Genomic DNA, 56,098 nt, shown 5'->3' on the forward strand with positions numbered 1-56,098 from the left:
GATCCACCTTCCTGCCACCATGGTGGCAAAGACGTTTCCGGAAAAGGCATGGACGAGATGACTCTTGATGTGCCTGGAGGGAAACATCTCTGGAAGTTCCAGATCGATCACCACAAGGTCTGCGTTCCATCCTTCTTCCAGTTTTCCACTCTTGAAACCCATCGCCCTCGCCCCATTGATCGTTACCATCTTCAGACACGTTTCAACATCCATCCTGCGTGGATCTTCCATTTTCTGAAGGAGACTGGCAACTCTCATCTCGAAGAAGAGGTTCAGAGAGTTGTTGCTCGCGGATCCATCCGTTCCGAGCGTGACTTTCACACCACGTTCTATCATCTTCCAGACAGAAGCGATGCCGTTTCCGAGTTTCAGATTGCTGGCAGGATTGTGCGAGACAAAGAAAGGCAGATCCTTCAGCGAACGAAAGTGTTCCTCTGGAAGGTAAACGCAGTGGGCAGCTATCGTTTTCACGTTCTTCATGCCCAGCTCCAGTAACTCTGAAAGATCGTAGTTTTCCTTCGACGTTTCGTAAAGATGGATGGTTATGGGGGCATCCAAGGATTTTGCAACATCGAAGATCCTTTTTAGGTACTCCTTTGAACACAGATACGGTGAATGTGGACCGAAACCGACCAGGATCCTTCCGTCGAATCCGTTCCACTCACGGTAGAGCTTTAAGTTTTCATCGAGACGCCCTCCGTCGTCTCCATGATCGTCGACAAGGCCACGTGTGAGAAGTGCTCTCATTCCGAAGTCTCTGACTGCCTTTGCAACCCATTCTTCGTGAAAGTACATGTCGACAAAGCCCGCTGTTCCATGCCTTGCCATCTCCATCTGTGCAAGAATCGTGCCGTAGTAGATCATCTTTTCTGTCAGTCTGTCCTCCAAAGGAAGGACCCTGGAAAACAACCAGTCTTCAAAACTGAGATCTTCTGCCACCCCTCTCAGAAGGGTCATTGGAGCGTGCGTGTGCGTGTTGAAAAGGGCGGGCATGATCATCTTTCCAGAAAGGTCCACGTCGACCTTTGTCTTTCCCTGAATCACCCGCTTTATGATCCCCGATTCTATTTCAACGGCGCCAAAGAACGGTTCAGAAGAAAAATCCTTCAGTATGAGGCAGTTTCCCAGGATCATTCTTTTCTCTCCTTCCACAGAGCAAGGAGAATCTCGAGGGAGTTGAGATCTCCTATTATTTCACCTTCTTCGTTCAGAACAGGCATTTCCTGTATGTTGTTGTCGATCATCATTTTCAGGGCTTCCTCCACCGGTGTGTCCGGATGAACGTACACAGGAGGTACCATTATCTCGGATGCGCTCTTTGCTACCAGTTTTTTCATGGAAGAGCGAACAAGTTCCTCTTTCGGAATGAATCCGAAGAAGTGAAACCCTGTTACCTTCAGAAGATGAAGAACCGGTATCATACCAACGAGTTTTCCATCCCTTACAACGTATACGGTTCTTGTGATGGGATCTTCCAGTATTTTATCGACAACTTCCTCTATGGGATCATCTTCTTCCACGATCGTTGGATTCAGAGAGATCAATCTGCACACGTCTTTCACTTTCATGGTATCACCTCAATATCTGAACAAAAGGTACACCCCAGAAACCAGAAGACTGATTAAGAGTACAGGAAAACCCACTTTGAAATAATCCCAGAACGTGATGTGTTTTCTGTCCGCAACCAATGAGGTTCCTATGATGTTCGCAGACGCTCCAACCAGGGTACCGTTTCCCCCCAGACACGCTCCTAAAGAAAGCGCCCACCAGAGAGGCCTCAGGTCAGAAAAATTCTCCGGCGACAGAATCGCAAGTTTCTTTATCACCGGAATCATCGTGGCCGTGAACGGAATGTTGTCGACGAATGCTGAACTGATGCCGGATATCCCCAGAACAGATATCAGTGCACGTTCCATCTTTCCGCCTGACATTCTGGAAACAAGAGCCGAGATCTTTTCCAGAACACCCGTTTCTTCCAGCCCGCCGACGACGAGAAAAAGACCTATGAAGAAGAAAATGACGCCCCATTCGATCTCTTTGAGAACTCCTTCTATTTCCTCCTTGTTCAGGAAAGCAAGAGAGAAGAACCCGGCGAACAGGGCCACCTCGAAACTCTCCAGCCCGAGCACCTTTTGGAGGGAAAAAAGAACGAGGACAAAAACTGTCAGCGTTATGGACAGATAGAAGAGTTTTTTGTTGACGATGGCCCTTCTTGGATCGAACCCTTTGACCACCTCTGTTGGCACTTTTTTGAAGATGACCCTTCTGTAGACGATCGAGAGAAACCCCATTACAACGAAGAATACCAGAACGGCTGCGGGGGCCACGTTGAGAACAAAATCCAGGAAGTGGAGTTTTGCCGCCGAAGCGATCATGATGTTCGGAGGATCTCCTATCATCGTGGCGGTTCCGCCTATGTTCGAGGAGATGATCTCAGATATTACAAAGGGCACCGGGTCGAGATCCACCGTATCACAGACCACGAGGGTAACCGGCACGAACACGAGGATCGTCGTCACGTTGTCCAGGAAGGATGAAAGAAGGGCCACAAGAAAGTTGATCGAAAGAAAGAAAAAGAACACGTTTCCTCTGGAAAATTTCACGGAGTACAATCCCAGAAAATGAAACAGACCACTTCTTTTTGTGACGGCAACGAAGATCATCATGCCTATCAAGAGAAATATGGTGTTGAAGTCCACGTACCTGACGAGTGCTTCGATGGGATCTTTGAACACAAGAAAGAGTGTGGCGCTTCCTCCCAGCATGGTGATAACCGCTCTGTGGTGTTTTTCCAAGACGATGAAGAGGTATACTATTATAAAGATCAGAAGGGAAACGAGAGCACTCTCGAACAAATTATCTCCTCCGGAGGTACAGAGATGAAAAAAACCCTTTTTTCGATCTTTGCTATTATACCTCTTCTCTCTTTCGCAATTGTAACTCTGAATTTAAGCCTGTTCAGTACGGATCAGGCCTCATCTGTTTTGATGGATGTGAAAAGCAAGATATTCGAACTTCTGCCGGAAGAGGCAACCGTTACCAATTCGGCGACGGCGACGTTTTCGATGACCTTTTTCCTCTCGTACGACGCAACGGACAATGTGTACATTGGAGAGTGGAGATACAAAGATGAAACGGTAAGATACGAGTACAACCCCGGAGGATACAAGTATTACAGGGACTTCGTGATGGAGTGTGCCTCTTTTCCGCTTGAGAAGGTCTCTTTCTATCTGTTCTCGAAGGGTGAGTTCCCGGAGGTGTTTCGCCTCACGTATCATCCTGCCCTCGACGAGTACAGCGATTTCTCCAGTGAGTATTTCGTTTTCTCCTCAGAAAGGCTTTCTGGAAACAGGAATCTGTTTCTGATCGACAGAAAAAATGGAGATCTTCTTTCCCTGCCTGTGTACGGTAGCAGCGAGTACTTTCCGAGGATATCCCTGGATCAAAAGTACCTGCTCTTTCAGGGTTCACTCCATGGAAACTGGGGCATATACTACATGCCGATCTCAAAAGATTATTCCTCGAAGATAAAACTCATCTCACGGGGTAGATTTGCGGCGTACAATCCCAATTGGCTCGACGAAAACACGATGGTGTACGTTCAGGAAGATGCCACCTCGAATCATCTCGTTGTGAAAGATCTCGTAACGATGAGGGAAAAGACGTACGATCTTCCGTTCGACTGGGTTTTCACACCCGTCAAGGGCAGAGATGGAATCGTTTTCGTTGGTTTGAAAGAGTCCGACTTTGGAATATACGAACTCCTTCCGGATGGAACGGTGACGGTTCTGGAAAACAGTCCTTACAACGAGTTCGATCCGGATGTGTTTGGAAATTACCTGATTTTCTCCTCGAACAGGGACGGTGTTTTCAGGATATACGCAAAGGATTTGGAAAGTGGGAAAGTCTGGTGCCTGACGGAAAAGATCCCTTACGATGCGTTCTATCCTGCGTTCTCTGAGGACGGAAAGTTGGTGGCTTTCTCTGTGTACGAAAAGGGTAGTGAGCCAGACATCTGGATCGTGCGCTTCAGAGTTCCTCAGGAGTGATGTTCTTCACAACGTGAACCTTCTTTATGAATCCTCCTGCTGATTCAAGTAATTCCAGCTCTTTTTCAAGGGACTGCGATATCTCACCGTTGGTGAACACACCCACTTCGACAGCACCGTAGATGTAGGCAGCCGCAACGAGTTCTTTCACCACACTCTTTTCCACGGCAGAACTTCTCAACTTCACCTGAAAAACAACGGTTCTTCCGCGCTTTTTTGCGACGATGTCTGCACCAAAGTCTTTGCTTTTTCGAGTCACCCTCACCTTTTTGAAACCGTGTTCCCGAAGATATTCCCTTGCGAACTCTTCGAATCGATAGGGGTTCTTCAGACCGGTCTTCAGAAGAGATCTTAATCTTTCGTTTCTCTTTCTTCTTCTGAGAAAGAACCAGATGAGAACAAGGCTAATAGACAACAGAATCAAAACGACGTATATCATCACTTTTCACCCTCGTTCTGTGAATTCTGAAAGTTCTCTTCATCCTCTCAAAGGCCTCCTGGGATTCTTTTGTAATGGAAGAATAAACCACTCTTACATCGCGCACCCTGTTCACATACGCGGTGTAGAGGATCTCCTTCACAACATCGAAGTTCACATCTCCAACCGCAACGATCAATCTTCTAGCACCCTTTTTTATCAAAAACAGCTCGCAGCCGTTCACCGTCCTCTGAACGATCTGATATCTCTTCCTCTCGTAGTGTTTTCTCACGGCCTGGCAGACAAGATCCGGTGTTATCTCTCTTTTCCTCTCCGAGAGTGCAAGAAAAACGATGAAAAGAACGACAGCAACTGTGAGGACGATTCCCAGAACGCTCATTTTCATCACCCTTTCCTATGATATCAAACGTGGTATCATTGATGAGGAAAGGAAGGTGGAAGCGTGAAGGTGGAAGAAGCAAAATTCCTGGCAAAGAAAATCATGCTGGCAGGAGAGATTCCCCTTCTGGTAGGTCACTTCGGAGTTGGAAAGACAGATATCGCAAGAGACATCGCAGAGGAAACAGGCAGAAAACTGATCATACTGGTTCTCTCACAGATGGAACCAGGAGATCTGATAGGGCTTCCTGCACGGTCTGAGGAAAAAACGGTGTTTTTGAGACCAGACTGGTGGCCAGAGGACGGAAACACCCTCCTCTTTCTGGACGAGATAAACAGAGCGCATCGTTCTGTGAGGAATGCGATCATGCAGCTTCTCATAGACAGAAGGATCCACAACCATGTTCTTCCGGAGGGAACATGGATCATGGCGGCCATGAACCCACCGGAGGAAGAATACGACCAGGCAGATCTCATAACGGATCCCGCTTTCATATCGAGGTTTTTCATACTCGAGGTCAATCCGGATGTTTCGGAGTGGTTGGAATGGGCTGGAAAAAACGGTGTTTCAGAAGAAGTGAGGAGTTTCATCAAAAACTATCCGGAGTTTCTCTTTCCGGAGAAGAGCCTCTCCCTGAAAACATCTCTGAAACCTTCCCCAAGGAGCTGGTACAAACTTTCAAACGTTCTGAAGACCCTCACAGAAGAGGAAAAGGAAAAGTACGGATACGTGTTGGCCGCGGGAATCGTGGGCCCGGAGGCAGCGAAAGCCTTCTACGACTCCTTCTTCCAGAAAACACGGGTGCCTTCTGTAGAACGTGTCCTTTTGAAAGGTGAAATGGAGGGTATGGACGATGTTCATGCGGCAAACACCCTCGTTTTGAGAGTTGTGGACTTTTTGAACAAAACAGATAGAACCACCCTCGAGAGGAATTTGAACGTCATTTCAGAGAACCTTTCAAAACTCGCTGAAAGAGTTCCAAAGGAATCTTTCTATGGTATTCTGAGGTTCATAGTCGATGAATCCCAGAAAGATGGTGAAAAATCCGATCTCTTCGATAAAATTCTGGAAAAGATGGTGGAAAAAGAAGAACTTCGAAAAATGGTGAGTGAAATATGAAACCTGAGGAACTGCTGAAGAAAGCTGTTTTGAATCTGGGAAAAAAATCCCCATTCTATTACTACGTTCTCCTCGGAATGAAGATCGTCCCGTCAAAGTCCATCAGGAACCTGAAGATCTCCTTTTCCACAACAGGAGACGTGATGTTGCTTTACAATCCTGAGGCTCTGGAGAAAAAGCATGTGAGAATGGTCGAGGCTCTCCTGTTGCATGAGGTCATGCACGTGATCTTCCAGCACTTTCGAATAAAACCAAAAGATGAAAGAGACAGAAAAATATGGGACCTTGCCATGGACGCTGCCATCAACCAGTACATTCCTGAACTTGCAGCATTCGGTGTTCCGCTCGACGTTCTGGTCAAAGAGGGTCATTCCGTGGACAACGACACGCTGTTCGTTCTACCACCAGAGTGGATGATGTTCGAAAACGCAGAGACCTACCACAGATGGATTTTAGATGAGATGGAAAGACTCGGAAGATACGATGTAGAGGTGGTCTCAGAGTTTCGAGAAGGTGTGGACGATCATTCGGGACTGTTCGAAGAGGACTTTCCAGTTGAGATGATCCTGGAGCTTACGAAAGACAGAACCAAAAAGGCTTTCAACATCTTTGGAGATTCACTTCCCTCCGGGGTTAAAAGGGAAATTCAGCTTTTGCTGGAAAATCCTGAACTCGACTGGAAGACCCTTATCCGGCGATTCTTTGGAATTTCCATAAAGGCGGATCGATACACCACACCATTGAGACCGAACAGAAGGTACGATCATCTTCCAGGGTGGCGAAACGAATACCTTTCCAGGGTGGCTGTTGTGATCGACACAAGTGGAAGTATCGTGGAAAAGGAACTGAATCAGTTCGTATCGGAACTGGAGAGACTCGCAGGCATTTTGAAAGAAGAGATCTGGCTCGTTCAGGTGGACAGGAATGTGACCTCCGTTGTCAGGTACAGATCGGGAGACTGGCGGGATCTGGAGATCGTGGGCGGCGGAAGTACTGACCTTCAGCCGGCCGTTGATTACTCCGAGAAGGTGCTGAGGGCGGAAGGTACGATCGTTTTCACAGATGGCCACACGGATGTTCCATTTGCAAGAAGAAGGATTCTCTTTGTGCTCTCCAGATTCCACAACGAGGATTTTCAGAAAGAAGCCCGGAGGATGTACGGTAAGGATGCGGTGGTGGTGCTATCGTGAAAAAGGAACTGGAGTCTCTCCTGAAAGAGATTTCTCCCGTGAACCCGCTGAAGGAATACGAGGAAAGACTCGACAACGTTCACCTTCATGTGTTTTTGCTGAGGGTGAAAAGGCACCGATTTCCGAGTCTTTTTCTCATGATGGACGTATCCGGCAGGAAACTTTTGAACCTCTCCGTTGAGGATCCGTTCGACAGAGAACCATGTATATACAGAGTGTCTGCGGACGTTCCCGACACCCTACTTTCGTTCTACAGGAAGCATTTCAAAGAAGTGGATTCGGTTTCTTCAGGGATCTTCCGTATGCCGTTGAGGGTAAAGGTTCTGCGATCGGTCGGCGATGAGACGTGGCTTCAGAAGATATTCCTTCAGGAGAAAGTCAGGGGTGAGGAATTTTTCCTGTTTCAGGAGAGAGTATCGGAGAAAGATCTGAAAAAGCTTTTCGATCTTCTGAACTCAGAACTCAAGTTGATCCTGAGAAACGAGGGAATAGATGTGTTCCTTGATCTGCCGGACTGGGTCGAGAAGGACCATGTGCCACTGCTTCACGAAATAGGAGTCCTTCTCAGGAAAAAGGAAAACATACAGCCAGCCCAGAACCCAGAAGAGAGAACATTTCTCAGTTTGAGGATCGGTTACGACAGGTTCTTCGAAGAGGAATTCGATCTGGTATCCTTTGTGGGAGATTTCTTGAAGAAATTGAAGAAAATATACAAGGTGACCATTTCGATGTTATAATAGACAATGTACGAAAACTTTCCAAGGAGGGGCGAAACATGAAGGTAAAGGTCGACGCAGATGCCTGCATCGGTTGTGGAGTTTGTGAAAACCTCTGTCCAGATGTCTTCCAGCTCGGTGACGATGGGAAGGCCAAGGTCCTCCAGCCCGAAACTGACCTTCCCTGTGCGAAAGACGCTGCTGATAGCTGTCCCACTGGCGCTATAAGCGTTGAAGAGTGAGGAAGAAGGGGTGGGTTTCCACCCCTTTAGAATTTTTTCAGATCTGTTTCTTTTTCTCCGTTGACCCGACAAACCTGTTCGTTGGATAATTATTCTTGGCACACCTTGTGCGGGGGTTTCCCAGAATGAAAGAGCGAATACTCCAGGAAATAAAGACCAGAGTGAACAGAAAAAGTTGGGAACTCTGGTTCAACTCTTTCGAAGTGAAAACGATAGAGGGAAACAAGGTGATCTTCTCCGTGGGGAATCTCTTCATAAAAGAATGGCTGGAGAAGAAGTATCATTCGGTGCTCTCAAGAGCGGTGAAGACGGTTCTTGGACACGACGCTACCTATGAACTGACCTACGAATCGTTTGACTCACACACATCCTACAGTGAGCCTCTTGTGAAGAAAAAGGCGGTTCTTCTCACACCACTGAACCCTGCCTACACTTTCGAGAATTTCGTTGTTGGACCGGGAAATTCCTTTGCCTACCATGCTTCACTGGAGGTTGCCAAGAATCCAGGAAAGTACAACCCGCTTTTCATATACGGAGGAGTGGGACTTGGAAAGACGCATCTTCTTCAGTCGATAGGTAACTACATAGTTCAGAGAGAGCCCGATCTGAGGGTGATGTACATCACCAGCGAGAAATTTCTGAACGATCTTGTTGACAGTATGAAAGAGGGGAAACTTGCTGAGTTCAGAGAAAAGTATAGAAAGAAAGTGGATGTCCTTCTGATAGATGATATTCAGTTTCTCATAGGAAAAACGGGTGTTCAAACAGAACTCTTCCACACCTTCAACGAACTTCACGACTCGGGAAAACAGATAGTCATCTGCTCTGACAGAGAGCCACACATGTTGAAGGAGTTTCAGGACAGGTTGATCTCCAGGTTTCAGATGGGACTCGTTGCAAAGCTGGAGCCACCTGACAGGGAAACAAGGAAGAGCATCGCAAGAAAAATGCTTGAAGTTGAAGAGGGAGAACTTCCGGAAGAGGTTCTGGATTTCGTTGCAGAGAACGTGGATGACAACCTGAGAAGACTCAAAGGTGCGATAATAAAACTTCTCGTTTACAAAGAAACCACGGGAAGAGAGGTCGATCTGAAAGAGGCAATCGCACTTTTGAAAGATTTCATAAAACCCGAAAGAAAGCCGATTCTCGATCCCATCGATGAGTTGATAGAGATCGTCTCGAGGGTGATGGACGTACCGAAGGAAGAAATTCTATCGAGCAGCCGGAACGCAAAGGCACTCATGGCCAGAAGAATAGGAATGTACATTGCGAAGACTTATCTGAAGAGTTCCCTGAGGACGATTGCGGAGAAGTTCAACAGGTCCCATCCTGTGGTCGCCGATAGTGTGAAAAAAGTTAAAAATTCCCTGCTCAAGGGAAACAGGCAGTTGAAGATGTACATCGATGAAATCGTCGGGGAGATATCCCATAGGGCTTCAAGTGGTTAACTCCTCAGCGATCTTTCTGAGAGACCACTTCATGGCAGGAGTTCTGTAAGGATCGGAACCATCGTCCAGTTTCAAGATCCATCTTCCGTTTTTCCCCGAAAGATCCAGATAGTAAATTTGACGAAAATCTCCCTCGTCCGTTGAGATCACCTTCAAAAGGTAGCCGCTGTCTCTGTAGACTCTTTTCACGACAAACACTTTGTTTTTGTTTTTGAACACCTTTCCTTCCAGACTCTTCAGTTTTTCCCAGGAAACCGTACCTTCAAAGGTGACGTGCGCCACGGTGTTTTCCCCCTCCAGCAATCTTTTCACCGCTCCGTGTCTTATTTTGCGTGCAATAATCAGGAAGGTTCTTTTACCCTGAGATTTCCACTTTCTCTCGTAGCGTGTTTCCACTTCCCTTTGAAAGTTTTCCACAAAAGAATCCACCACGAAATATTCGGAGGTATCAAAGGCCTCGCGCACCTCTTTAGCGTACCATTCCTCATCAGTTGCAAACTCAAGAGTACCGTCCATTTCCAGAACAGTGGACAGGGTCTGCATGAAATCGTGGCTGGTGATTCTTCTGTTTTCGTGCCTTTTCTTTGGCCAGGGGCATGGAAAATTCACATAGACCTTTTCTACGCTGTTGTCGGGAAAGAGTTCTCTCAGACCGAATCTGCCGTCCACTTTCACAAGTTTCACGTTCGTCAGACCGTATTTTTTGAATTTCTTCTGCGCCTTGACGAAAGAGGTTATGGAAACCTCAAAACCCACGAAGTCCTTTTCGGGGTGCTTTCTTGCCATCTCCGCAAGGAACTCGCCGTTTCCAAAGCCTATCTCCACGACGATTTTCGACTTTCTACCAAAGATCTGTGACCAGTCAAGAGGAAAGAACGGAAAACTCTGAGGTTTTATTTCGTAATCTACTACAACCACCTGAGCCACCTCTCAGTTTCTATGAGATTCAGGTTCTTTTTTTGCGCGTACTCAATGACCTTCAGGTATTCCTCCCGGGTTATGCCTCTGCTCAGGCCATACTTTCTCGCCAGATATTCCGGGCGAAACTGTGCCATTATGTTCACAAGAGGCTTTGGTTCTATCTTTGAAAGCAGATCGATAACGCCCAGACTGTTCTCGATGTATCCTGGAAGAATCAGGTGTCTTACAAGAACACCCTTCTTCATGATACCATCCTTCAACACAGGTTCTCCAGTTTGTTTCACCATGACTTTCAGGGCTTCGAAGGCAATCTGAGGATAGTCCGCGACCCCTGAAAGTTTCATACCAAGTTCCGGATCACTGTACTTGAAATCGGGCATGTAGATGTCCACAAATCCTGCCAGTTGCTCAATCGTCTCAACGGACTCGTATCCACCACAGTTGTAGACAACGGGTATTTTCCTTTCTATTCTTTCAAGGGCATCAACGATGAAGGGAACCTGATGGGTTGGAGTCACCAGATTGAGGTTTTCCACACCCATGTTCTGAAGTTCCACAAATATCTCTGCCAGCCTTTCGATGGTGATTTCTCTTCCCACACCAAGTTGACTGATTTCGTAATTCTGACAGTAAACACATTTCAAATTACAGAAGGTGAAAAAGACCGTGCCGCTTCCTCTACTCCCGACAAGGATTCTTTCCTCACCGAAATGAGGGCCCCATGAGGAAACGATGGGGCGGTTAGAAACACCGCAGACTCCCTTTTCACCTTTCAGACGATTCACACCACAGGTTCTGGGACAGATATCACACCTTTCCAGCTTTCTGTAGAAAACAGCGCTTTTCATATCCTCTTCAGGAAGTACTCGGCATCGTCCGTGTATTCACTGTCTGGGAACTTCTCTATGAAGTCTTCAAATAGTCTCCTTGCAGTGGAGAGATCTCCTTTGAAATAGTAACTCAGCGCCCTGTAGTAATATACATCGTCTTTGAAGTAAACGTTTTCTTCTCCTATCTCTTCTATGGCAAGATCGAATCTCCTTATAGCTTCATCGTACTCCCTTCTCAGGTAGAACATGTAGCCGAGAAACCAGAGAGATTTTGCCCTCTCTATGCGACTCTCTTTCGATGGAACGTAGACCACAGAAGGAGTGGACTCTCTGGTTGAAATCGTACTCAACGCCGATTCTATTTGAGAAAGTTTCCTGTTGAGGTTTGCCAGGAGATCCTTCAGGCTTTCGAGATCTTCAGAGACAGTTTTCACGTCGCTCTGCACTTCAGTGAACCTTCCCTCAACAAGATCGTTCAGTTTTCCCATGCTTTCACTGAGAACTGCTATGTTTGACAGCACATCTTCAACACGCTGCTCCAGTGGCTTTATATCGACCGTCTGTTCGATCACCGGTGTTTCAGATTCTTTCTTTACACTCGAAGGAACAATGTAGAGAGCAAAAAGGGAAACAAGAAAGATGGCCACAAGGAGAGAAATGGTCAGGATCTCAAAGAGACCTGTCTTTCGGCTGGAAAGACCATTTTCGAGAAGCACAGGATGTGTTCTATCGAGTTCCATTAGAAGCTTTCTATACTTCTCCATAGCCTTTCTGTCGTTACGCTGTCTGGCGAGTTTGTACCTCAACGCAATGACTTCGACCAGCTCAGGATAATCTTTCACGATGGACTCAACGATGGAGATGGCTCCCTGGACGTTTTTTCTTTCGAGTTCTTTCAGGGCTTCCTCTGCCTCTCTCGAATAGTCTATGCTGTACTGACTTGTTGCATGTTCGTAGTGTTCTGCGTACTTTTCTTTCAACTCTTCGGGTAGAGACTCGTAGATTCTCTTTACCGCCTTCCAGTTTCGAGCGGCGTACTCTACCTCCAGTTCAAGGTGAGGAAACTCTCCGGGAAAGAGAGAGAGAAGATTGCGGGCTTCGGTTATCCTTTTTTCGCTCAGAAGGTCCCTGACGATTTTTTCCACAGCGTTCATTCTTTCAGCCCCCTTATGGCTTTCGGGATAAGCCTCAAAAGCTCTGAGGTAGTGAGCCCTCTTTCATCGTCTTCGAAAAGATCCGCCGCCATTCCATGCAGATACACCGCAAGAAAACTTGCCTCAAGAGGAGATAGTTTCTGAGCCATGAAACCTGAGATCATCCCGGTCAGAACGTCCCCACTGCCCCCTTTCGACAGCCCCGTGTTGCCTGTTGTGTTGAAGAACGTATTCTCTCCATCTGTGACGATGGTGGTGGCTGATTTCAAAACAAGAACGCACCGGTGTTTTCTGGCGAACTCTTCCGCGAAAATGTAGTTGTACTTCACCTCATCTATCGTTTTGCCGGAGAGCCTTGCCATTTCCCCAGGATGCGGTGTTATCACCGTTGGTTGATTTCTCTCCGAAAGTACCGACACATCGAGAACGTTCAAACCGTCGGCGTCCAGAACAACAGGTTTTTCCAGTTTTTTCAAAAATTCGTTGACGAATCTTCTCGTGTCATCGTTGTTTCCAAGTCCAGGACCGACAGCCACCACATCGACCTTCTCCGCCATCCTCAAACACTCTTCTACATTTTCAGCGCTGAAGTATCCATTTTTCGTTTCAACGGGAACGGAGATGAGTTCAGGAAAGCTGGATGTTGCAACCAGATTCTGTGGAAAGGGCACCACAAGAGTCACAAGCCCCGCTCCCACCTTCAAGGCTCCCATACCAGTCAGAACAGGTGCTCCAGAGTACAGCTTTGAACCTGCTACAACCAACACCTTTCCGTATGTCCCTTTGTGAGAATCTTTTGGTCTTTCTGGCAGCAGCGAAACTGCCATCTCTCTGGTTATCACATGCCTTTTGAGTGGCTCCAGAAGAGATCGAGGGTGTCCAATGTTTGCGACCTTCAGTCTTCCTGCGTATTCCCTTCCTGGAAAAATGAGGTGTCCCACCTTTGGCGCTCCGAAAGTCACCGTGAGGTTTGCTTTCACGGCGGTTCCAAGAACCTTCCCCGTGTCTGCATCCACACCAGATGGGATATCAACCGATACAACGTAGGTGTTCGCGTTGTTCACAGAATCTATCACTTTTGCGTATTCACCTGTGACTTCTCCCTTCAATCCTGTTCCAAAGATTGCATCCACAACCACATCGTACTCTTTCAGGAGAGAAGCGTCAAAATGCTCGAGGACTTTCCCTCCAAATCTGAGGTAGAGGTTGTAGTTGTAATCACAGTCAGGTGTTCTGCTCTTTCCAAGGAAAACAACAAGAACATCCCTGGCCACATTCAGAAGGTTTCGTGCAACAACGAATCCATCGCCCCCGTTGTTTCCCCCTCCACAGAGAACGAGAAATCTTTGTCCAGAAAGGTTTCCCAGTTCCTCTTCCAAAGCAAGAAGAACCGAGATACCCGCTCGCTCCATAAGGACCTTCGAATCCATACCGTATTCGTTTATTGTGATCTCATCGATTTCTTTCATCTCTCGACCGGTTGTCACTTTCACTTTGTATCACCTCTCGCCATAGAGAAAACGATAGATGAAATATATCCTCTTCACCTTCTTCAGATATCTTTGTGCACTCTCGATGTATCTTCCATCGTTCAAAGCGCTGGGTCCAACGTTGTAAGCCATGATCGCCCTGTCGAGATCACCGTAGATGTCCCTCAAAAAGCGAAGATAGACGATCCCGTAGAGTATGTTTCCCTCCGGGTTTTGATAGTCCTGAGCGAGAGCAAATTTCTCTTTCAACCACATCGCCGTCGATGGCATGATCTGCATCAATCCAAACGCACCCGCTGAGGACACAGCGGTTCTGTCGAAGTTACTTTCTACCCAGATTATACTCTGGATGAGCCTGGGATCTATATCACCGGAATAACTTGAAATGTAATCATAATAGTCGTCTGGAAACAACCTGTACAGGTTCGCAAAGAACAGCAGGGCGAAAAGAAAACACAGAAAAAGGACTCTCACACACTCAGGGCCTCCCTGTAGATCATCAGGATTTTTTCTTTTGTGAAAGTCCCCGGTGTGTTCGACACGTGTTTTGCCCTTGATGCTTTCTCAGACCACCTTTCCAGCTCTTCCTGAGAGACCTCAACCCTTTGATAGAGACCCAGATCTTTCAGAAAATTCAGCAGACTTTTTCTGAATATCCTGTTCACTTCATCGACACGATCGGGAATTTCCTCTCTCATGACGTTCATAACGAACGGCAGGACCATACCAGTTGCCCTTCCGTGTTTTATTCCCTTTTCCGTGGTGAGGGGATACCCCATGGCGTGGGCAAGGGTTGTACTCGTCTGGGCGATCACCATCCCGGCAAGGCAGGAGGCTATCAGCATCTTTCTTCTGGCCTTTTCATCACCGCCCATGGCTTTGGGAAGATATTTGTGAATGATTTTCATGGCTTCAAGGGCGAGGGCATCCGATGGAGGAGTCGCCCTTCTGGAAAGGAAACCTTCCACGGCATGGGAGAGGGCATCAACACCCGTTGACAGGACCAGATCCTCCGGCATGGAATAAGTGTACCTGGGATCCAGGAAGGCGTAGACGGGAAACATCAACCTACATCCTCTTTTGTTTCCTTCCTGATCCGTGAGAACAGAGTACGGTGTCACCTCGCTGCCGGTTCCCGCTGTTGTTGGGATCTCCACAACAGGAAGCCATCTTCTGATCTTCTCACTGTCATAGAGATCTTCAACATTGAGATCTTTCTCCTTCAAAAGAACCGAAATCGCCTTGGCGAAATCCATGGGACTTCCACCACCAAGCCCCACCACGAGATCAAAATCTTCGTCTCTGAACCTTTCGGCTGCCCTTTCAACGCTCGCAAAGGAAGGATTCTCTTCGACCTCATCGAAGACGACATAGGAAATGTCGAGCTTTTCCAGAAGGTCTGTTAGATCATCGAGTGAGCCGTTCTTTTTCGAAGATGTTCTGCCCGTAACGATGAGTGCTCTTTTTCCTAGTATCTTCATCACGGGACCTCTTTTGGAAAGGATATGATCTCCAAAGAACACGTCCGTGGGCATGTAGAACTCCCACATGTTCCCCACCTCAACTTTCGTAGACGATCTCGTAGGTCACCTTCGAGGAACACTTCAGGATGGCAGAGACGCTGCAATACTTTTCCTGAGAAAGTTGAACAGCCTTTTCGACTTTGTCCTTTGGGGGCTCACCATCGAACTTGAAGATGTACTTCAGGTGAACCCTGGTGAAGATTCTGGGATGATCTTCTGCTCGCTCGTACTCGATCTCTATCCTGAAATCCTTCATCCGGTCGACCACTTTCATTTTCCTCAGGATGGACACCACGTCCATTCCCGTGCACCCCATGAGGCCAGAAAGAACAAGTTCAAGAGGCCGGGGGGCGGCATCCTTTCCCCCGACCTCTTCTTTGGCATCCATTATGACATCGTGATTGGAATCTGTCCTGACATGAAACATCATGTTTCCGATCCAGCGTGCCTGCATTCTTTCACCTCACACTTTGAACTTTTTAACGAGCGAGGAGAGGTGTTCGGAGAGTTCAGAAAGTCTCTCTGCCGCCTCACTCACCTTAGCAGAGGAGGTGGTCTGGTTTTCTATGAGGGACTCCATTCTTGAGAGACTCTCCACGACACCTTCCACCACCTTGGTGACGTTGTCCATCGCACTTGCCATCTCCTCTGCAGCAGCCCCCTGCTCCTGAGCCGTCGCCGCCGTGTTCTCTATCATGCTGTTGATCTCTTCTATCCTTCCAAGGATCTCTTTGAACCTCTTTGTGATCTCTTCTCCCTTCACCGCTATCTCGTCCACACTCTCAAAGACCTCTTTCGACCCTTCTTCCACGTGCCCTATCGTCCCCCTCAGACTGCTCAGCATCTTCGCTATGTCTTCTGTTGCTTTCTGACTCTCTTCTGCAAGTTTTCTGATCTCATCCGCAACCACCGCAAAGCCCCTTCCTGCCTCTCCTGCCCTTGCCGCCTCTATCGCTGCGTTCAGTGCAAGTAGATTCGTCTGCTCTGCTATCGAGCTGATCGTGTTCACTATCTCCCCTATGGTCTTGGCTGACTCCACAAGTTCCTTCAGGTAGTTTCTCTGTTTCTCTGTTGACCCTTTCAGTTTCTCTATGACACGGCTTACCCCTTCTACGCTCTCTGTTCCTTCTCTTGCCGCTTTCGTCACCGCCTCTGACCTTTCCGTCAGATCCTGGGTGATCTTCGAGATGTTCTGTGCACTCGCCGCTACTTCTTCTACTCCACTCGTCACTTCTGTGAGTGCACTGCTCATGTTGTTCGCCTCATCCAGTATTCTTTTTGCCTCTTCGTGGAGGTTCTCTGCCGATCTGTGGCTCTCCTCTGAGAGGGCCTTTATCTCTTCTGATGCTTTGCTCAGCTCGTTTGATGCCTCTATGATGTTTTTGATCATCTCTTTCAGTGAGGATACCGCTTCTTTCAGGCTCTGTTCTACCTGTGTCAGCTCGTCTTTTCCTTTCGCCTCAAATTCTACCGTCAGGTCCCCTTCTCCAAATCTCTTCACTCTCTCTACCTGCTCTTTCATCCTTCTCACTACTGGCATCATCGAGAAGAACAACACCCCAAAGATCACGCCTCCAAATACCACGTACGTCACTATCGTCCCAAAGGTCGCTTTCCTTCCTTCTGAAAGTAGTTCGTTGAGGTATCCTGTCGAGAAGATGTAAAAGTCGTATCCTGGCACTTTCGCCCACACGGTGTATTTCTTCTCTCCATTGTACTCGTACTCTACGTATCTTTCTCCTCCACTCTTTGCTTCACTGAAAGCTTTCTCAAATCCTCCAAGTTCTTTCACGTCTTTCATGAAGTTTCCCATGTCTTTGTGTATCAATACTTTCCCATCACCGGATACCAGTATGCCGTAGCCGCTTTCTCCAAGTTTTCCGCCGTTGACCACTGTATTCCAGAAATTTTTTCCTTCGGAAAGATCTATCACATAGCCAACACCACCGAGTGTGCCGGCACCGAAGGCACCGAGTGGAGCAAGAACGACAAGTGAGGGTTTATTTTTGAAGGTATCCGCCAGCACAACGTATGGGTCCTTTGAACTCTTCACAAGATTCATGTACTTCTGATAGATGGTTGAAGAGGAATCTATCTGTTCCAGACCGTTTGCGGTGGCGATATAACCAGAACCGGTCATCTCCTCAAAGGTGAGGCCTGCAAGAATCGTACTGGAGGCTTCTTTCACCAGTTTGACCATGTTGGAAGCCATGGAGTAGGTGTCGAGAAGCTGGGCTTCCATCGATTGTGTTAAAGCGCGTGCCCTCTCTACGTACTTGTTCATCTTTTCGGCGAAGTAATTGGAGAGAACATCGATCTGAACCTGCGCGTTCTTTTTGACCGCATCTACAACAGCACCTGAAACACTCTGGTATATGAGGTAAAAACTAACAACAAGCCCCGCCAGAACGACCAGTATGATCACAAAAACCTTCATACGCAATGTCATAGGATCTACCTCCCGGATGTGATTTATCGCCTGTTATTTTATCAGAAATTCGCTCAGAAAAAAAGAAAAAATACCGGAGACAGCGGGAGTGAGAAACCACCCGCTCAGTATCCGGATTAAAACTTTCTTGTTTCCTAACCTCATTCCCCTCGCGTACCCTGCTCCCAGAACGGCTCCCACAATGGCCTGAGAAGAAGAGACAGGAATGCCCACCAGACTGAAAAACCAGACGGTCACGGCCTGAGAAAGAACCGCCACAAGAGATGTAAAGTGATCTAACTCTATTAATTTCTTCCCGACGGTCATCATCACGTTTTTGCTGTAGGTGAGGATACCAAAGGCGATACTAACTCCACCAAGAAAGGCTGCCTGCTCAACGGTGAGGAGTTTTCCCACGAACACCCCCGTTACATTTGCAACGTTGTTCGCACCAAGTGAGAACGCCCCGTATGCTCCAAAGACCCATGCGAAAACCTTTATGACTCTGTCCTGCATCTGAACGCTTGGGATCTTTCGAAAGATGTACGAAAAAGCCGGATAGAAGATCAGACTCAAAGCCAGTGCTCCCGTTGGTGTCAGAAACCACACGATGAATATCTTCGTCAAAGCGGGAAGGTCGAGCCCCTGAATTCCCATCGTGGAGAGGTTTGCTCCCACTATTCCTCCAACCACCGCCTGGGATGTAGAAACCGGTATTCCAAACTTCGTCATGATCGTCACGGTAAGGGCACCGCAGAGAACAGAGATGCTGGAAGCGACAAGATCAGAGGTGCTGAGCGAACCTATATTCTGAAGGCCTCTTGCCTCACCCATCACCGCTCCGAGTACAACGAAAACAGATGCCACGATCGTGGCTCTCCTGTAGGGAGTGAGGCCAGATCCAACGAAAGGACCGAAAACGTTCGCCGCGTCGTTCGCACCAAGGGACCATCCAAGAAAGAGCGAGGGTAAAAGATAAACCAGCATGGTATCCCTCCACATTGCTTACGATTTTCTATTGTATCATTTTGAACCTCTCTTACGGTACAGCAGTCATACAAACAGAACGTAGAAAGTTCCTGACAGAACTTCACAATATTTTAAAAATACGGTACCCGTTTAGGAAAGAAATTAGAATGTTCTCTTAACCTGTTACATTTACAATGAAGACTGGAAGATGAAAGTTGACCCCCCTATCCCCCTTGAGATACACCCCCCACGGCTTTGGCGGGCTCGAAAGAGCCCGCATTTTTTTATATGTGATAGAATTGTACACGATGGATATCATCGGATATCATCTGGAGGTGTTGACTGTGCTCGATATAGGTACCCTGATTTTCCAGATATTCTGGATGATTTTCATTTTCTCTCTCATTACTCCATTTTTGAAGAACTCTGCTCTCAAGTCGGCAAGAGAAACCCTGATAAGAACCTTCGAAAAGAAGAGAGGCAGTCGTGTGATCACACTCATTCACAGAACGGAATCCATCAGCTTCTTTGGTTTTCCGGTGAGGCGCTACATAGATATAGAAGACTCCGAAGAGGTATTGAGAGCGATAAAGCTAACTCCGGAGGATATGCCGATAGATCTGATAATCCACACGCCCGGAGGACTGGTTCTGGCAGCAGAACAGATAGCAAGGGCGCTGAAAAAGCACAAGGGAAAGGTCACCGTCTTTGTTCCGCACTACGCTATGTCTGGAGGAACTCTGATAGCGCTTGCAGCGGACGAAGTTGTCATGGATGAAAACGCCGTCCTTGGACCCCTCGATCCCCAGATTGGAAACATGCCGGCACCCTCCATTCTCGCCGCCGTCAGAAAGAAGGATGTGAACGAAGTTGATGATCAGACGCTGATACTGGCCGATATAGCCGAGAAAGCGATAAGGCAGATAAAGGAATTCGTCACAGAAATTCTGAAGGATAAGATGCCAGAGGAGAAAGCAAAGGAAATAGCAGAGAAACTCTGTGAAGGGAACTGGACACACGATTATCCTCTGACCGTTGACAAATTGAGAGAACTCGGTTTGCAGGTGAGCACCGATATGCCACAGGAAGTGTACGATCTGATGGATCTTTACAAACAGTCCGAACCGAAAAGACCCTCTGTCAGTTACGTTCCGGCTCCTTATTACAGGGGAAGGGAAACACGTGGTGAAGGTAGATGATTTCTACAGAAAAGAGTACGGTGTGGTCGCGGGGATAGACGAAGCCGGCAGAGGTTGTCTGGCGGGGCCAGTCGTGGCTGCTGCCGTCATTCTGGAGTACGATATAGAGGAAGTGTGCGACTCCAAACTCCTCACATCGAAAACGAGGGAAAAGCTGTTCGATGAGATAATGGAAAAGGCAGCCGTTGGAATCGGTATGGCCACACCGGAGGAGATAGACCTTCAGAACATATTCAACGCTACAAAGATGGCTATGAACCGAGCGTTGGAGAATCTCCCTGTGAAACCCTCTTTCGTGATCATAGACGGAAAAGGATTAGATTTGGGCGTTCCCGGTACCTGTCTGGTCGGTGGTGACAGGAAAAGCAAACTCATAGGAGCAGCATCCATCATCGCCAAGGTGGTCAGAGACAGATTGATGGAGAAACTACACGATCTGTATCCTGAGTTTTCTTTCCACAAACACAAGGGTTATGCCACGAAGGATCATTTGAACGAAATCCGTCTTCACGGAGTTCTTCCCGTCCACAGAATGAGTTTCAGACCGGTTCTGGAGAATCTTTCCAGAGAAAGGCTTGAGGATTTTCTTGAAAAGAAACTCATCTCAAGGGAGCGTTTTGACAGGATACTGGGTCTTCTGGAGGCGAGAGAAGGTGTGGCTTTCGGGAAAGAAAGAGTCGGACATAATCTCACTCTTTTTCAAACACGTGGACAAGGTTGAGGAAACACTGGTCTGTGTGTTCGATCTGCTGAAAAATTTCCTGGAAGGATCGGATGAGATCGACATTCTCTATCAGCGTGCCCAAAGACTGGAGAGTGAAGCGGACAGACTCAGAAGAAAGACCGAACTGGAGATGTACAGTGGTGCCTTCCTGCCGAATTTCCGTGGAGACCTCCTCGGCTTGATAGAATCTTTGGACAAGGTTGCAAACAAGGCTGAATACGTGGCGGATATTCTCGCTCTTCAAAAGCCTGAGATTCCTCCAGAGATAAAGGATCTCGTCCTGAAACAGATGGATTACTCTCTGAAGGCTTTTAGATCGTTGAAGATGGCGCTGAAATATCTCTTCGAAGAAATGGACAGGGTAGGAGATTATGTTCTGGAGGTTGAAAGGTACGAGCACGAAGAAGATCTGGTGGAAAGGAACGCACTGAGAAAGCTCTTTGAAATGGAAACCGACAAATGCACAAAACTCGAAGCGAAAGAACTCATCAGAAGCATAGGAGACATTGCAGACAGAACGGAAGATGTCTCTGATAGAGTAGAAATCGTGCTTTTGAAGAGGAGGTTCTAAAATGGGAAAAACGGGAAAACTCTTCGAAGAACTCGTGTCCATCATGGAGAAGCTTCGCTCCCCGGAGGGTTGCGAGTGGGACAGAAAACAAACTCATGAGAGTCTGAAACCCTATCTCATCGAAGAGTGTTACGAACTGATCGAGGCGATCGATAAAAAAGATGACGAAATGATGAAAGAAGAACTCGGAGATGTTTTGCTCCAGGTTGTGTTCCACTCTCAAATAGCAAAAGAGAGAAATGCCTTCTCCATAGATGATGTGGTCGAACACTTGAATTCCAAGCTCATCAGACGCCATCCCCACGTTTTTGGAGACAGTTCCGGTTATTCCTACAAACAATGGGAGGATATAAAGGCTCAGGAGAAAGGAAAGAAGAAATCATCGAGGGTTGGAGAGATAAATCCTCTCGTTCCTGCCCTCTCCATGGCAAGAAGAATTCAGGAAAACGCTGCACAGGTGGGATTCGACTGGGACAACATCGAGGGGGTGTATGAGAAGATAGAAGAAGAACTTGAAGAACTCAAAAAGGTCAGAAGCACGGATGAAGCAGAGGAAGAACTCGGTGATCTTCTGTTTTCCATAGTCAATCTGTCCAGGTTTCTTGGGATCGATCCCGAATCTGCCCTCAGAAAGGCCACCAGAAAGTTCGTGGAGAGGTTCAGGAGGATGGAGGAGATGATAGAAAGGGATGGACTGGTGCTGGAGGAACTGTCTTTGAGGGAACTGGACGAATACTGGAACAGGGCGAAAGGAGGAGATGAGGAATGAAAAAGGTTTTCCTCGTAATTCTTCTGGTGACAACGGCCACTTTCTTTTCGCAGGCAACGACCACATCGAGCACGGTGGTTGCCATCGTCAACGGCCAGCCGATCACTTCGGATCTTCTCGAACTCGAAGCGGATATAAACGGTATTCTCAAAAGCATCGCACAGATCGATATGAGATTCTTCAACGTTCTCACAGGAACCGAGGAGGGATTGAGACTCCTTTTGAAATACAAAATGGAAGTTTTGAATTCACTGATAGACGATCTCCTCATACAGCAGCTTGCAGAAAAAGAGGGGGTCGGTGTAACAGATGAAGAGGTGAATGCAGAAGTCGAAAAAAGACTGAAAGAAACGGTGGAGTCGATGGGGATAACCCTTGAAGATCTGGATAAGTTCCTTCAGAGTGCAGGTTACGGTGATCTTGAAACGTTCAAAAAGCGCCTCAAATGGCACCTGAAAACCCAGCTTTCGCTTCAGAGACTTCAGGAAAAGATCACCCAGGATGCAACGGTGACGGTTGAGGAAGCCCAGAATTACTACAACCAGAACAAAGAGGCGTACAGAGTGCCGGCTGCCGTTCATCTCTACAGGATCTCCGCCGAAGAAAAAGGAAAAATCGATGAGGCCCTCTCAAGGATCAGAAAGGGAGAGGATTTCCTTGAGGTCGCAACAAAGGTGGCAACAGGAGGAGACCTGGGCTGGATCGAAGAAGGAGAACTTGAAAAGGATTTGGAGAGTGTCATCTTTGAAGCGCCGGAGGGTGCCATACTCGGTCCGTTCGAATCGAAGGGTGGTTTTATGCTCTACAAAGTTGTAGAAAAGAGGGCTTCCTCTTACAAAAAGTTCGAAGAGGTGAAAGAGGAAATCATCAACAAACTGCTCTCGGAGAAAAAAGCACAGATCTGGAACGACTGGTTCAACAAAACGTTCGAAGAGTTCAAGAAGAACAGTCATATAGAAATAAAACTTGGAGGGAGCGGGGAATGAAGTTAAAGACAAAGACGATGGAATGGACAGGAAACTCCTTGAGGCTGCTGGACCAGAGGAAACTTCCCTTCATCGAGGAGTACGTAGAATGCAAAACACACGAAGAGGTCGCACACGCGATAAAGGAGATGATCGTCAGAGGAGCACCTGCCATAGGTGTCACGGCTGCCTTCGGATACGTTCTGGGTTTCAGAGAGTACCGTTCAGGAGATCTGAAGGAATGGATGAAACAGGTCAAGGAAGTTTTATCTCGAACCAGGCCCACGGCCGTGAACCTGTTCTGGGCCCTGAACAGGATGGAAAAAGTCTTTCTTGAAAACCTGAAAAACGAAAACCTTGGTGAAATCCTCGAAGAAGAAGCCATGAAAATGGCACAGGAGGACATAGAGACGAACAGGGCGATCGGCAGAAACGGAGCAGAACTCATAGAGGATGGTTCGACAATTCTCACTCACTGTAACGCAGGTGCGCTTGCGACGGTGGATTACGGCACGGCCCTCGGGGTGATAAGAGCCGCCGTGGAGGCGGGAAAACGTGTGAGGGTGTTCGCCGACGAGACGCGTCCCTACCTTCAGGGGGCAAGGCTCACCGCCTGGGAGCTCATGAAAGACGGTATAGAGGTCTACGTCATAACGGACAACATGGCAGGATGGCTTATGAAAAGAGGAATGATAGACGCTGTGGTCGTGGGAGCCGACAGAATCGCTCTGAACGGAGACACCGCAAACAAGATAGGAACTTACTCCCTTGCCGTTCTGGCGAAAAGAAACAACGTTCCCTTCTACGTGGCGGCTCCGATATCTACGATAGACCCTACGATAAAAAGCGGTGACGAAATACCAATAGAGGAGAGGAGGGCAGAAGAGGTAACCCACTGTGGAGGAAACAGGATCGCTCCTGAAGGGGTGAAGGTTCTGAATCCGGCCTTCGATGTCACAGAAAACTCTCTGATAACAGCGATCATAACGGAAAAGGGTGTCATCAAACCACCTTTTGAGGAGAACATAAAGAAGATCCTCGGGGTGTAACCTTGGATCAGATTTTTGCCTTTTTGGAGGAAAAGTTCCTTGCGTGGATGTGCTTGTTCACAAGATTTACAGGCTTTTTTGTGATCGCCCCTTTCTTTTCTGAAAGGGCATTTCCGGTTGTCGTGAAGGTTTTCCTTGCGCTCTTTACGAGCTGGTTGACCCTTTACTCGTCGAACATGAGTTTGCCACTCGATACGCCCGTTCTCACCTTAACACTGAACCTGTTGTTTAACTTTCTCGTGGGATTCAGCCTTGGGTTCATCGTGTATCTTTTCCTTCAGGCATTCAACGGAGCAGGTTACATCTTTGGTTTTCAGATGGGATTTGGTATGGAGGAAGTGCTCGCGTTCGGAGAAGAGCAGACGAACCCTACAGGGGAATTGATATACCTTCTGGGTCTGACAGTTTTTGTGCTCATAAAAGGACCTCTTCTGATCTTCGAGGGTCTGAAGGATTCTTTAGAAGTGTTTCCCGTGAACCTTGTTAATTTAAAAGAAGATTTTTTCTCCTACATCGTGCAAAGGTCTGATGAATTCTTCGTGATGATCCTGAAGATCGGAATTCCCATCATCGCGTTTATGTTCATCGTCAGCATCGTACTGGGAATCGTCTCCAGACTCATTCCACAGATGAACGTTTTCATGGTTGGACTGCCGTTGAAGGTGATGATAGGTTTCGTTCTGATAGCGGGGATGTTGCCGATATGGGCGGACATGGCTCAGAGTATCTCAAATCTTGTCTGGAACGCTATTCAAGAGCTTCTTGGGAAATAGTTCCTCTACTGTTCGCTGAAGCCGAACGAACAGAGCGCGCCACTCCAAGGAAGAGAAGGAGAGTAAGAGAGGAAGGTCGAGTTCCCGTCTCAAGAGAACTCAACATGGCTATCACCTTCCTCATATTCGCCGTTGTCTTGAAGATATTCGGACCACAGGGGATCGCAAGCATCGCCCGGGATGTCAGTGCCTTTCTTTCCCTCGAAGAAACAGAAGATCTTCTGAGCGCTCTTGGATATTTTAAAGATATTCTTTTGATGATCGGAGCCCTTATGCTCTTCACCATGGCCGCTGGAATTCTGGTGGGGGCGATTCAGACGAGGTTTCTTCTTGCGTTCAAAACCCTCAGACCCGATCTGAACAGGATAAATCCGGTGGAAGGGTTCAAAAGACTGTTTTCTCTGAGATCAGTGGTCGAACTTTTGAAGGCCGTTATGAAAGTGGTGGTCATCGGTGTTGTCGTTTATCAGGTACTGAAAGATCGCTGGTACGAGATGGTTCTTTTGAGTGACATGGAACTGGAAGATGCCTTTCTGAACCTCTGGGATGTGGCATCTGAAGTTTCTCTGAAGAGTGGCATAGCCCTTCTTGCACTGGCCGTGTTCGATTATGCCTATCAGAGATGGGATTACGAAAAAAGCATTCGAATGACAAAACAGGAAGTGAAGGACGAGTTCAAGGAAGTCGAAGGAAACCCTGAGGTGAAGCGAAGGCAAAGGCAGATGATGTATGATATCCTACGAAGGAGAATGATGGAGGAGGTCCCCAAGGCCGACGTTGTGATCACCAACCCAACGCATTTTGCCGTAGCCCTGAAGTACGATCCCGACACGATGAACGCACCAACCGTGGTGGCGAAGGGTGTGGACCATCTGGCCCTGAAGATCATCGAGATCGCAAGGGAAAACGGTGTTGCAATCGTGAGAAACCCTTCTCTTGCCCGAACGCTGTATTACAGGGTGGAGATAGGTGAGGAGATACCGGTGGAATTCTACAGGATAGTGGCAGAAGTACTCGTTTACGTTTACACGAGAAAAGGGGTGAGAATTTGAAAAACGTCGATATCGTGGTCTCTCTGATGATAGTGGCCATCGTGCTTCTGATGGTACTTCCAATTCCAGATAGAATGCTGGATTTCTTTCAGATTCTCAACTTAACCCTCTCGATGATAATACTTTTTTCCACGATGTACATAAGAAGCGCACTGGAACTTTCTTCATTCCCGACTTTGCTTCTTGTGGTAACACTCTTCAGGCTGGGACTCAACGTGGCTTCAACGAGGCTCATCCTTCTGGAAGGTCCACAGTTTCAGGGAAGGGTCATAAGAACCTTTGGGGATTTTGTGGTCAGGGGAGATTACGTTGTGGGATTGATAGTGTTCTTGATACTGGTCATCATCCAGTTTGTGGTCATCACAAGGGGTGCCGAGAGGATAGCGGAAGTAGCGGCAAGGTTTACCCTCGATGCCATGCCAGGAAAACAGATGAGTGTGGACGCGGATCTGAACAGCGGCCTGATCACAGAAGAGGAAGCAAGGAAAAGGCGAGAGGAGATAAGAAGAGAAGCGGATTTCTACGGTGCTATGGATGGTGCCAGTAAGTTCGTGAGAGGGGATGCCATAGCGAGTATCATAATCGTTTTCATCAACATAGTTGGTGGGCTTCTCATCGGTGTTTTGAGGCACGGTATGAGTCTTGGGGAAGCGGCACAGGAATACGTGATCCTCACGGTGGGAGACGGACTTTCCGCCCAGATACCCGCTTTGCTGGTTTCCACTGCAACCGGTATCATCGTGTCCAGGGCAGCATCGAAGGAGAATCTCGGAAAAGACCTGGTGTCGGAACTTTCTCGCGAAACGAAGGTCATCATCCTCACAGGCGGTGTTTTGATCTTTCTGGGACTTTTCACTCCCATTCCGTTTTTCAGTGCTCTTCTGGGAGGGGCTTTGATCCTGCTTGCGGTCTATGCCTCAAGGGCCGTTCCTCAGGAAGAACTCGCAGGTCCATCGCCCGCGGAAAGACCGAGTGGTCCTGTACTGTCAACCCCTGAAGAGGTGGCTGAGGTGATACAGAGCGACACCGTTGAGGTGGAGATCGGATACGGTCTGATTCCCCTCGCCGATCCATCCCAGGGCGGTGACCTCCTCGACAGGATCACATCCATAAGAAAACAGCTTGCCTTCGAATTGGGTCTTGTGGTATCTCCCATCCGGGTGAGAGACAGTGTCCTTCTGAAACCAAACGAGTATTCCATAAAGATAAGGGGAAGTGAGGTTGCTCGTTATGAGCTGATTCCAAACAGGCTCCTCGCAATAAATCCTGGAACCGCTGAGGAGAAAATACCCGGCATACCAACCAGGGAACCCGCCTTCAACCTTGAGGCGTACTGGATAGAAGAGTGGAGAAAAGAAGAAGCCCAGCAGAAGGGTTACACCGTGGTGGATCCTCCCACCGTCTTCGCCACACACCTTTCTGAAGTGCTGAGAAGACACGCCGATGAACTGCTCGGAGTCAAGGAGTTCGAACTCCTTGTTGAAGGTCTGAAAGAGAAGTTCCCGAAACTGGTTGAAGATCTCATACCGGACGTTATGAAACCAGCTGAGGTGAAAAAGGTTTTGCAGAGACTCCTGAAGGAAGGTGTTTCCATCCGGAACCTTCCGACCATTTTCGAAACACTTTTGGAAAGCGCAGAAAAGAGCAAGGACATAGATTTCCTGGTGGAAAGTGTGAGAAAGGCTCTGAAAAGGCAGATCGCTTCTCAGGTGCGCTCCGATGACGGTAAAATACACGCGGTAGTCCTCGAAAGGGAACTGGAGCAGAAACTCGCCGAATCGATAAAGGAAGTGGGGGAAGAAAGAGAACTCCTTCTGAATCCAGAAGTGTCACGAGAACTCATGAACAGGATATCTGCTGCCCTGAGTGATCTGATGAAAAAGGGGTATCAGCCGGTTGTAGTCTGTTCTTCCAGCATCAGGTCGTACCTTTCCAGATACATAGCAAGGAGTGTCCCAGGTGTTTTTGTGATCTCCTACGATGAAATACCGGACGATTACACCCTCCAGATTGAAGGCGTGGTGAAACTGTGAAAATAAAAAAATACCTCGCCGAGAGCATCAGAGAAGCGATGATGATGATGATAAAAAGAGAACTTGGGGATAACGCCGTTATCCTGAGCTCTCGTAGGATAAAAAAAGGTGGATTCTTCGGAATAGGAGGAAAGACGTACTTCGAGATAACCGCCGCCGTGGAAGAAAAAGAAGAGGAAAAGAAGGTAGAAAACGCTTCTACTTACAGACTTCAGGAGATCCTGATAAAGAACAGACGAAGCCTGGACGATAATATTAAGGACGAGTTCGACGAGATAAAGAGAACCATAAGTGAAATCAAACAAATCCTTGTGAAAGAGAAGAGCCAGACCCTTCCAGAAGGGCTGTCGAAGATCTCCTACGGTATGGAAAAACAGGAGATAATACCGGAAATCAGATACAAAATAGTGGAGTTTTTGAAGATGAAGTACGGTGATCTGGATCCCGGCTCAAAAGAAGCCTTCAAAATTCTCTCTGAGCAGTTTTCCAACATCATAAGAACGAAAGTACCGGACTTTGAGAATGTAAAGGTTCTCTTTGTTGGAACAACTGGAGTTGGTAAGACAACAACACTTGCAAAGCTTGCTGCAAGGTTCAAGATAGAAGAGAAAAAGCGTGTGGCGATACTCACACTGGACACCTACAGAATAGCCGCAGCCGAACAGTTGAAGACGTACGCGGAGATAATGGATATTCCCATGAAGATCGCATACACACCAAAGGAAGCAGAATACGAAATGATGGCACTGAAGGATTACGACGTTCTTCTCATCGACACCGCGGGAAGGAGCCATCAGAACGATCTTCAAATGAGCGAGGTCAAAGCCCTGGCAGAGGCTGTGAAACCGAACATCACGTTTCTGGTCGTCGCCATGAACTACAAACTGGACGACATGAAGAAAATTCTGGAGAAATTCTCTGTGGTGAGACCCACACATCTCATCCTCACGAAGATGGACGAAACATCCGTTTATGGTACTTTTGTGAACATCTCAGAAATCACAGACATTCCAATCGCCTTTGTAACAAACGGTCAGAGAGTGCCAGACGACATCTTCGAAGCAAATTCCGTGGAACTCGCGAGGATCGTAACCAGTGAGGTGTTAAGCTGTGCCGGATCAGGCGGAACATCTCAGGAAAAGTGAACCGAAGATAGTGAGTGTTCTCAGCGGAAAAGGCGGTGTGGGGAAATCCGTAATAGCGGTCAACCTTGCTCTGGCGCTGAAAGAAACAGGAGCGAATGTGCTTTTGCTGGATGCAGATGTGGGATTTGGAAGCGTCGAGATCCTCCTTGGTTTCATGGCGCCCAAGACACTGAAAGATTTTTTCAAATCCGATATGAAGATCGAGGACATCGTTTTCAGCACAAAATACGGTGTGGATGTTCTCAGCTTTGGAATTGACATGGAGGATCTTCTCCTTTTCAATCTGAGCGATCGAAGACGTTTCTTCGATTGTTTTTCCAGGCTTCTCAAAAAATACGATTATCTGATAGTAGATTTTCCACCGGGGTACAACGAGAACCTGGACAGTTTCTACCTGCAGTCTGACTTCCTCATCCTTGTGACAACACCGGAGCCAACTTCCATCATAAACACTTACACACTGATGAAAATTCTGTCCGTCAAGGGAGTCTCTCCAGAAGAAGTTTTCCTTGTCATGAACATGGCAAAGAACATGAGAGAAGGAAGAATCGCTGTGGACAGACTGAAAAGGGTGATCGAAAGATTCGTTGGCTTCACGATAAAACACTCCTTTGTGGTGAAAGAAGATCCCGTGGTTCACAAGAGTGTGGTCTCGCAGGAACCGTTCGTTCAGCGTCACCGGAAGTCCCAGCCGTCTTTTGCGATATATGGGCTCAGAGAAAAGATCCTGAGAGAGCCTGTTCGGAAAGAGGGTTTCCTGACCAAAATAAGACAGATGCTTGGGATAGGGTGATACGATGCAGTATTACACCGAACTTGTGAAGGCTTCTGATGTGATAAGGCCCGGACAGAGTGTCATTGTGGAAGTTTCCTATCCGGAGGATCTCGAAGGTGAGTACAAAAGTAGCGTTCACGACGTTGATTTCGAAAGAAACCTTCTGGTACTCTCCATGCCGAGTTTCAAGGGAAGACTGGTTCCTCTTCCGCGAGGAACGCGATGTACAGTGAAGATCGTGGACAGTTCTGCGATATACACGTTCAGAACGGCTGTACTGGAAAGTGGTAGGGACGAAGATGGTTTTCCCATCACCAAAGTGTTGTTTCCAAACAGGTTGAGAAAGGTACAGAGAAGAAGATTCAAAAGGATAAAGATCTTTCTAGAGGGATTCTACAGGGTCTCCTCCAAAGATGAACCACTGAAGAGGTTTGTGACGAGAGATTTCAGCGCAGGTGGTATGCTGATGGTGGTGAACGACATCTTAACGGTGGGACAGATCATATACGTTACGATGGATCTGGATGAAAACCTGAAACTGGTGGATCAGCCTGCCCGGATCGTAAGAGAAGCAGGAATTCTTGAAACGGGTGAGAGAATGTACGGAGTGGAATTTTTGAACGTTTCTCCATCCCTGGAAAAGAAACTAGTGACTTTCGTTTTCAGAAAGGAAATTGAAATGAGAAACAAGGAAAGGGGAGATATCGAGTGAACATCTCCGAAAGACAAAAGGATCTTCTGAAAGAAATCGGAAACATAGGAGCCGGAAACGCTGCAACGGCGATATCTTACATGGTGAACAAGAAGGTGGAGATTTCCGTTCCAACGGTGGAGATAATCCCCCTCAGCGACGTGATATTCGTGGCGAAAGATCCAGAAGAGATCGTTGTAGGCGTGAAGATGCCCGTGACAGGAGAGATAGAAGGTAACGTCCTCCTCATAATGGGAACGCAGGTGGTGAAAAAGATCCTGGAGATACTCATAGGACACGCACCTGAAAATTTACTACAGCTCGATGAGTTTGCTGCTTCGGCGCTTCAGGAAGTGGGAAACATCATGTGTGGTACCTACGTTTCGGCTCTTGCAGACTTTTTGGGATTCAAGATAGACACGCTTCCACCTCAACTTGTGGTGGACATGATTTCTGCGATATTTGCAGAAGTTTCGATCGAGGAGCTAGGAGAGAGCGTCGATGATCAGGTGGTGTTCGTCGAGACATCTCTCACCGTGGAGGAAGAGGAACCGCTGACCTCATATCTGATGCTGGTACCGAAGCCAGGGTACCTGAAAAAGATCTTCGAAAGGATGGGTGTTCAGGAATGAAAAAGGTAATAGGTATTGGAGAATACGCCGTTATGAAAAACCCGGGGGTGATCGTGACCCTGGGACTGGGATCGTGTGTTGCCGTGTGTGTGAGAGACCCCGTTGCGGCCGTTGGTGGTATGGCCCATGTAATGCTTCCGGACAGCGGAGGGAAGACCGACAAACCCGGAAAGTACGCAGACACGGCAATTGAAACGCTGGTGAAAGAGCTTGAGGCACTTGGGGCAAAGAGAGAAAGAATGGAGGCAAAAATTGCCGGTGGAGCCAGCATGTTCGAATCCAAAGGAATGAACATAGGTCAGCGAAACGTAGAAGCGGTGAAAAGACACCTGAAAGAACACGGAATAAAACTTGTGGCAGAAGACACCGGTGGTAACAGGGCAAGGAGTGTCGAGTACAACATAGCCACTGGAAAGCTTCTTGTGAGGAAGGTGGGTGGTGGTGAACAATTAGAAATAAAGGAAATCTAGTGTGGGATAAAGAAAGGGCAATAAAGAGTTTGCTTCCTGTTATAAAACGAATAGCCGAAGATCTGGTGCAGACCCTTCCACCGAACGTGGAGGTAGAAGACCTCATTCAGGAAGGAATCCTTGCAGCACTCTCTGCTTTTGAAAGGTACGATCCGTCCAAAGCGAGTTTTACAACATTCGTAATAAAAAGAGTGAAGGGGGCAATGTATGACTACCTGAGAAGGATAGACTGGATGCCAAGAAATCTGAGAAAAAATGTGAAACTTGTGGAGAAAGCGATACACGAGAGTGAAGAGTTCCCTTCGGACGAGGAACTGGCCAGGAAAACCGGGTTGGAACTGAAAGAAGTGATTCGCGCCAAAAACGAGATGATGAGAAGACAGATTCTCATGATAGATGCCTTCGATGAAGAGTTAGCGTTGAAAACAGAAGGACCAGATGAAACAGCGTACCGGGAGATCTTAAAAGAGAAAATAAAAAAAGCGATTGAGAAGTTGTCCGAGAAAGAAAAACTCGTCCTCTCACTGAGGTTTGAAAAAGAGCTTTCCCTGAAAGAAATAGCACGCGTTCTGGGTGTTTCCGAGTCCAGGGTTTCTCAGATCGTGAGCCTTGCCCTCTTGAAAATAAAAAGGGAAGTGATGGGCGATGATCAGACCAGTTGACTTCCAGGGTTTTGTTGTCAAAGGTGTAGAGTCCACCCAGAGCATCTCTCAGACTTTGAATCAGCAGGCACTGATGCAACAAATAGCAGGACAGCATCTGGTGCAGCAGTTCAACAGAGAACAAAGCATGGTGAAAAGAAGTGTTTTCGCAGAAGGTGTCGAGGTGAGAACTTCGACGGAGGGAAAAGGAAGGAATGAAAATCGTTCTTCCTACAATCTCAGGATCCAGAAGAGAAAACAGGTCAGTCTGAGAGAGGAGAGCAAAGGACTGTTCATGGATGTGAGAACATGACAATTGCCTATCTGGAATCAAAAAAACTGGATGGAAAATTCGTGGGAGGGCTTCTCACCGTCGACGAACGGGGTATTCCACAGGAGTTCAAGTACACCGAACCTGTGGTTCCAAACGAACTCCAAAGAATACTGTACGGTGGTTCTCTCGAGGTCTATCTGAAAACAGAACTCATAGCCAGAACATTGCTGAAGAAGATGGAAAAGAATCCGGATTTCATATTCGTCCGCGATCCGGAGCTTCTGGAAGTGGATGAAAGATTGGTCCTCCTTGTTGAGAGAAATGAAAAAGTAGAAGAGCCGGTTCGCATTTCTGAAGAAGAAGTCATTCTTCCATTCAAAGGAACAGCGCTCAAGGTCATAGGGAAACTCTCGGACGATCGTTTGGAAAAACTGTTGAACCTTCTGGAAGCCTTTGATGTTCTTGAACCATTTCAAAGACTGGACAGGGCGCTGGAGTACGTATGTTCAGGCGAGTGATCTACTTTTTCAAAAGATGGCTGGAAGGGTTCATTCTAGAACTGAAAGGTCCAAAGGTGAGCGGTATAGAGGTGGATCTTTTTCCTCCTTCTGTGATCGAAGAAATCTTCCAGAGTCAAGTGAACGTTTTTTCGCTGAAAAGAGAACCACAGGTTCACGAGGAAAAGCTTGAAAACGAGATGATACGGGTCGAAAACTGTTTCCCAACTGCTGAGATCTCTCTTCGATCTGGAAACCTGGAAATTTCAACCGTCGATACACAGCTTTTCGATGAAATGTCACTGAAAACCTCAGTTTTCTCGGAGAGCGTCTCTTTCCCTGCCAGGGTTCATTCGGTTTCCTCAAACACACCGGCTGTTTTCTCAAAAATGGACCTTTCTGTCCTGAGGAGGATGAGGGTAAAAAGGGAAACGCATGTTGACAGGAAAAAAATAGAAGGAGCACTGAAAGTGCTCCTGATGGAATTGAAAGGAAAGCAATTCAAACGCATCGGTTTTGTTGGATACTACAGGAACGTTCCGTCTGGGAAGTTGTTCGTTGTGAACAGAGAACTTTTTGTCGACGTAGAAGAAGGTCCTTCAAAAGATCTCATGGTGTTCGAAGTTGAAACAGAAAGATCGAAACGCTACATATTCATTCCTGTTCAATAGCTTCAGAAAGTTCTTCGATGTTTTCCAGAACTACTTTGAAGAACTTAAAGGCTTCGACATCGACCTCCGAGTTTTTGTTCATGAAGTAGTAGGTGACCTTTTTCCTGAAGTTTTCTCTTTCTTCAGAAGACATTCTGATGATTTGAAGAACGATGGCTTTGATCCTTGGATCATCCTTCATGGCATCCAGAATTTGCTGGACCTCGGGCTTCATCCCTCATTCTTGCTGTTCTCCAGAAAGACCTTGAAAGATATACCCGTTCTCACATCGTCCCCTATCTTGATTTCGATGAACCCCGGCACGACAAAGAGGTCCTTACCGGACTCCTCCAGGAACCTTCTGGCAACCGCCAGTGCCTTCACTGCCTGGTTCACAGCCCCCGCGCCAATCGCCTGAATCTCAACCCTGTCGCTCTTGGAAAGAGAACCAGCGATCGCACCAGCCACTTTGTTCGGATTCGAGTTTGAACTGACTTTCAAAACTTCCATTCTACCATTCCTCCTTACTCACGGGTTCTCTAACTTGCATTTTATCACAAAGGTTCCGAACATTTCAAACTTACTCTATTGTTACTTCTCTCAGATATTTTGCGGCATCTTCCGGTGGAACGGTGTTTATGTAGAAACCTGTTCCCCATTCGAATCCTGCCACTTTCGTCAGCCTTGGAAATATCTCGATGTGCCAGTGGTAATAGTCCTTTCCCTCCAGGTTCGTTGGAGCCGTGTGTATGAGGAGATTGTACGGAGGATTGTCCAAAGCCGAGTAGATTCGATACAGGACGTTTTTCAGAATCTTTGAAAGAGAGGTTACTTCCTCTTCCGATATCATGTGGAAGCTGTTCATGTGTCGTTTGGGAAGGATCCATGTTTCAAACGGAAACCTTGAAGCGAACGGTTCTATAGCTATGAAGTGGTCATTCTCCTCAACGATCCTTTCTCTTTCCTTTTTCTCCTCATCGATGATGTCACAGAAAGGACACCTTTCCTTGTACTCGAAGTACTCTTTGGATCCTTCAAGTTCTTCCTGAACCCTCTTTGGCATGATGGGAAGGGCAATTATCTGACTGTGGGGATGGCTGAGAGAGGCTCCTGCATCTTTTCCGTGGTTTTTGAAGATCAGAATGTATCTTATCCTCTCGTCCTTCATGAGCTGTTCGTATCTTATCTTGTAGGCCCAGATCACTTCCTCCACGTTCTTGTACTCCATGACGGCCAGGTGAGAGTTGTGATCGGGTGTTTCCACAACAACATCGTGGTATCCAAAACCCATAGCGGCGTCGTACATGCCTCTTCCATACTTTCTCAGGGGGGTGTTTGGGTCCACTGCCGGAAACTTGTTTGGAACGACCCGAACCCACCATCCGGGCGTGTTCGGTTCTGTGTCGGCCGGTCTGAAAGCGAAGATCTCGGGAGGCGTGGTGTGCTCGTTTCCATAGTCGAACGGACAGAATCCTTCCTGAACCTCTTCAACCTTTGTTCTCACAAAATCGTTGGGCCTTTTTGCCCTCTCGGTGGCTATTATGACCCATCTCTTTATTATGGGATCCTTTCTGAACTCAGCCATCTCTTCTCCCCCTCACTTTCCAACTTTGGCAAGGGCTTTTTTGTAAAGTTCCACGTACTCCTTTGCTGATCTGTCCCATGAGAGATCTGTGTTCATAGCGTTCGTCATGATCCTCTTCCAGTGTTCTTTCTCTCTGTAGTAAAAATGCAGCGCTCGAGAGATGGCCTTCAAAAAATATGAAGAATCAAAGGGTTTGAAACCAAACCCGGTTCCTTCCATGGTTTGAGGATCGTATTCCTTCACCGTATCCGCAAGCCCACCGGTGTACCTTACAACGGGAACTGTTCCGTATCTCATGCTGAACATCTGTCCAAGGCCACACGGTTCGTACTTGCTGGGCATGAGGAATATATCAGAGCCGGCGTATATATCTTCTGTGCCAAATCCACGTCGAACTTTATGTTCACTGAAACCTTATCTGGATACTTTTCCTGGAACTTTCTCAGAGCGCTTTCGTAGTATTCATCACCCGTTCCCAGAACAACGATCTGAAGATCAAAGAGCGTGAGATAGTCCATGATGTCGAGCAGAAGGTCGAGCCCCTTCTGTGGGACGAGTCTGCTGATGAGACCTGCCACGGCAGTTTCTTTTTTCACAGGAAGTTTCAGTTCTTCCTGAAGTTTCACCTTGTTTTCCCATTTGAGTTCCAGGTGATTCACATCGTAGTTGACGTAGATTCGCCTATCTGTTGCGGGATTGTAGAGTTCGTAATCTATCCCGTTCAGGATTCCATATAGATCTTTTGATCGCATCCTCAGAACTCCATCCAGTTTTTCACCGTACTCTTCCGTTTGAATCTCCTCAGCGTAGGTTGGGCTCACCGTGTTTATCACATCGCTGAATACAATCCCGCCCTTCAGGAAGTTCAGCTGACCATAAAACTCAAGACCATCGATGGAAAATACGTAATCTGGGAGACCAGAGAAAGAAAGGTACTTTGGATCGAACACACCCTGATAACCAAGGTTGTGTATGGTGAGAACTGTTGCGGTTTTGGAGAAGTACGGATCGTCCCTGTAAAGGGTCTTCAGGTAAACGGGGATGAGCGCTGTCTGCCAGTCGTTCACGTGGATGACATCGGGCTTGAGGTCGAGGTGTTTCACCAGATCCAGCGTGGCAGCAGAGAAGAATATCGACTGCTCTCCGAGATCAGGACCAGCGTAAACATCGTCGGCCGAAAAGTAGTACTCGTTCGCCACGAAGTAGGTCTTCACGTTGCTTCCAGGAAGTGTGGACTCATATATATCGAATTTTTCGCTTGTTTTCACATAGGAGGCGGAAATATCACTGGCCACCTTTTTGAGATCGTAGTCGAATTTTTCCGCGTTCTTTTCAACCAATCTGTGCTTTGGCATCACTATAAAAACCTCTACTCCCTGCTTTTCCAGGTACTTTGGGAGCGTTCCGGCAACGTCTGCCAGACCTCCCACCTTTGCAAACGGAAACACCTCGTATGAAACAAAGACCACTCTCATCTTTTCACCTCCGGTTTCAGTGGTGCATCGTGTGGAAACACCAGAAGATCAACGTCTCCCACATCGGAGAGGAACCTCTTCGCATGACCTTCTTCGTACCCTTTGATTATATCATAGTAACTAAGCCTGTTAGGTATCACATCTCCCGTCACAAGTACCCTCCCCATGTTTTCCGTGTAAAGAAGGAAAGAAAGGTGTTCTCTGGCGTGCCAGGGAGTGTGAAAAACCTTCATCTTTCCATCCATGAGAACTTCGCTCCCTTTCAACGGAACAATCCTCTTCCAGGAAGATATCACCTGAGAGTAAAGTCTTCCAAGAAGAGGACCAAAGGATCGATAATTCTTTGTTGCGTAGCTTTCGTGTACATAGAAAGTCGCGTTCTCGAAAAAGATGGAGTTGAAAATGTGATCCAGGTGCAAATGAGTGAAAAAAACGTCTGTAATTTCTTCGGGTGAAACACCGATTTCTGAAAACCTCTTTTCCAGTTCATCTATCGAAGGAAGGTTTCCCGGATCTATCAGGATCTTTCTGCTTTCGTGTTCCAGATAGACTACGGTGGAGAAATGAGCGTTCAGTCTCTCCGGCACGAAGACACTACCGCCTGTGAGAAGGATTTCCATCTTCATTCACATCACCCCACAAAATAGCTCACGATCGCCACAAAAAGACAGTAGTAAGCGAACTGCCACATCTTACCGGACCTGACACTTCTTGAGAGTATGTAGAGCGCTAAAATTCCAGATAAGAAAGCAAAAAAAGGTGCTGTCAGTGAGATGTTTCCTTTTTCCATTCCCAGGATACCCGCCCCCAGGACAACCGGTATGGACATCAAAAAAGAGTACTGGAGGGCATCCTCTCTTCTGTACTTTAAAAAGAGGAGCGTCGCTATGGTGATTCCACTCCTCGAGACACCGGGAAAAAGAGCCAGTACCTGTGCCAGGCCCACCAGCGTGGCATCCAGTATGGTCATCTCTTCCATCCTCTTCTCACCGGAGAACGAACTGGTAAACAAAAGTACGAGCGCCGTGAAGGAAAAGAAGAGTGGAAGAACAACAGGGGAAGAAAATGCTTCGTCAACACGACTTTCGAAAAGAACACCGAAGACACCGGCCGGTATCGTGGAGATCACAAGGTTGAGAATCACCCTCCAGTTTCTCAAACTCCTTCTTATACCTTCAAGGGCGAAAACGACAACGGCAGCGAGCGTTCCAAGATGCAATATCGCTGTTTGATAAGCGTTGAGATCCATCTTGAAAACGTGGGAAAAGAGAACCAAATGGCCCGAACTCGAAACTGGTAAAAATTCGGTCAGTCCCTGAACGATTCCAAGTAGCATCTCCATTCTCAGAATCCCTCTTCTTTCTCCATGCTTTCCACTTCTATTCCGACCATTCTCAGAAGATCACGAAGCAGTTTTTCATCCTCCGTATCTACTTTCACAACGACCTCTTTTTTTCCGTCGAGCTCTCTGGCTGTGAGAATCGACAGGATGTTTATTTTACCGCTTGAGAGTGCGTCTACGAGTTTCTTCAACTCCCCGGGTCTGTCCTCCAGAGTCACAGAAAAACGGATTCCGGGCACATCCATGGCGAGCGCTTCCACCAGTGCTTCGAGAAAATCGTGAAGACTCACCGCTCCCACAACCCTGAGCTCCTCATCGACCACAGGAAGATATGGCTCCTGATGTTCCAGAAACAGAAGAAGGGCGTGGGTGATGCTATCGTTCTCGTGGATGAAGAACTCCGGAAGAGAGATCCTATCAGAAATGGGAGAGTCCATTTCCAGATCTATCAAATCTTCTCTGTTCACAACTCCCTTGAGATGTCCTTCACTGTCTTTTACCACACACTCGTTCGTCTGGTACTGTCTCATCTTGCGAAGACACTCACCGACGGTTGCCGTCTCTTCCACAACGGGAAAGTCGTGTGTGATCCATTTTTTGATGTTCATTCAATCCACCTCCTTCAAGAGTTCATCTATGTAAAACCTCAGGCGATCGATGACCCTCTCCTTCGGAACTTTTTCCATTATCTTCCCTTTCACGAATATCACCGCACCATCCTTCAAACCCGCTACACCCAGATCGGCATCCTTTCCCTCACCGATACCGTTCACAACACATCCCATAACCGCCACCTTCAGGTTCCTGTTGATGTGAAAAAGGCTGCTTTCAACTTTTTGTGCCAGTTCTTCAACGTCTATCTCGGCCCTTCCACATGTGGGACACGCTATCACTTCCAGGCCCTCTCTCAGTCCGAGGGATATCAGGATTTTCTTCCCCACGATCACCTCTCGGACGGGATCTCCGGCTATCGATACCCTTATCGTGTCTCCGATTCCCTTCAGCAGAAGATAACCAATGGCAATCGAAGACTTCACAACAGCGGTTTCCGCAACCCCCGCTTCCGTCACACCGAGGTGTATGGGATAATCCACTCTTTCGGCAATATACTCGTTTGCTCTTATCGTCTCAAGAACGTTCGAACTCTTCACGGACACGACGATATCGTAGAAACCTTCCATTTCGAGGGCCCTCACTTCTTCGAGAGCAGACTCTGCCAGGTCCTTCCATCTTTCTGATGTCCTGTGTTTCAGTGACCCAACGTTCGCCCCAACGCGGATGGGTACACCGTACTCCTTCGCTACACTGACCACATCCCTCAAACGTTCTTTGCTCATGTTCCCCGGATTTATTCTTATTTTGTCCGCACCGTTTTTCACGGAAAGGATCGCAAGCTTGTAATCAAACTGTATATCCGCCACCACGGGAATGGAAACTTTCTCTTTTATTTTCCTGATCGCCTTTGCATCCTCTTCATCCTGGACGGCCACGCGCACGATTTCGCATCCCGCTTCTTCGAGTCGCTTTATCTGAAGCACGGTTCTTTCCACATCCGATGTCTTCGTTGTGGTCATCGACTGTACACTCACCGGGGCTCCTCCACCTATCGTCACCCTTCCAACCCTGACGGACCTTCTCATATTCCCATCAACCTTCCTATGTCGAGGAACGTGATGTAAAGGAAAAGAACCATGAGGAGTATGAAACCAATAAAGTGAATGATGTTTTCAATCTGTGGATCCAGTCTCTTTCTGGTCACCATCTCCACGAGTGAGAAAACGATCCTGCCACCATCGAGTGCGGGAAGCGGAAGAAGATTCAGAACTCCCAGGCTGATCGTTATGATGGCTACAACGGTGAGTATGGCCTCCATACCGCTCTTAGAAGCCTGTCCGATCACTCCCGCAAGCCCCACCACACCGACTATCTGACCCGTCTGAACGTTTCGGAAAAAGTTCTTCAAAGAAGAGGCCGTTGCCCAGAGTACGTAGTTACATGCTTTCACCGAAAGGCTCACAGTTTCCACAAAATTTTCAGGTCTGTAGCGCGGCACCTCGTTTTCTAGAACACCGGGGGTTTCCAAAACCGTCTTCAAAGAACTAGTGTCGATCTGCACTTTGATCAACTTTCCTGCCCTTTCCACCGTCACATCTACCGTACCTGAAAGCCCTCTCCACCACTCAACATTTTCTCCCTGAACACTCAGCATCAAAACCCTATCACCAAGGGTCAACCTCTGATAGAGTACTATCAAATCCTGCCAGCTGTCTATCTTCTGGCCCTCGACCTCAACGATTCTGTCTCCCCGCTGGAAAACAGAGAAATCTTCCTTGAAGATGGGAGCAAGACCCGCAAAGGAGATACCGATCATGTATCGCTTTGGTATCTCGTTGAACTGTTTCAGGATGCCTTTGACCGTGCCACCTTCGAACCCCAAAGTGACGTACTCGTTCACGTAGTCCTTCAGGATGGAGAGGTCCGGGTTTCCGTTGACTGAAACGAGTTTTCCTTCTGGTCTTCCCTCGGCACTTTCCAGAACGATTTCGTAGGTTTCAGGGTACATCCTGGGCACGATTCGAATCGGCACTTTCTTTCCGTCTCTGACGACCACCAGTTCCACGGGAAGTCCTTTCTGGATCTCCTCGGATATGATAGCGGTATCGAAGGCGATCCTTCCGTTCACAGAGTATATGATATCTCCTCCCATGAGCCCTGCCTCTTCTGCGGGGCTGTTCGGAAGGACCTCTCCCACACCCGGTAGGGCAATTCCCCAGTGGAGCGTTATGGGAAGAAAAAGAACATATCCCGCAACGATGGAAAAAAGAGGACCTGCCAGGGTTATCAGAAGTCTCTGCCACGCTGGTTTGGCGTAGAAACTCTTTTCTCTTTCTTCCACTACCTCCTCTCCTTCTTCGCCCAGCATCCTCACGTATCCACCTATCGGGAAGACGTTGAACCTGAAGGTGGTTTCCTTTCCTTTCACAGAGAAAACTCTGGGTCCAAATCCCAGAGCAAACTCCAGGACCTTCACTTTGAAAATTCTTGCAAAAAGGTAGTGTCCAAGTTCGTGAACCATGATCACACCGGTGAGTATCAGGATGAAATAGATGACAACCATTCTGTCACCCTTTCTGCGATTTTTCGCGCTTCATCGTGGATCTGTTCCACTTCTTCCAGGTTCTCCGGCTCCGGATATCCGTCGATCCTCTCAAGAGTTCTTTCTATGACCCTGTGTATTCCTCCAAACTTTATTTTACCCTTCAAGAACGCGTCAACTGCCACTTCGTCTGCTGCATTGAAGGCCGTTCTGAGGGCGTAGGAGTCTTTTATCTGATTCAGTAAAAAGAAAGCCGGGTATCTTTCCGGGTTTACTGGATCGAAAGAGATTTTCATCGTCTCGAGGGAAAAAGATCCAAGGGCAGCACGCTTTGGATAGAGAAGAGAATAACTTATGGGAATCCTCATGTCAGGCGGTGAGAACACCATCTTCACATTCCCGTCAGGCAGTATAACAACCCCATGAACCAGTCCCTCTCTGTGTATTTTCACATCTATCTTCTCGAAGGGAAGATCGAAGAGTTCCATCGCTTCCAGAACTTCAAAAGCCTTGTTCACCATAGTGGCGGAATCCACCGTGATGCGTGCCCCCATGCTCCAGACGGGATGTTTCAGCACGTCGTTTGGTGTTGCAGTCTCTATCTTTTCCAGATCCCAATCCCTGAGCGCACCACCCGATGCCGTCAGAACGATTTTCTGAACATCCGGTTCGATTACCTGGAATATCGCACTATGTTCGCTATCCACGGGAATCAGTTCGACACTTTTTTCCTTCAACTTCCTCTTCACAAGGAACCCCCCACATACGAGAGATTCCTTGTTCGCAAGACAGACCCTTCTTGAGTGCTCCAGAGCGGCCAGAACGGCCCTCAACCCGCTGAAACCAGAAACCGCCACCATCGTGATATCTGGCTTCAGCGCTTCCATCATATCCTCCAGCGCATGAGGCCCCTTCCAGACCTTCGCACTGCACTCAAAAGAAACATCACCGGTAACTACCACGTTTTCCACTTGAAATTCTTTCACAATCTTTTTTGCCAGTTCCACGTTCGTGTGAAAGGAGATCCCCACGAGTCGAATGCCCTCTATCTTTCTCAAAACATCAAGCGTCTGTGTTCCTATGGAGCCCGTTACTCCCAGTATCACAAGGGTTCTCTCTTCCATCTGAAGAAGATCACACCTCCTTTTTTAACCTCTATCTCAACCTCACTGGACACCGCTTCGTTGCTCACGCCGTACGGCTTTACAACAGGCATTTTTGCATCTTCCAGGGTATATTTGAATCCCCTGAGACTCACCCCTTCCGCATCAGCACCGAGTGGGAGTATGGACCACTTTTCTCCTGGCCTGGCGAAAAGAACCTTTTTTCCCTCCACGTAGCCAATCGTTAGATTTTCCGACTCAAGCACGGTGTTTTTGAAACGTTTCAGCAAATAGAAGAGGGCAAGGATCATATCCAGGCGGTCACCCTGCCATCCGAAGACAATCTTTTCTTCACTTTCAAACTGTTGAAGTGCAAGTTCCAGGTCTATTTCGTCCTTTTCTTCTGGAAACAGTTTCATCATCACACCGTGTTTTTTCAGCCACTCCATCGTTTCTTCTGATACCGAATCGGCATCCCCGACGAAAACGTCGGGAACGATGTTTTTCGATCTCAAAAAGTTCGCCCCACCATCCACGGCTACAATCCTGTCACATTTTGAGAGATCGATTCTTTCATCGTAGCGACCGTTCGCAAATATACACACCATTCATGGAGTCCTCCTCGAACGAGCCTGTTATAATTCTATCAGGAGGTGGTGATTTTTTCATGAAAGATCTTCCCGGAAACATCTCCGTTCGTGTTGAGAACGGAAAGGTGGTCGAAATAAAACTGGGAAGCGATGAATCAAACTGCCCACCGAAAGTGAAGAAAGAACTGGAAGAGTACTTTTCTGGCAAAAGAAAAGAGTTTTCTTTCCCGGTTGAAATCAGGGGAACTTCCTTTCAAAAGAAGGTTTGGGAAGAAGTGAGAAAGATTCCATACGGTGAGACACGAACCTACAGAGAGATCGCAGAAAAACTCAACACCTCTCCACGAGCCGTTGGACAGGCCCTTGCGAAAAATCCTCTTCCCCTCTACATACCGTGTCACCGGGTAGTTTCAAAACGAGGGTTAGGAGGGTTCAGTGCCGGTCTTGAATGGAAGAGATTTCTGATCGATCTGGAGCGAGGTAGTCGATGAGGAAGTTCTTTGTGTCTTTTTTGATCTCTGCCGCTTTTGTCTTCTCAACACTCTGGGGGCTTTACTTCCTTTTCACGAAAGATCTACCACCGCCTGAAAGCAGGCTTGTTCCGACTTTCAGGGTATTCTACAGTGACGGAACACCACTTTTCATTTCCAGAAACGTCTGGATAGATCTTTCGAACGTGCCGGAGAGTTTCGTAAACCTTCTTTTGACTTCTGAGGACGAAGATTTCTACAGGCATCCCGGGTTCGATTTGAAGGGTTTCATAAGGGCAATTCTGGTGGATATAAAGACCCTGAGTTTTTCACAGGGAGGAAGCACTCTCACCCAGCAACTTGCAAGGACTCTTTATCTTTCCACGGACAAATCCATCGTCAGAAAACTGAAGGAGATTTTCATCTCGTTCTGGCTCGAACGAACGAGAACAAAAGATGAAATCCTGGAGATGTACATAAACTCTGTTTACATGGGAAACGGAATCTACGGATTTCAAACAGCAGCACTCTATTACTTCGGGAAGAACCTGTGGGAACTCTCCGAACCAGAAATGGCCGTCCTTGTTGCTCTGATCAAGTCTCCTGAAAACTTCAACCCCGAAAAGAACCCAGAAGTTTCCAAAAAAAGAGCAAAGATCGTACTTGAAAGGATGCTTTCGGAGGGAAAGATCGATCAACAAACGTACCAGAGATATGTCGAAGAGCTCTCAGAACTGAAATTCCAGGTGCACTGGCTCACAGTGGATGAGGAGCTTTTCTGGAGGATCGTGAGGGAAGCCCAGAGGGCAGGTTTTGATCTGAACGAACTGAGGCACGGCTACAAGGTGTTTCTCACGCTGGACAGAGATTTGCAGGAACGGGTCTTCAACATCATCCAGGACGAAAAGACAGCCTTCGTTGCCGTGAAGACGAAGACGGGCGAGATAGTGGCCTATCGGGGAATCGGTATCGAATATGGAACGGGCTGGAGACAGGTGGGATCCGCCATAAAACCACTGTATTACTACTACGCCCTCCTGAAAGGAATGAATCCTTCGAATCTTTTGATCGACCTTCCTGTCAGGGTGGGAAACTGGGAACCGGAGAATTTCGATGAAAAATACAGGGGGATGGTCAGTCTCGAGGAGGCCATCGTGGAGTCCAGAAACATCCCTTCCGTGCTGCTGTACTCTCATATTCAACCGGAGAACGCGAAAACTTTCATCACAGAAACATTGAAACTGAGATCCAGATATCCGGACGACCTCACCGCCGCCCTGGGAACCGTTGAAACGTCCCCAGAAGAACTGGTGAAAGCGTATTCGGCAGTGTTCAACGGAGGTGTTGTCCTTCAGCCCTACATCATAGATAGAGTAGTGGACCGAAACGGGAGAGTCGTTTACAGGGGGTATCCAAAGGTCGTATCGATCGTACCATCTTTCGTGAGAACACCACAGGAAGCGAGCGAGATCATGAAGTGGATCATGAAAGAAGTCGTGGAAAGAGGGACGGGTGTTCGAGCAAGAATCCCGGGAAAGACAGTGGCAGGAAAGACGGGAACGGCAGAAAACAACGCCTGGTTCATAGGAGGAGATGATGAGTACGTAGCTGCCCTGGTGAAGGATGGAAAGGATCTTCTTGGCGGAAGAGACAGTGCCCCCGTCTGGAAAGAGATCGTGTCAGACTGGAAGAACTTCAAAGGCCTTCTCACGTACAGAGAAGTGCACGGTGAAAAGAAACTTGTGATCGACGATCAAATCGTAAGTTACATCAATTACAACAGGCTTGTTGAACTTTTGAACGAAGGAAGTGTTGGACTGGAAAGGATCGTGGAAATCCTCAAATTTATGGACTACAATCATCAAATAGAGTTTCTTTCAAAAGTAAACGCAGTAGATCCGGTTCTATCCCTCGAAATCTGGAAGAAATTTCTGAAGGAAGGGGGATGAAACATGATACTGTTCAGAGAACCAGGAAGGACAAACACGAAGAAGACCCTGGAGATAGCAATCGAAAAGGCTCGAAGTCTTCCTTCCAGAAAGCTTCTGATAGCTTCTGCCACGGGGTACAGTGCGAAGATGGCACTGGAAATGGCGAAGGATTTGAAACTCATCGTGGTGACACATCACACCGGTTTCGAAGAGCCGGACACACAGGAGTTCGATGAAAACACAAGAAGACTTTTGAAAGAAAAAGGACATGAAGTTCTCACCGCCACCCACGCCCTCTCCGCTGGAGAGAGGTGTCTCAGAAAAAAGTTCGGAGGCATCTATCCTCTGGAAATCATAGCGAACACCCTGAGGATGTTCAGCGAAGGTGTGAAGGTGGCTGTGGAGATATCTCTGATGGCGGCCGATGCAGGACTTGTGAGAACAACGGAACTCGTCGTGGCCTGCGGGGGAACTGAAAGTGGCCTCGACTCTGCCGTCGTTATAAAACCGGCGAACTCTTCTAATCTTTTCGATCTGAGGATCGTCGAGATCCTGTGTATGCCTTCGAATATCTGATCTTCAGATCCTGAACGAGCTGTTTTATCTCCTGTATCTCTTCCGGGCTCATTCCGTACTTCCACCAGAATGGAAGAACGGTGTTGTTCAAAAGAACAGGATCAACGTCTGGATCCAGTTTTTTCTCTCTGACAAGTTTTTTCCAGTCCTCTGTGCCTGGGATAGGGGTGTACTCGTTCACCGACACACCGATCCCTTCGTTCAAACAAACCCTTACGGCCTCCAGCACATCCTCTTTTGTCTGACCGGGCATGTTCACCATAATGTACGCTGAGACTTCCTCCTCTGTGAAACCAACTTTTCTTAGAATCCGAGCGGCGCGCACAAGATCTTCATCGTACACCTTTCCTCCCGTTTCTTTCTGGAGCTTCCCGGCGGTTTCGTATCCCAGTTTTATGGTTTTGAAGTTCGCTTCTTTCATCAAAAGAGCGGTTTCTTCATCGAGGAGTCTTGCGTGTATTCCGTTTGGAAGATGAAAGCGCACCTTCCAGTTCTTTTCGACGATGAGTTTCAATACTTCTTTGAATCGTCCAGATGCCAGTATCGCATCGTCGAAGAAAACAACGTCCTCAACCTGAAACATGTCCAGGTACTTCTCGACAGTCTCTACCACTCTCTCCGGGCTTCTCACTCTGAGGCCTTTCCATAGTCTGTGAACTGCGCAATAGGAACAGTGAAAGGGACAACCAAGCGTTGTGGTGAAAACAAGATACCCTACCCTCTCGTAGAGTTCGTACATTGGATCAAAAATTTCGAACCAGTTCTCCGGTATCTCCTTCGAGGGGAATCCGAGTTTTTCCAGAAAAGATGGAAGGAAAACAAGATCACCGAAAGGAAACACCAGTGCTCCACTTCTGGACGCATGTTCTGGAAAGAGTCTTGGGTATATTCCCCCCAGAACGATCGGAACATCGTAGCGTTTTTTCAGAAAACGGATTGTCTCCCAGACACCGGGATACCAGTAACTCAGGGTAGAGGTGACCATCACAAGTTCTACCTCTCCTATCTCCCTGAGTCTCCACTCCAGAAATTCCGGGGGTGCTCCGTATCTTTTGTATTTTCTTGGAACAAAGCGAAGGATCTCTGGTTTCTCTATCACTCTGCTCGGGAACTTTCCGGTAGCGTACTTTTTGTCTTTTGGGACTTTCACAAAGCGTGGAAGATAGGGATCGTGTCTGTTGAGAAGATCCACAAGGTGAACCTCGTATCCCATCCATTCCATTGCGCGGGCAACGTAAAGAAGACCAAGGGGTTTCAACCAGAAGTCGTACGCTGCAAAGTCGTGGATCCACGGATTCACAAGGAGCACTCTCATCTTCCGAAGCAGAAATGGAACACCCCCTTTATGGTCAGGTCTTCGTCGAAGATCTCGTGTTCGAAAATCTCCTTCACGATCTTCGACTGTCCACCCGTCAGGACTACCGGCAGATTACCGTACACTCCTTTTATTCGCTTCACTATTCCTTCGAGGGCATAGACCGTTCCATTCACAACGCCGAGTTGTATGTTCTCTTCCGTATCCTTGCCCACCACGAAATCCGCCGGTTTCACCTCAACGAGTGGGAGTTTCGCTGTCCCTCGAAAGAGCGAGTGAACCATCATGAAGAGCCCAGGAAGTATGGCTCCACCTTCGTAAGAACCCTCCACCACAAGATCCACCGTGGTGGCGGTTCCCATATCAATGATGATACCGCTGCTACCGTACTCTTTCACAAAAGCCACGACGTTCGCTACCCTGTCTGCTCCGATCTCCCCCGGGTTTTTTACGTTCCATTTCACACAGCCGTTCTTCGCTTTCACCCAGATGGGATCCATGTTGAAATACTTTCTTGAGAATCGTTCTATAACGATGTTCTGTGTAGGAACAACGGAAGCCACTCCGATACCTTCTATCTTATGCATAGCGTCACCCAGAAGGGGATACAGATGCGAAAAGAGTTCGTCCTCTGTCTGGAAAATTCCTGTGGACAAGCGCCATCTTTTAAAAACTTTGCCATCTTCCGTTGTGGAGAAAACGGAGTGGGTGTTTCCAACATCGATCAGAAGGTACACAGGTACCACCTCCGGTTTTAAGATAGTGTAAAATACATTTTACGTTCAATACCCACAATTTGACACGAAGATTCAGTAAGGTAGTACTAAATTCTTGATAGAGCACACCAGAAATTCTATCATGGGAGGTGAATACATTGGACTGGAGGAAGTACGGATTCAACACGAGGGCACTCCACGCGGGCTATGAACCTCCTGAACCGACAACAGGTTCTAGAGCCGTTCCCATTTACCAGACGACCTCTTATGTCTTCAAAGATTCCGATCACGCAGCAAGACTGTTTGCCCTGGAGGAGCCCGGGTTCATCTACACGAGGATCGGAAATCCAACGGTGAGTGTTCTTGAAGAGAGAATAGCGGCACTGGAAGGTGGTGTTGGTGCCCTCGCTGTTTCCAGCGGACAGGCAGCCATCACGTACGCCATCCTGAACATAGCAGGGCCCGGTGATGAGATCGTCAGTGGAAGCGCCCTGTACGGTGGAACTTACAATCTCTTCAAACACACGCTGTACAGGAAGTCCGGTATTGTGGTGAAGTTTGTGGATGAGACAGATCCAAAGAACGTAGAAGAAGCTATCACGGAGAAAACAAAAGCAGTGTACCTTGAAACCATTGGGAATCCGGGTCTTACGGTACCGGATTTTGAGGCAATAGCAGAAATCGCTCACAGGCATGGAATACCTCTCATCGTGGACAACACAGTGGCACCGTACATCTTCAGGCCATTTGAACACGGAGCAGACATCATCGTGTACTCTGCTACGAAGTTCATAGGAGGACACGGCACATCGATCGGTGGACTGATAGTGGACAATGGAAAGTTCGACTGGAAGAACGGGAAATTTCCAGAACTCGTGGAGCCGGATCCCAGTTATCACGGTGTGAGTTACGTGGAAACGTTCAAAGAAGCCGCTTACATAGTGAAATGCAGAACGCAGCTTCTGAGAGACCTTGGAAGTTGTATGAGTCCGTTTAACGCGTTCCTGTTCATTCTGGGGCTTGAAACCCTAAGTCTGAGAATGAAAAAGCACTGTGAGAATGCACTCAAAGTCGTTGAATTCTTGAAGACACACCCTGCGGTGAGCTGGGTCAACTATCCGATCGTTGAAAGCAACAAAACCAGAGAAAATGCTCTGAAATATCTTAAAGAGGGATACGGTGCCATAGTGACCTTCGGTATAAAAGGAGGAAAAGAGGCTGGAAAGAAGTTCATCGACAGTCTCACACTCATCTCCCACCTTGCCAACATCGGAGATGCAAGAACACTGGCCATCCATCCTGCTTCCACCACCCACCAGCAACTCACCGAAGAGGAACAGTTGAAAACAGGAGTCACTCCAGATATGATAAGATTGTCTGTTGGAATAGAGGACGTGGAGGACATAATAGAAGATCTCGATCAGGCTCTCAGAAGATCTCAGGAGGGATGAAGATTGCCAATAAACGTTCCAAGTGGTCTTCCTGCTGTCAAGATTCTGGCAAAAGAAGGAATCTTTGTGATGACGGAAAAGAGGGCGATACACCAGGATATCCGCCCTCTCGAAATACTCATATTGAACCTGATGCCAGACAAGATAAAGACGGAGATACAGCTTCTCAGACTCCTTGGAAACACTCCTCTTCAGGTGAACGTGACATTGCTCTATACGGAATCGCACACACCGAAACACACTCCCATCGAGCACATCCTGAGGTTCTACACTACGTTTTCTGCTGTGAAGGACAGAAAGTTCGACGGATTCATCATCACAGGAGCCCCTGTGGAACTTTTGCCTTTTGAAGAAGTGGATTACTGGGATGAACTCACGGAGATCATGGAGTGGAGTCGTCACAACGTGTATTCGACCATGTTCATCTGCTGGGCGGCTCAGGCGGGGCTGTACTACTTCTACGGTGTACCGAAGTACGAACTACCCCAGAAGCTCTCCGGTGTTTACAGGCACAGAGTTACGAAGGAAACGGTCCTCTTCAGGGGGCACGATGACTTCTTTTGGGCACCGCACTCCAGATACACGGAGGTCAGAAAAGAAGACATAGAGAAAATCCCAGAACTGGAAATCCTCGCAGAATCGGACGAGGCCGGGGTTTATGTGGTTGCAAACAAAAGCGAAAGGCAGATATTCGTGACAGGACATCCAGAGTACGACAGATACACCCTGAGAGATGAATACTACAGGGATATAAACCGAAATTTGAAGGTACCCATTCCGGCTAACTATTTCCCAGACAACGATCCGACGAAAACACCTGTTCTCACCTGGTGGAGCCATGCCCATCTTTTCTTCAGCAACTGGCTGAACTACTGTATCTATCAGAAAACACCTTACAAACTGGAAGACATTCACTGAGAAGAACCCCGCAGGGGGTTCTTCTTTTGTGCTAGAATATCTCTGGCTGCACAAAGGGAGGGAAAGAGTTGTCCGTCTTATCAACACTGGAGAACTTCTTCAATCAAACCGCCTTTCCTCATCTCACAATTGGAAACGTTATCATGTTTGCAGTAGCGATCTCCCTGCTCTACGTGGCGATAGTGAAACACTCAGAACCCCTTCTGCTGATACCGATCGCCTTCGGCATCATCCTCGCGAACATTCCACCTGAGGCTTCAGGAATTCTGAACGAAGGAGGTTTTCTCTATTACATAAAGAAGGGTCTCGACCTGGGAATCTATCCCCCTCTCATCTTTCTTGGAATCGGTGCTCTCACAGATTTCTCTTTCATGCTCTCTTACCCGATAACCATTTTCCTCGGTGCCGCTGCCCAGATGGGGATATTCTTCACACTCTTTGTTGCAAAAATGATCGGTTTTTCATTGAAACAGGCAGCATCGATCGCTATCATCGGTGGGGCAGATGGACCCACCGCCATCTACATCACCAACACGCTGTCTCCTGAACTCATCGCTCCCATTGCCATCTCTGCGTACTCTTACATCGCCCTCATACCGATATTACAGCCTGTTGTTTCAAAAATGCTGACCAGTAGGGAAGAAAGGAAAATACGCATGAAACCTCCCAGAAAGGTGAGCAGGTTCGAAAGACTCTCGTTTCCCCTCATCATAACCATCGCCACCGCCCTTCTGATACCAAAGTCACTGCCACTCGTTGGTTCACTCATGCTTGGAAACCTCCTCAGGGAGGCCGGGGTGGTAAAGAGACTGGTGGAAGCAGCTAGCAGATACATTCTCGACACGGTGACCATACTTCTCATGCTTTCCGTTGGAGCGTCTGCAAGGGCGGACGTATTCTTACAACCTCAAAGCCTGAAAATATTCTTCCTGGGAGCCACCGCTTTCATCGTGTCCATGAGTTCTGGTATTCTGTTCGCAAAACTCATGAATCTCTTTTTGAAAGACAAGATAAACCCTCTCATAGGTGCTGCTGGTGTTTCCGCCGTTCCAGACTCTGCCAGAGTCGCTCAGAGACTCGCCCAGGAGGAAGATCCGAGCAATCACATACTCATGCACGCAATGGGACCGAATGTGGCGGGTGTGATCGGATCCGCAACGGTAGCCGGTGTGTTTTTAATGTTCCTCAGCTGAGAAGGTGAGGTTATGGGATATAGAATCGAGGTAAACTACGATTGGTGCAAGGCCTGCAAACTGTGTTCCTGGATCTGTCCCACAAAAGCCATCACAAGCGATGAACTGGGAAGACCCGTGATACGCGAAGAAAAATGCGTCGGGTGTCTGAGATGCGAGAAAATTTGTCCTGAGATGGCAATAGAGGTACTGGGAAGTGAAGAAAGATGCCAGAGATGATGTTTTTGCAGGGAAACGAAGCGTGTGCCCTGGGAGCCATAAGAGCGGGATGCAGGTTCTTCGCTGGCTATCCCATCACACCTTCCACAGAGATAGCCGAAGTCATGGCAAGGGAGTTACCAAAGGTCGGAGGCGTGTTCATCCAGATGGAAGACGAAATAGCCAGTGCTGCAGCCGTCGTTGGGGCCTCTCTTGCCGGTGTGAAGGCCATGACCGCAACGAGTGGCCCCGGATTCAGCCTCATGCAGGAAGTGATCGGATACGCGATAATGACAGAGACTCCGTGCGTTTTTGTCAACGTCATGAGGCTGGGACCGTCCACGGGTCTTCCCACAAAACCGGCTCAGGGAGACATAATGCAGGCAAGATGGGGAACACATGGTGATCACGCCATAATTGCCCTCTACCCTTCCACGGTGGAAGAAGTGTATCGTCACATAATCACCGCTTTCAACATGGCAGAAGAATACAGAACACCGGTTATCTTTCTGATGGATGAGACCCTGGGGCACATGAGGGAAAGCTTCTATCCTCCAAAAGACGAAGATCTTTTCGTCATAGAACGACTGAAAGACACATCTTTCGGTGAAGAAGAGTTGTTCGTTCCGTTTTCCGAGAGCGAGTACGCAGAACCCACACCGCTACCAATGGCAGAGATGGGAAGGACCAAGTTCCACGTTTCCGGTCTTGTACACGATGAATCTGGTTTTCCTCTCAGCTCTCCTAATGTGGCGGAGAAACTGATAAGACGGCTCACCAACAAGATAAGGCTTCACTCGGACGAACTCGCCCTGTACGAAGAGTACGAAGTGGAAGATGCAGAGATTTTGGTGGTGGCGTACGGTATTGTCGCAAGAAGTGCTCTGAAGGCTGTGAAAATAGCAAGACGCGACCGGATCAAAGTGGGACTGTTCAAACCCATTACGATCTGGCCAGCTCCCATTTCGAGATTCAGAAAGCTGGTGGAGAAGGTGAACACAATTATCATCGCCGAGATGAATCTGGGGCAGTACGCAAAGGAACTGATCAGTGCCATCGACAGAAAGTCGAAGGTCATAAGAACGATAAACAAAGTGAACGGAGAACTCATAAAACCGGAAGAGATACTCGATGTTATAACCGAAACTCAAATAGAGATTTAATCAGGATGGGGTACAATATTGATGGAATCAAAAAAGCGAGGAGGTGGAGATTGTGTACGTGGAAATCGTTGATGTGAGGGCAAGAGAAGTTCTCGATTCTCGAGGAAATCCCACCGTTGAAGCCGAAGTCGTTCTGGAAGATGGTACTGTGGGAAGGGCGATCGTTCCCTCTGGAGCATCCACCGGAAAGTTCGAAGCTCTGGAGATAAGGGACAAAGACAAGAAAAGGTACCACGGAAAAGGCGTACTGAAAGCCGTAGAAAACGTCAACGAGACAATCGCACCTGCTCTGATCGGCATGAACGCCTTCGATCAGCCCCTTGTGGACAAAACCCTGATCGAACTCGACGGCACAGAAAACAAATCGAAACTCGGTGCCAACGCTATTCTCGCTGTTTCCATGGCAGTGGCAAGAGCGGCAGCGAATTACCTTGGACTTCCGATGTACAAATATCTCGGTGGAGTCAACGCGAAGGTACTTCCCGTTCCTCTTATGAACGTAATAAACGGTGGTCAGCACGCAGATAACAACCTCGACCTCCAGGAATTCATGATCGTTCCGGCAGGATTTGACAGTTTCAAGGAAGCCCTGAGAGCAGGAGCAGAGATCTTCCACACCCTCAAGAAGATTCTTCACGATTCTGGGCATGTGACGGCGGTCGGTGACGAAGGTGGATTCGCACCGAACCTCTCATCCAACGAAGAGGCGATAAAGATACTGATTGAAGCCATAGAGGAAGCTGGTTACAAACCCAGCGAACAGGTGTTCATCGCCCTCGACTGTGCCGCATCCTCTTTCTACGACGAAGAAAAAGGAGTCTACTTCGTTGATGGCGAGGAAAAGTCCAGCGAGGTGCTCATGGGATACTACGAGGAACTGATAGCAAAGTATCCAATCATATCCATCGAAGATCCGTTCGCGGAAGAAGATTGGGATGCGTTCGTTGAATTCACCAAGAGGGTAGGAAACAAGGTTCAGATCGTGGGAGACGACCTCTACGTGACCAACGTTAAGAGACTCTCCAAGGGAATCGAACTCAAAGCGACGAACTCCATTCTCATAAAGCTCAACCAGATAGGAACCGTCACGGAAACACTCGATGCCGTAGAACTCGCTCAGAAGAACAACATGACGGCCATCATCTCCCACAGATCCGGAGAGAGCGAAGATACCTTCATAGCAGATCTTGCTGTGGCCACCAACGCCGGATTCATCAAGACGGGATCCCTGTCCAGGAGTGAAAGAATCGCCAAGTACAATCAGCTTCTGAGAATTGAGGAAGAACTTGGAAAAGTGGCAGAGTTCAGAGGGCTTTCTTCCTTCTATTCCATAAAGAGATGAAAAAGGCCCACCCCCGGTGGGCCTTTACCCATTGAGGTGAGGTTCGTTGGAAAGACACGATGAGATAAAAAAAGGTGCATGGGTTGGAATCGTTGGAAACACCATCCTTGCGTTGTTGAAGGTGATCACAGGACTCTTCACAGGAAGTTATGCGATACTTGCGGATGGAATAGATACGTCAACTGACATATTCACATCTTTTGTCATCCTCCTGTCGGCGCGCATCTCAGGAAAACCCCCCGACAGAACACATCCTTATGGTCACGGAAGGGCGGAAACTGTGGCTTCAAAGATCATCTCGTTCATCATGTTCTATGCAGGAGCTTCCCTGTTGATAGAGTCCGTAAAAAGACTGATCACCGGCGAGATCTCTCTGGAGCTGTCTTTTCCTGCCTTCTTCGTGGTTGGAGCTTCCGCTGCAGGAAAGACTTTCCTCTTCCTGTACAAACTGTCGCTTGGAAGACGTCTCAACAGTCTCGCTACGATCAGTGACGCTCTGAACATGAGAAACGACATCATGATCTCCGGCACCGTGCTGGCTGGAATGATAGCGATGAAGACGCTTGGCTGGTGGTGGTTGGACAGTGCTCTTGCGATATTCGTTTCGATAATGATCCTCAGAACTTCTTTCCAGATCTTCTACGAGGCTGCCTTCGAGTTGATGGATGGAATGAAAGAATCGGAATTAGATATATACACGGACATTTTCAGGGTTTTAGAAAAGTTTCCAGATGTACACAACCCCCATAGGGTCAGGGTGAGAAAAGTAGGAACAAAATATTACATAGAGATGGATATAGAAGTTGATGGATCGATGACCGTGGAAGACGCCCACGACCTGACCGTGAAAATAAGAGAAGAGATAATGAGCAAAAGAGACGATATAGAAGACTTGACGATACACGTGGAACCTCTTGGTAATGTGGAGAAAGAGGGTTTTGGCGTGAGGAAAGGGGTGTAGGCGTTGAAACTGATGGACAGTCTGGAGATCTTCTACCGGAGAAAGGACAAAGATACCAGAGACCTCGAGAGGAAAATCAGGGAGATCTTGCGAGAAACTGGTATCACTCTAGATGTTGTGAACTCGGAGTCGGCAGGAAGGATATTTCTCAGGATCAACGTTCTGGAAGATCAGGAACAAATTCCGAGTTTTATTTTGAAGGCCTTAATCCCGGAAACCGATGCCACCAGGCTTCCCCTCGGAGAGTGGGCAACCCTGAACGTCTTTGTGGAAGAAGCCTCTTATCTGGAAGATTACGATTATATGAAGATACACTCAGATGGTAACAGATACACACTCTACGTACCGTACTCCGCTGTGAAAAGCAAAAACAGAGATGAAGTGGTGGCAGACTTCATGAAGTACTTTTTTGAAACAAAAGGCTGGGATCCAGGAAACTATGAGTTCTTCGTTCAGGAAGTGGACAGCATAATATGAGGTGAAAAAATGATCGTGCTGGCGCTGGATACCTCTCAAAGAATAAGGGTTGGTCTGAAAAGAGATGAAGATGTAATCGAAGTCTCCTACACAGGGCAGAGAAAACACGCAGAGGTGCTGCCTGTTCTGATAGAGAGACTTTTGAGTGAAAATGGTATCTCTGTAAAAGATCTGAGCGCTGTGGGAGTGGGTATCGGTCCTGGAACACTGACCGGACTCAGGGTTGGAATCGCAACCATTATAGGGATGGCGGCTCCTTTCGATATTCCCGTTGTTCCTTTGAACTCTTTCGAAATGGCCGTGAAGAGTCTTCCTATCGATGGCACGGTCCTTGTTTCCAAAAGGGCACGTAAGGGCTATCGTTACCTTGCAGTCTACTCGAAACAGA

The 56,098-nt window shown here is 47.7% G+C and carries 62 protein-coding genes and 1 pseudogene (2 of these 63 cut by a window edge); 36 read left to right on the forward strand and 27 right to left on the reverse strand.

The window, feature by feature from the left end; genetic code table 11:
• The 3 genes in view from CTN_RS08180 to CTN_RS08190 are tightly spaced (at most 9 nt apart) and all read right to left on the reverse strand, a layout consistent with a single transcriptional unit that may run on beyond the window.
• Positions 1-1,134, reverse strand: partial view of an amidohydrolase gene (locus CTN_RS08180; protein ID WP_012311384.1) — the 5' portion only. It extends 84 nt beyond the left edge of the window; only the first 1,134 of its 1,218 coding nucleotides appear in the window; its start codon is at positions 1,132-1,134; its stop codon lies off the left edge, out of view.
• Positions 1,131-1,568: a CBS domain-containing protein gene (locus tag CTN_RS08185; protein ID WP_015920055.1), complete on the reverse strand. Its 438-nt coding sequence runs from the start codon at positions 1,566-1,568 to the stop codon at positions 1,131-1,133. Before CTN_RS08185 ends, CTN_RS08180 begins: the two co-directional genes overlap by 4 nt.
• Before the next feature lie 9 nt (positions 1,569-1,577).
• Positions 1,578-2,855: an ArsB/NhaD family transporter gene (locus tag CTN_RS08190; protein WP_015920056.1), complete on the reverse strand. Its 1,278-nt coding sequence runs from the start codon at positions 2,853-2,855 to the stop codon at positions 1,578-1,580.
• A gap of 24 nt (positions 2,856-2,879) precedes the next feature.
• On the opposite strand from CTN_RS08190, the gene CTN_RS08195 reads away from it, so the two are divergent.
• Complete coding sequence (locus tag CTN_RS08195) at positions 2,880-4,049, forward strand: TolB family protein (RefSeq protein ID WP_015920057.1); 1,170 nt, start codon at positions 2,880-2,882, stop codon at positions 4,047-4,049.
• Here CTN_RS08195 and CTN_RS08200 read toward each other — a convergent pair.
• Together CTN_RS08200 and CTN_RS08205 are read right to left on the reverse strand one after the other, a co-directional pair.
• Positions 4,030-4,488: a restriction endonuclease gene (locus CTN_RS08200; protein ID WP_038067973.1), complete on the reverse strand. Its 459-nt coding sequence runs from the start codon at positions 4,486-4,488 to the stop codon at positions 4,030-4,032. The two genes, CTN_RS08195 and CTN_RS08200, sit on opposite strands and share 20 nt — an antisense overlap.
• A complete protein-coding gene (locus CTN_RS08205) occupies positions 4,454-4,867 on the reverse strand; it encodes a hypothetical protein (protein ID WP_038067920.1) in 414 nt (137 codons plus the stop codon). The genes CTN_RS08200 and CTN_RS08205 overlap by 35 nt, the downstream gene beginning before the upstream one ends.
• A 63-nt stretch (positions 4,868-4,930) precedes the next feature.
• On the opposite strand from CTN_RS08205, the gene CTN_RS08210 reads away from it, so the two are divergent.
• The 5 genes from CTN_RS08210 (at position 4,931) to dnaA (ending at position 9,582) form a co-directional block, all read left to right on the forward strand.
• Positions 4,931-5,986 carry an AAA family ATPase gene (locus tag CTN_RS08210; RefSeq protein ID WP_015920060.1) on the forward strand — a complete coding sequence of 352 codons (1,056 nt, stop codon included), beginning with the start codon at positions 4,931-4,933 and terminating at the stop codon, positions 5,984-5,986.
• Positions 5,983-7,176 carry a vWA domain-containing protein gene (locus CTN_RS08215; protein WP_015920061.1) on the forward strand — a complete coding sequence of 398 codons (1,194 nt, stop codon included), beginning with the start codon at positions 5,983-5,985 and terminating at the stop codon, positions 7,174-7,176. The genes CTN_RS08210 and CTN_RS08215 overlap by 4 nt, the downstream gene beginning before the upstream one ends.
• Positions 7,173-7,913 (forward strand): DUF4895 domain-containing protein, encoded by a 741-nt coding sequence (locus CTN_RS08220; RefSeq protein WP_015920062.1) that lies wholly within the window; start codon positions 7,173-7,175, stop codon positions 7,911-7,913. The genes CTN_RS08215 and CTN_RS08220 overlap by 4 nt, the downstream gene beginning before the upstream one ends.
• Before the next feature lie 38 nt (positions 7,914-7,951).
• A complete protein-coding gene (locus CTN_RS08225; protein ID WP_038067923.1) occupies positions 7,952-8,134 on the forward strand; it encodes a ferredoxin in 183 nt (60 codons plus the stop codon).
• A gap of 125 nt (positions 8,135-8,259) precedes the next feature.
• On the forward strand, positions 8,260-9,582 hold the full coding sequence (gene dnaA / locus CTN_RS08230) for a chromosomal replication initiator protein DnaA (RefSeq protein ID WP_038067925.1): 1,323 nt from the start codon (positions 8,260-8,262) through the stop codon (positions 9,580-9,582).
• Here the strand turns inward: dnaA and trmB are convergent.
• From trmB to CTN_RS08275, 9 genes are read right to left on the reverse strand one after another with little or no spacing between them, the layout of a single operon-like run.
• The gene (gene trmB / locus CTN_RS08235) at positions 9,571-10,500 is read right to left on the reverse strand and encodes a tRNA (guanosine(46)-N7)-methyltransferase TrmB (protein ID WP_038067928.1); all 930 of its coding nucleotides are present in this window, start codon (positions 10,498-10,500) and stop codon (positions 9,571-9,573) included. The two genes, dnaA and trmB, sit on opposite strands and share 12 nt — an antisense overlap.
• Complete coding sequence (locus tag CTN_RS08240; protein WP_015920065.1) at positions 10,491-11,351, reverse strand: radical SAM protein; 861 nt, start codon at positions 11,349-11,351, stop codon at positions 10,491-10,493. The genes trmB and CTN_RS08240 overlap by 10 nt, the downstream gene beginning before the upstream one ends.
• Positions 11,348-12,487, reverse strand: a complete 1,140-nt coding sequence (locus CTN_RS08245) for a tetratricopeptide repeat protein (protein WP_015920066.1) — start codon at positions 12,485-12,487, stop codon at positions 11,348-11,350. Before CTN_RS08245 ends, CTN_RS08240 begins: the two co-directional genes overlap by 4 nt.
• Positions 12,484-13,956, reverse strand: a complete 1,473-nt coding sequence (locus CTN_RS08250) for an NAD(P)H-hydrate dehydratase (RefSeq protein ID WP_144399141.1) — start codon at positions 13,954-13,956, stop codon at positions 12,484-12,486. The genes CTN_RS08245 and CTN_RS08250 overlap by 4 nt, the downstream gene beginning before the upstream one ends.
• Positions 13,957-13,986: 30 nt before the next feature.
• Entirely contained in the window at positions 13,987-14,451 is a 465-nt protein-coding gene (locus CTN_RS08255; protein ID WP_015920068.1) for a lytic transglycosylase domain-containing protein, read from the reverse strand.
• Positions 14,448-15,527, reverse strand: a complete 1,080-nt coding sequence (locus CTN_RS08260; RefSeq protein WP_038067931.1) for an iron-containing alcohol dehydrogenase family protein — start codon at positions 15,525-15,527, stop codon at positions 14,448-14,450. Before CTN_RS08260 ends, CTN_RS08255 begins: the two co-directional genes overlap by 4 nt.
• 10 nt (positions 15,528-15,537) lie before the next feature.
• Positions 15,538-15,954 (reverse strand): OsmC family protein, encoded by a 417-nt coding sequence (locus tag CTN_RS08265; protein ID WP_015920070.1) that lies wholly within the window; start codon positions 15,952-15,954, stop codon positions 15,538-15,540.
• Positions 15,955-15,963: 9 nt separating this feature from the next.
• Positions 15,964-17,949, reverse strand: coding sequence for a methyl-accepting chemotaxis protein (locus CTN_RS08270; protein WP_015920071.1), 1,986 nt, complete (start codon positions 17,947-17,949; stop codon positions 15,964-15,966).
• A 33-nt stretch (positions 17,950-17,982) separates the two neighbouring features.
• On the reverse strand, positions 17,983-18,915 hold the full coding sequence (locus CTN_RS08275) for an inorganic phosphate transporter (protein ID WP_041437797.1): 933 nt from the start codon (positions 18,913-18,915) through the stop codon (positions 17,983-17,985).
• A 326-nt stretch (positions 18,916-19,241) separates the two neighbouring features.
• On the opposite strand from CTN_RS08275, the gene CTN_RS08280 reads away from it, so the two are divergent.
• Genes CTN_RS08280 through CTN_RS08365 form a run of 18 tightly spaced genes read left to right on the forward strand, consistent with a single transcriptional unit; the run spans position 19,242 to position 33,828 of the window.
• A complete protein-coding gene (locus CTN_RS08280) occupies positions 19,242-20,096 on the forward strand; it encodes an SDH family Clp fold serine proteinase (RefSeq protein ID WP_038067989.1) in 855 nt (284 codons plus the stop codon).
• Positions 20,083-20,817 (forward strand): ribonuclease HII, encoded by a 735-nt coding sequence (locus CTN_RS08285; protein WP_038068033.1) that lies wholly within the window; start codon positions 20,083-20,085, stop codon positions 20,815-20,817. Before CTN_RS08280 ends, CTN_RS08285 begins: the two co-directional genes overlap by 14 nt.
• Positions 20,804-21,391 carry a TIGR00153 family protein gene (locus CTN_RS08290; protein ID WP_015920075.1) on the forward strand — a complete coding sequence of 196 codons (588 nt, stop codon included), beginning with the start codon at positions 20,804-20,806 and terminating at the stop codon, positions 21,389-21,391. The genes CTN_RS08285 and CTN_RS08290 overlap by 14 nt, the downstream gene beginning before the upstream one ends.
• A gap of 1 nt (position 21,392) precedes the next feature.
• On the forward strand, positions 21,393-22,160 hold the full coding sequence (gene mazG / locus CTN_RS08295) for a nucleoside triphosphate pyrophosphohydrolase (protein ID WP_015920076.1): 768 nt from the start codon (positions 21,393-21,395) through the stop codon (positions 22,158-22,160).
• Positions 22,157-23,146 carry a peptidyl-prolyl cis-trans isomerase gene (locus tag CTN_RS08300; protein ID WP_015920077.1) on the forward strand — a complete coding sequence of 330 codons (990 nt, stop codon included), beginning with the start codon at positions 22,157-22,159 and terminating at the stop codon, positions 23,144-23,146. Before mazG ends, CTN_RS08300 begins: the two co-directional genes overlap by 4 nt.
• The gene (gene mtnA / locus CTN_RS08305) at positions 23,143-24,174 is read left to right on the forward strand and encodes an S-methyl-5-thioribose-1-phosphate isomerase (RefSeq protein ID WP_015920078.1); all 1,032 of its coding nucleotides are present in this window, start codon (positions 23,143-23,145) and stop codon (positions 24,172-24,174) included. Before CTN_RS08300 ends, mtnA begins: the two co-directional genes overlap by 4 nt.
• 2 nt (positions 24,175-24,176) lie before the next feature.
• Positions 24,177-24,947 carry a flagellar biosynthetic protein FliR gene (fliR, locus tag CTN_RS08310; RefSeq protein ID WP_015920079.1) on the forward strand — a complete coding sequence of 257 codons (771 nt, stop codon included), beginning with the start codon at positions 24,177-24,179 and terminating at the stop codon, positions 24,945-24,947.
• The gene (flhB, locus tag CTN_RS08315) at positions 24,878-25,999 is read left to right on the forward strand and encodes a flagellar biosynthesis protein FlhB (RefSeq protein WP_038067995.1); all 1,122 of its coding nucleotides are present in this window, start codon (positions 24,878-24,880) and stop codon (positions 25,997-25,999) included. Before fliR ends, flhB begins: the two co-directional genes overlap by 70 nt.
• Positions 25,996-28,032: a flagellar biosynthesis protein FlhA gene (gene flhA, locus CTN_RS08320; RefSeq protein WP_015920081.1), complete on the forward strand. Its 2,037-nt coding sequence runs from the start codon at positions 25,996-25,998 to the stop codon at positions 28,030-28,032. Before flhB ends, flhA begins: the two co-directional genes overlap by 4 nt.
• Positions 28,029-29,177, forward strand: coding sequence for a flagellar biosynthesis GTPase FlhF (gene flhF / locus CTN_RS08325; RefSeq protein WP_015920082.1), 1,149 nt, complete (start codon positions 28,029-28,031; stop codon positions 29,175-29,177). Before flhA ends, flhF begins: the two co-directional genes overlap by 4 nt.
• Entirely contained in the window at positions 29,143-29,970 is an 828-nt protein-coding gene (locus CTN_RS08330) for a MinD/ParA family protein (RefSeq protein ID WP_038067997.1), read from the forward strand. Before flhF ends, CTN_RS08330 begins: the two co-directional genes overlap by 35 nt.
• A 4-nt stretch (positions 29,971-29,974) precedes the next feature.
• Positions 29,975-30,664 (forward strand): flagellar brake protein, encoded by a 690-nt coding sequence (locus CTN_RS08335; protein ID WP_015920084.1) that lies wholly within the window; start codon positions 29,975-29,977, stop codon positions 30,662-30,664.
• Positions 30,661-31,275, forward strand: a complete 615-nt coding sequence (gene cheC / locus CTN_RS08340; protein ID WP_015920085.1) for a CheY-P phosphatase CheC — start codon at positions 30,661-30,663, stop codon at positions 31,273-31,275. Before CTN_RS08335 ends, cheC begins: the two co-directional genes overlap by 4 nt.
• The gene (cheD, locus tag CTN_RS08345) at positions 31,272-31,745 is read left to right on the forward strand and encodes a chemoreceptor glutamine deamidase/glutamate methylesterase CheD (RefSeq protein ID WP_015920086.1); all 474 of its coding nucleotides are present in this window, start codon (positions 31,272-31,274) and stop codon (positions 31,743-31,745) included. Before cheC ends, cheD begins: the two co-directional genes overlap by 4 nt.
• Positions 31,745-32,407, forward strand: coding sequence for a FliA/WhiG family RNA polymerase sigma factor (locus CTN_RS08350; protein ID WP_015920087.1), 663 nt, complete (start codon positions 31,745-31,747; stop codon positions 32,405-32,407). The genes cheD and CTN_RS08350 overlap by 1 nt, the downstream gene beginning before the upstream one ends.
• Positions 32,391-32,699 carry a hypothetical protein gene (locus CTN_RS08355; RefSeq protein WP_015920088.1) on the forward strand — a complete coding sequence of 103 codons (309 nt, stop codon included), beginning with the start codon at positions 32,391-32,393 and terminating at the stop codon, positions 32,697-32,699. The genes CTN_RS08350 and CTN_RS08355 overlap by 17 nt, the downstream gene beginning before the upstream one ends.
• Positions 32,696-33,178, forward strand: a complete 483-nt coding sequence (locus CTN_RS08360) for a hypothetical protein (protein WP_015920089.1) — start codon at positions 32,696-32,698, stop codon at positions 33,176-33,178. Before CTN_RS08355 ends, CTN_RS08360 begins: the two co-directional genes overlap by 4 nt.
• Positions 33,163-33,828 carry a hypothetical protein gene (locus CTN_RS08365; RefSeq protein ID WP_015920090.1) on the forward strand — a complete coding sequence of 222 codons (666 nt, stop codon included), beginning with the start codon at positions 33,163-33,165 and terminating at the stop codon, positions 33,826-33,828. The genes CTN_RS08360 and CTN_RS08365 overlap by 16 nt, the downstream gene beginning before the upstream one ends.
• Here the strand turns inward: CTN_RS08365 and CTN_RS08370 are convergent.
• The 11 genes and pseudogenes from CTN_RS08370 to CTN_RS08420 all read right to left on the reverse strand — a co-directional run bounded on the left by CTN_RS08370 (position 33,812) and on the right by CTN_RS08420 (position 43,017).
• Positions 33,812-34,042, reverse strand: a complete 231-nt coding sequence (locus tag CTN_RS08370) for a hypothetical protein (RefSeq protein WP_015920091.1) — start codon at positions 34,040-34,042, stop codon at positions 33,812-33,814. The genes CTN_RS08365 and CTN_RS08370 overlap by 17 nt on opposite strands.
• Positions 34,039-34,317 carry a stage V sporulation protein S gene (locus CTN_RS08375; RefSeq protein WP_015920092.1) on the reverse strand — a complete coding sequence of 93 codons (279 nt, stop codon included), beginning with the start codon at positions 34,315-34,317 and terminating at the stop codon, positions 34,039-34,041. Before CTN_RS08375 ends, CTN_RS08370 begins: the two co-directional genes overlap by 4 nt.
• A 70-nt stretch (positions 34,318-34,387) precedes the next feature.
• A complete protein-coding gene (gene galT / locus CTN_RS08380; RefSeq protein ID WP_015920093.1) occupies positions 34,388-35,392 on the reverse strand; it encodes a galactose-1-phosphate uridylyltransferase in 1,005 nt (334 codons plus the stop codon).
• A gap of 12 nt (positions 35,393-35,404) precedes the next feature.
• Positions 35,405-36,867, reverse strand: a pseudogene (locus CTN_RS08385) (glycogen synthase).
• On the reverse strand, positions 36,864-37,493 hold the full coding sequence (locus tag CTN_RS08390; protein ID WP_015920096.1) for an MBL fold metallo-hydrolase: 630 nt from the start codon (positions 37,491-37,493) through the stop codon (positions 36,864-36,866). Before CTN_RS08390 ends, CTN_RS08385 begins: the two are co-directional and overlap by 4 nt.
• Positions 37,494-37,498: 5 nt before the next feature.
• Positions 37,499-38,209, reverse strand: coding sequence for an undecaprenyl-diphosphate phosphatase (locus CTN_RS08395; RefSeq protein ID WP_015920097.1), 711 nt, complete (start codon positions 38,207-38,209; stop codon positions 37,499-37,501).
• A 2-nt stretch (positions 38,210-38,211) separates the two neighbouring features.
• The gene (locus CTN_RS08400; RefSeq protein WP_015920098.1) at positions 38,212-38,817 is read right to left on the reverse strand and encodes a CBS domain-containing protein; all 606 of its coding nucleotides are present in this window, start codon (positions 38,815-38,817) and stop codon (positions 38,212-38,214) included.
• The gene (ispG, locus tag CTN_RS08405) at positions 38,818-39,849 is read right to left on the reverse strand and encodes a flavodoxin-dependent (E)-4-hydroxy-3-methylbut-2-enyl-diphosphate synthase (RefSeq protein ID WP_015920099.1); all 1,032 of its coding nucleotides are present in this window, start codon (positions 39,847-39,849) and stop codon (positions 38,818-38,820) included.
• Positions 39,846-41,327, reverse strand: coding sequence for a site-2 protease family protein (locus CTN_RS08410; protein ID WP_015920100.1), 1,482 nt, complete (start codon positions 41,325-41,327; stop codon positions 39,846-39,848). Before CTN_RS08410 ends, ispG begins: the two co-directional genes overlap by 4 nt.
• A complete protein-coding gene (dxr, locus tag CTN_RS08415) occupies positions 41,303-42,430 on the reverse strand; it encodes a 1-deoxy-D-xylulose-5-phosphate reductoisomerase (RefSeq protein ID WP_015920101.1) in 1,128 nt (375 codons plus the stop codon). The genes CTN_RS08410 and dxr overlap by 25 nt, the downstream gene beginning before the upstream one ends.
• Complete coding sequence (locus CTN_RS08420; RefSeq protein WP_015920103.1) at positions 42,409-43,017, reverse strand: thiamine diphosphokinase; 609 nt, start codon at positions 43,015-43,017, stop codon at positions 42,409-42,411. The genes dxr and CTN_RS08420 overlap by 22 nt, the downstream gene beginning before the upstream one ends.
• 59 nt (positions 43,018-43,076) lie before the next feature.
• Between CTN_RS08420 and CTN_RS08425 the strand changes: the two genes are divergently transcribed.
• Genes CTN_RS08425 through CTN_RS08435 form a run of 3 tightly spaced genes read left to right on the forward strand, consistent with a single transcriptional unit; the run spans position 43,077 to position 45,976 of the window.
• Complete coding sequence (locus CTN_RS08425) at positions 43,077-43,490, forward strand: methylated-DNA--[protein]-cysteine S-methyltransferase (RefSeq protein ID WP_038068001.1); 414 nt, start codon at positions 43,077-43,079, stop codon at positions 43,488-43,490.
• Positions 43,487-45,418 (forward strand): transglycosylase domain-containing protein, encoded by a 1,932-nt coding sequence (locus CTN_RS08430; protein WP_015920104.1) that lies wholly within the window; start codon positions 43,487-43,489, stop codon positions 45,416-45,418. Before CTN_RS08425 ends, CTN_RS08430 begins: the two co-directional genes overlap by 4 nt.
• Positions 45,419-45,421: 3 nt before the next feature.
• Entirely contained in the window at positions 45,422-45,976 is a 555-nt protein-coding gene (locus tag CTN_RS08435; RefSeq protein WP_015920105.1) for a pyruvate kinase alpha/beta domain-containing protein, read from the forward strand.
• Here the strand turns inward: CTN_RS08435 and CTN_RS08440 are convergent.
• Together CTN_RS08440 and CTN_RS08445 are read right to left on the reverse strand one after the other, a co-directional pair.
• Entirely contained in the window at positions 45,921-47,291 is a 1,371-nt protein-coding gene (locus tag CTN_RS08440; RefSeq protein ID WP_015920106.1) for a B12-binding domain-containing radical SAM protein, read from the reverse strand. The two genes, CTN_RS08435 and CTN_RS08440, sit on opposite strands and share 56 nt — an antisense overlap.
• On the reverse strand, positions 47,288-48,028 hold the full coding sequence (locus tag CTN_RS08445) for a type III pantothenate kinase (RefSeq protein WP_038068003.1): 741 nt from the start codon (positions 48,026-48,028) through the stop codon (positions 47,288-47,290). Before CTN_RS08445 ends, CTN_RS08440 begins: the two co-directional genes overlap by 4 nt.
• A gap of 137 nt (positions 48,029-48,165) precedes the next feature.
• Here CTN_RS08445 and CTN_RS08450 point away from each other — a divergent pair, with 137 nt between their 5' ends.
• The 9 genes from CTN_RS08450 to tsaB all read left to right on the forward strand — a co-directional run.
• Positions 48,166-49,458 carry an O-acetyl-L-homoserine sulfhydrylase gene (locus tag CTN_RS08450; RefSeq protein ID WP_038068006.1) on the forward strand — a complete coding sequence of 431 codons (1,293 nt, stop codon included), beginning with the start codon at positions 48,166-48,168 and terminating at the stop codon, positions 49,456-49,458.
• A 3-nt stretch (positions 49,459-49,461) separates the two neighbouring features.
• Positions 49,462-50,376 (forward strand): homoserine O-acetyltransferase MetA, encoded by a 915-nt coding sequence (gene metA / locus CTN_RS08455; protein WP_015920109.1) that lies wholly within the window; start codon positions 49,462-49,464, stop codon positions 50,374-50,376.
• A gap of 68 nt (positions 50,377-50,444) precedes the next feature.
• The gene (locus tag CTN_RS08460; RefSeq protein WP_015920110.1) at positions 50,445-51,569 is read left to right on the forward strand and encodes a sodium ion-translocating decarboxylase subunit beta; all 1,125 of its coding nucleotides are present in this window, start codon (positions 50,445-50,447) and stop codon (positions 51,567-51,569) included.
• A 12-nt stretch (positions 51,570-51,581) separates the two neighbouring features.
• Complete coding sequence (locus tag CTN_RS08465; protein ID WP_038068008.1) at positions 51,582-51,788, forward strand: ATP-binding protein; 207 nt, start codon at positions 51,582-51,584, stop codon at positions 51,786-51,788.
• Positions 51,776-52,930, forward strand: coding sequence for a 2-oxoacid:acceptor oxidoreductase subunit alpha (locus CTN_RS08470; protein WP_015920111.1), 1,155 nt, complete (start codon positions 51,776-51,778; stop codon positions 52,928-52,930). The genes CTN_RS08465 and CTN_RS08470 overlap by 13 nt, the downstream gene beginning before the upstream one ends.
• A 52-nt stretch (positions 52,931-52,982) precedes the next feature.
• Positions 52,983-54,272, forward strand: coding sequence for a phosphopyruvate hydratase (eno, locus tag CTN_RS08475; RefSeq protein WP_038068011.1), 1,290 nt, complete (start codon positions 52,983-52,985; stop codon positions 54,270-54,272).
• 46 nt (positions 54,273-54,318) lie between these two features.
• Positions 54,319-55,233 carry a cation diffusion facilitator family transporter gene (locus CTN_RS08480; protein ID WP_015920113.1) on the forward strand — a complete coding sequence of 305 codons (915 nt, stop codon included), beginning with the start codon at positions 54,319-54,321 and terminating at the stop codon, positions 55,231-55,233.
• A gap of 12 nt (positions 55,234-55,245) precedes the next feature.
• Complete coding sequence (locus CTN_RS08485; RefSeq protein WP_231556105.1) at positions 55,246-55,710, forward strand: DUF3855 domain-containing protein; 465 nt, start codon at positions 55,246-55,248, stop codon at positions 55,708-55,710.
• A 9-nt stretch (positions 55,711-55,719) separates the two neighbouring features.
• On the forward strand, positions 55,720-56,098 hold the 5' portion of the coding sequence (gene tsaB / locus CTN_RS08490) for a tRNA (adenosine(37)-N6)-threonylcarbamoyltransferase complex dimerization subunit type 1 TsaB (RefSeq protein ID WP_015920115.1). The gene runs 245 nt beyond the window's last position; the window shows 379 of its 624 coding nt (coding positions 1-379); its start codon is at positions 55,720-55,722; the stop codon falls past the right edge of the window.

The sequence above is a fragment of the Thermotoga neapolitana DSM 4359 genome, assembly GCF_000018945.1.
GTDB classification, from domain to species: domain Bacteria; phylum Thermotogota; class Thermotogae; order Thermotogales; family Thermotogaceae; genus Thermotoga; species Thermotoga neapolitana.

What these genes read in the sequence shown, in the direction of transcription:
- CTN_RS08270 (WP_015920071.1), bottom strand. Translation starts at nt 17,949, where the DNA reads ATGACATTGCGTATGAAGGTTTTTGTGATCATACTGGTCGTTCTGGCG.
- CTN_RS08425 (WP_038068001.1), top strand. Translation starts at nt 43,077, where the DNA reads ATGAAAGATCTTCCCGGAAACATCTCCGTTCGTGTTGAGAACGGAAAG.
- CTN_RS08335 (WP_015920084.1), top strand. Translation starts at nt 29,975, where the DNA reads ATGCAGTATTACACCGAACTTGTGAAGGCTTCTGATGTGATAAGGCCC.
- dxr (WP_015920101.1), bottom strand. Translation starts at nt 42,430, where the DNA reads ATGGAAGAGAGAACCCTTGTGATACTGGGAGTAACGGGCTCCATAGGA.
- flhB (WP_038067995.1), top strand. Translation starts at nt 24,878, where the DNA reads ATGGGCGGACATGGCTCAGAGTATCTCAAATCTTGTCTGGAACGCTAT.
- dnaA (WP_038067925.1), top strand. Translation starts at nt 8,260, where the DNA reads ATGAAAGAGCGAATACTCCAGGAAATAAAGACCAGAGTGAACAGAAAA.
- CTN_RS08360 (WP_015920089.1), top strand. Translation starts at nt 32,696, where the DNA reads ATGACAATTGCCTATCTGGAATCAAAAAAACTGGATGGAAAATTCGTG.
- CTN_RS08275 (WP_041437797.1), bottom strand. Translation starts at nt 18,915, where the DNA reads ATGCTGGTTTATCTTTTACCCTCGCTCTTTCTTGGATGGTCCCTTGGT.
- CTN_RS08410 (WP_015920100.1), bottom strand. Translation starts at nt 41,327, where the DNA reads ATGGTTGTCATCTATTTCATCCTGATACTCACCGGTGTGATCATGGTT.
- CTN_RS08185 (WP_015920055.1), bottom strand. Translation starts at nt 1,568, where the DNA reads ATGAAAGTGAAAGACGTGTGCAGATTGATCTCTCTGAATCCAACGATC.
- CTN_RS08225 (WP_038067923.1), top strand. Translation starts at nt 7,952, where the DNA reads ATGAAGGTAAAGGTCGACGCAGATGCCTGCATCGGTTGTGGAGTTTGT.
- CTN_RS08260 (WP_038067931.1), bottom strand. Translation starts at nt 15,527, where the DNA reads ATGTGGGAGTTCTACATGCCCACGGACGTGTTCTTTGGAGATCATATC.
- CTN_RS08300 (WP_015920077.1), top strand. Translation starts at nt 22,157, where the DNA reads ATGAAAAAGGTTTTCCTCGTAATTCTTCTGGTGACAACGGCCACTTTC.
- CTN_RS08395 (WP_015920097.1), bottom strand. Translation starts at nt 38,209, where the DNA reads ATGGAGATGCTACTTGGAATCGTTCAGGGACTGACCGAATTTTTACCA.
- CTN_RS08205 (WP_038067920.1), bottom strand. Translation starts at nt 4,867, where the DNA reads ATGAGCGTTCTGGGAATCGTCCTCACAGTTGCTGTCGTTCTTTTCATC.
- mazG (WP_015920076.1), top strand. Translation starts at nt 21,393, where the DNA reads ATGGGAAAAACGGGAAAACTCTTCGAAGAACTCGTGTCCATCATGGAG.
- CTN_RS08200 (WP_038067973.1), bottom strand. Translation starts at nt 4,488, where the DNA reads ATGATATACGTCGTTTTGATTCTGTTGTCTATTAGCCTTGTTCTCATC.
- CTN_RS08390 (WP_015920096.1), bottom strand. Translation starts at nt 37,493, where the DNA reads ATGAAGATGGAAATCCTTCTCACAGGCGGTAGTGTCTTCGTGCCGGAG.
- CTN_RS08370 (WP_015920091.1), bottom strand. Translation starts at nt 34,042, where the DNA reads ATGAAGCCCGAGGTCCAGCAAATTCTGGATGCCATGAAGGATGATCCA.
- galT (WP_015920093.1), bottom strand. Translation starts at nt 35,392, where the DNA reads ATGGCTGAGTTCAGAAAGGATCCCATAATAAAGAGATGGGTCATAATA.
- CTN_RS08265 (WP_015920070.1), bottom strand. Translation starts at nt 15,954, where the DNA reads ATGCAGGCACGCTGGATCGGAAACATGATGTTTCATGTCAGGACAGAT.
- CTN_RS08240 (WP_015920065.1), bottom strand. Translation starts at nt 11,351, where the DNA reads ATGAAAAGCGCTGTTTTCTACAGAAAGCTGGAAAGGTGTGATATCTGT.
- CTN_RS08430 (WP_015920104.1), top strand. Translation starts at nt 43,487, where the DNA reads ATGAGGAAGTTCTTTGTGTCTTTTTTGATCTCTGCCGCTTTTGTCTTC.
- CTN_RS08245 (WP_015920066.1), bottom strand. Translation starts at nt 12,487, where the DNA reads ATGAACGCTGTGGAAAAAATCGTCAGGGACCTTCTGAGCGAAAAAAGG.
- CTN_RS08420 (WP_015920103.1), bottom strand. Translation starts at nt 43,017, where the DNA reads ATGGTGTGTATATTTGCGAACGGTCGCTACGATGAAAGAATCGATCTC.
- CTN_RS08485 (WP_231556105.1), top strand. Translation starts at nt 55,246, where the DNA reads ATGGACAGTCTGGAGATCTTCTACCGGAGAAAGGACAAAGATACCAGA.
- CTN_RS08365 (WP_015920090.1), top strand. Translation starts at nt 33,163, where the DNA reads ATGTTCAGGCGAGTGATCTACTTTTTCAAAAGATGGCTGGAAGGGTTC.
- ispG (WP_015920099.1), bottom strand. Translation starts at nt 39,849, where the DNA reads ATGAGAAGGTCCGTCAGGGTTGGAAGGGTGACGATAGGTGGAGGAGCC.
- CTN_RS08440 (WP_015920106.1), bottom strand. Translation starts at nt 47,291, where the DNA reads ATGAGAGTGCTCCTTGTGAATCCGTGGATCCACGACTTTGCAGCGTAC.
- CTN_RS08400 (WP_015920098.1), bottom strand. Translation starts at nt 38,817, where the DNA reads ATGAACATCAAAAAATGGATCACACACGACTTTCCCGTTGTGGAAGAG.
- CTN_RS08195 (WP_015920057.1), top strand. Translation starts at nt 2,880, where the DNA reads ATGAAAAAAACCCTTTTTTCGATCTTTGCTATTATACCTCTTCTCTCT.
- CTN_RS08470 (WP_015920111.1), top strand. Translation starts at nt 51,776, where the DNA reads ATGCCAGAGATGATGTTTTTGCAGGGAAACGAAGCGTGTGCCCTGGGA.
- CTN_RS08215 (WP_015920061.1), top strand. Translation starts at nt 5,983, where the DNA reads ATGAAACCTGAGGAACTGCTGAAGAAAGCTGTTTTGAATCTGGGAAAA.
- cheD (WP_015920086.1), top strand. Translation starts at nt 31,272, where the DNA reads ATGAAAAAGGTAATAGGTATTGGAGAATACGCCGTTATGAAAAACCCG.
- CTN_RS08435 (WP_015920105.1), top strand. Translation starts at nt 45,422, where the DNA reads ATGATACTGTTCAGAGAACCAGGAAGGACAAACACGAAGAAGACCCTG.
- CTN_RS08250 (WP_144399141.1), bottom strand. Translation starts at nt 13,956, where the DNA reads ATGAAAGAAATCGATGAGATCACAATAAACGAATACGGTATGGATTCG.
- mtnA (WP_015920078.1), top strand. Translation starts at nt 23,143, where the DNA reads ATGAAGTTAAAGACAAAGACGATGGAATGGACAGGAAACTCCTTGAGG.
- CTN_RS08375 (WP_015920092.1), bottom strand. Translation starts at nt 34,317, where the DNA reads ATGGAAGTTTTGAAAGTCAGTTCAAACTCGAATCCGAACAAAGTGGCT.
- CTN_RS08355 (WP_015920088.1), top strand. Translation starts at nt 32,391, where the DNA reads ATGATCAGACCAGTTGACTTCCAGGGTTTTGTTGTCAAAGGTGTAGAG.
- CTN_RS08465 (WP_038068008.1), top strand. Translation starts at nt 51,582, where the DNA reads ATGGGATATAGAATCGAGGTAAACTACGATTGGTGCAAGGCCTGCAAA.